Origin of the sequence: Thauera sp. WH-1 (genome assembly GCF_047806685.1) — a bacterium.
Classification (GTDB): Bacteria; Pseudomonadota; Gammaproteobacteria; order Burkholderiales; family Rhodocyclaceae; genus Thauera.
On sequence record NZ_JBLQGP010000006.1, the window covers coordinates 112,315 to 166,050 of the forward strand.

General features: G+C 66.2%; 58 protein-coding genes (2 of these 58 cut by a window edge). 33 read left to right on the forward strand and 25 right to left on the reverse strand.

Annotation, left to right across the window (positions count from 1 at the left end; genetic code table 11):
* A protein-coding gene (tldD, locus tag ACMV5O_RS08280; RefSeq protein ID WP_416163017.1) for a metalloprotease TldD crosses the window boundary here: on the forward strand, window positions 1-1,402 show its 3' portion. The gene continues 44 nt to the left of window position 1, outside the view; only the last 1,402 of its 1,446 coding nucleotides appear in the window; the start codon falls outside the window, past its left edge; its stop codon occupies window positions 1,400-1,402.
* Here the strand turns inward: tldD and ACMV5O_RS08285 are convergent, their stop codons facing one another.
* The 4 genes from ACMV5O_RS08285 to ACMV5O_RS08300 are packed head-to-tail and all read right to left on the reverse strand — an operon-like array spanning window position 1,403 to window position 4,953.
* Entirely contained in the window at window positions 1,403-1,582 is a 180-nt protein-coding gene (locus ACMV5O_RS08285; protein WP_416163018.1) for a hypothetical protein, read from the reverse strand.
* Window positions 1,579-3,006 carry a sigma 54-interacting transcriptional regulator gene (locus tag ACMV5O_RS08290; protein WP_416163019.1) on the reverse strand — a complete coding sequence of 476 codons (1,428 nt, stop codon included), beginning with the start codon at window positions 3,004-3,006 and terminating at the stop codon, window positions 1,579-1,581. The genes ACMV5O_RS08285 and ACMV5O_RS08290 overlap by 4 nt, the downstream gene beginning before the upstream one ends.
* Window positions 3,003-3,509: a hypothetical protein gene (locus tag ACMV5O_RS08295; RefSeq protein ID WP_416163020.1), complete on the reverse strand. Its 507-nt coding sequence runs from the start codon at window positions 3,507-3,509 to the stop codon at window positions 3,003-3,005. Before ACMV5O_RS08295 ends, ACMV5O_RS08290 begins: the two co-directional genes overlap by 4 nt.
* Complete coding sequence (locus tag ACMV5O_RS08300; RefSeq protein ID WP_416163021.1) at window positions 3,499-4,953, reverse strand: sensor histidine kinase; 1,455 nt, start codon at window positions 4,951-4,953, stop codon at window positions 3,499-3,501. The genes ACMV5O_RS08295 and ACMV5O_RS08300 overlap by 11 nt, the downstream gene beginning before the upstream one ends.
* 367 nt (window positions 4,954-5,320) lie before the next feature.
* On the opposite strand from ACMV5O_RS08300, the gene ACMV5O_RS08305 reads away from it, so the two are divergent.
* Window positions 5,321-5,926 (forward strand): bactofilin family protein, encoded by a 606-nt coding sequence (locus ACMV5O_RS08305; protein WP_416163022.1) that lies wholly within the window; start codon window positions 5,321-5,323, stop codon window positions 5,924-5,926.
* Window positions 5,927-5,985: 59 nt separating this feature from the next.
* On the opposite strand, the gene ACMV5O_RS08310 is transcribed toward ACMV5O_RS08305, so the two are convergent.
* Window positions 5,986-6,660, reverse strand: coding sequence for a lytic transglycosylase domain-containing protein (locus ACMV5O_RS08310; protein ID WP_416163023.1), 675 nt, complete (start codon window positions 6,658-6,660; stop codon window positions 5,986-5,988).
* Window positions 6,661-6,668: 8 nt separating this feature from the next.
* The gene (locus ACMV5O_RS08315) at window positions 6,669-8,417 is read right to left on the reverse strand and encodes a proline--tRNA ligase (protein WP_416163024.1); all 1,749 of its coding nucleotides are present in this window, start codon (window positions 8,415-8,417) and stop codon (window positions 6,669-6,671) included.
* A 193-nt stretch (window positions 8,418-8,610) separates the two neighbouring features.
* On the opposite strand from ACMV5O_RS08315, the gene ACMV5O_RS08320 reads away from it, so the two are divergent.
* From ACMV5O_RS08320 to coq7, 6 genes are all read left to right on the forward strand, one after another.
* Entirely contained in the window at window positions 8,611-9,201 is a 591-nt protein-coding gene (locus tag ACMV5O_RS08320; protein ID WP_416163025.1) for an RNA pyrophosphohydrolase, read from the forward strand.
* A 120-nt stretch (window positions 9,202-9,321) separates the two neighbouring features.
* Window positions 9,322-9,741 (forward strand): rubrerythrin family protein, encoded by a 420-nt coding sequence (locus ACMV5O_RS08325; RefSeq protein ID WP_324538728.1) that lies wholly within the window; start codon window positions 9,322-9,324, stop codon window positions 9,739-9,741.
* Between the two features lie 82 nt (window positions 9,742-9,823).
* Window positions 9,824-11,176, forward strand: a complete 1,353-nt coding sequence (locus ACMV5O_RS08330; protein WP_416163026.1) for a (Fe-S)-binding protein — start codon at window positions 9,824-9,826, stop codon at window positions 11,174-11,176.
* Entirely contained in the window at window positions 11,173-11,760 is a 588-nt protein-coding gene (locus tag ACMV5O_RS08335) for a DUF3501 family protein (protein WP_416163027.1), read from the forward strand. Before ACMV5O_RS08330 ends, ACMV5O_RS08335 begins: the two co-directional genes overlap by 4 nt.
* Window positions 11,757-12,287: a CNP1-like family protein gene (locus ACMV5O_RS08340; protein WP_416163028.1), complete on the forward strand. Its 531-nt coding sequence runs from the start codon at window positions 11,757-11,759 to the stop codon at window positions 12,285-12,287. The genes ACMV5O_RS08335 and ACMV5O_RS08340 overlap by 4 nt, the downstream gene beginning before the upstream one ends.
* On the forward strand, window positions 12,287-12,907 hold the full coding sequence (coq7, locus tag ACMV5O_RS08345; protein ID WP_416163029.1) for a 2-polyprenyl-3-methyl-6-methoxy-1,4-benzoquinone monooxygenase: 621 nt from the start codon (window positions 12,287-12,289) through the stop codon (window positions 12,905-12,907). The genes ACMV5O_RS08340 and coq7 overlap by 1 nt, the downstream gene beginning before the upstream one ends.
* Before the next feature lie 52 nt (window positions 12,908-12,959).
* Here coq7 and ACMV5O_RS08350 read toward each other — a convergent pair whose 3' ends face one another.
* Window positions 12,960-13,379, reverse strand: coding sequence for an OsmC family protein (locus tag ACMV5O_RS08350; protein WP_416163030.1), 420 nt, complete (start codon window positions 13,377-13,379; stop codon window positions 12,960-12,962).
* Window positions 13,380-14,008: 629 nt separating this feature from the next.
* Here ACMV5O_RS08350 and rplM point away from each other — a divergent pair.
* The 4 genes from rplM to erpA all read left to right on the forward strand — a co-directional run bounded on the left by rplM (window position 14,009) and on the right by erpA (window position 16,542).
* Complete coding sequence (rplM, locus tag ACMV5O_RS08355) at window positions 14,009-14,437, forward strand: 50S ribosomal protein L13 (protein ID WP_324538716.1); 429 nt, start codon at window positions 14,009-14,011, stop codon at window positions 14,435-14,437.
* 12 nt (window positions 14,438-14,449) lie between these two features.
* The gene (gene rpsI, locus ACMV5O_RS08360) at window positions 14,450-14,842 is read left to right on the forward strand and encodes a 30S ribosomal protein S9 (RefSeq protein ID WP_324538714.1); all 393 of its coding nucleotides are present in this window, start codon (window positions 14,450-14,452) and stop codon (window positions 14,840-14,842) included.
* A 218-nt stretch (window positions 14,843-15,060) separates the two neighbouring features.
* Window positions 15,061-16,098: an N-acetyl-gamma-glutamyl-phosphate reductase gene (gene argC, locus ACMV5O_RS08365; RefSeq protein WP_416163031.1), complete on the forward strand. Its 1,038-nt coding sequence runs from the start codon at window positions 15,061-15,063 to the stop codon at window positions 16,096-16,098.
* Window positions 16,099-16,191: 93 nt separating this feature from the next.
* Window positions 16,192-16,542, forward strand: coding sequence for an iron-sulfur cluster insertion protein ErpA (erpA, locus tag ACMV5O_RS08370; RefSeq protein WP_324538709.1), 351 nt, complete (start codon window positions 16,192-16,194; stop codon window positions 16,540-16,542).
* A 102-nt stretch (window positions 16,543-16,644) separates the two neighbouring features.
* Here erpA and ACMV5O_RS08375 read toward each other — a convergent pair whose 3' ends face one another.
* Window positions 16,645-17,934, reverse strand: coding sequence for a M23 family metallopeptidase (locus tag ACMV5O_RS08375; RefSeq protein ID WP_416163032.1), 1,290 nt, complete (start codon window positions 17,932-17,934; stop codon window positions 16,645-16,647).
* Between the two features lie 123 nt (window positions 17,935-18,057).
* Between ACMV5O_RS08375 and tyrS the strand changes: the two genes are divergently transcribed.
* Together tyrS and murI are read left to right on the forward strand one after the other, a co-directional pair.
* The gene (gene tyrS / locus ACMV5O_RS08380; protein ID WP_416163033.1) at window positions 18,058-19,257 is read left to right on the forward strand and encodes a tyrosine--tRNA ligase; all 1,200 of its coding nucleotides are present in this window, start codon (window positions 18,058-18,060) and stop codon (window positions 19,255-19,257) included.
* 31 nt (window positions 19,258-19,288) lie between these two features.
* On the forward strand, window positions 19,289-20,101 hold the full coding sequence (murI, locus tag ACMV5O_RS08385) for a glutamate racemase (protein ID WP_416163034.1): 813 nt from the start codon (window positions 19,289-19,291) through the stop codon (window positions 20,099-20,101).
* A 14-nt stretch (window positions 20,102-20,115) separates the two neighbouring features.
* Here the strand turns inward: murI and ACMV5O_RS08390 are convergent, their stop codons facing one another.
* The 3 genes from ACMV5O_RS08390 to ACMV5O_RS08400 all read right to left on the reverse strand — a co-directional run bounded on the left by ACMV5O_RS08390 (window position 20,116) and on the right by ACMV5O_RS08400 (window position 22,276).
* The gene (locus tag ACMV5O_RS08390; protein ID WP_416163035.1) at window positions 20,116-20,970 is read right to left on the reverse strand and encodes a sulfurtransferase; all 855 of its coding nucleotides are present in this window, start codon (window positions 20,968-20,970) and stop codon (window positions 20,116-20,118) included.
* On the reverse strand, window positions 20,967-21,335 hold the full coding sequence (locus ACMV5O_RS08395; protein WP_416163036.1) for an STAS/SEC14 domain-containing protein: 369 nt from the start codon (window positions 21,333-21,335) through the stop codon (window positions 20,967-20,969). Before ACMV5O_RS08395 ends, ACMV5O_RS08390 begins: the two co-directional genes overlap by 4 nt.
* 98 nt (window positions 21,336-21,433) lie before the next feature.
* Window positions 21,434-22,276: a DMT family transporter gene (locus tag ACMV5O_RS08400; RefSeq protein ID WP_416163037.1), complete on the reverse strand. Its 843-nt coding sequence runs from the start codon at window positions 22,274-22,276 to the stop codon at window positions 21,434-21,436.
* A 130-nt stretch (window positions 22,277-22,406) separates the two neighbouring features.
* Between ACMV5O_RS08400 and glpK the strand changes: the two genes are divergently transcribed.
* Window positions 22,407-23,909, forward strand: a complete 1,503-nt coding sequence (gene glpK, locus ACMV5O_RS08405; RefSeq protein ID WP_416163038.1) for a glycerol kinase GlpK — start codon at window positions 22,407-22,409, stop codon at window positions 23,907-23,909.
* 8 nt (window positions 23,910-23,917) lie between these two features.
* Window positions 23,918-25,504 (forward strand): FAD-dependent oxidoreductase, encoded by a 1,587-nt coding sequence (locus ACMV5O_RS08410; protein WP_416163039.1) that lies wholly within the window; start codon window positions 23,918-23,920, stop codon window positions 25,502-25,504.
* On the opposite strand, the gene ACMV5O_RS08415 is transcribed toward ACMV5O_RS08410, so the two are convergent.
* Both ACMV5O_RS08415 and ACMV5O_RS08420 read right to left on the reverse strand, forming a co-directional pair.
* The gene (locus tag ACMV5O_RS08415) at window positions 25,462-26,796 is read right to left on the reverse strand and encodes an ATP-binding protein (protein ID WP_416163040.1); all 1,335 of its coding nucleotides are present in this window, start codon (window positions 26,794-26,796) and stop codon (window positions 25,462-25,464) included. The two genes, ACMV5O_RS08410 and ACMV5O_RS08415, sit on opposite strands and share 43 nt — an antisense overlap.
* Window positions 26,793-27,557, reverse strand: coding sequence for a response regulator (locus ACMV5O_RS08420; RefSeq protein ID WP_416163041.1), 765 nt, complete (start codon window positions 27,555-27,557; stop codon window positions 26,793-26,795). The genes ACMV5O_RS08415 and ACMV5O_RS08420 overlap by 4 nt, the downstream gene beginning before the upstream one ends.
* A gap of 213 nt (window positions 27,558-27,770) precedes the next feature.
* Between ACMV5O_RS08420 and ACMV5O_RS08425 the strand changes: the two genes are divergently transcribed.
* Window positions 27,771-28,328: a Spy/CpxP family protein refolding chaperone gene (locus ACMV5O_RS08425; protein WP_416163042.1), complete on the forward strand. Its 558-nt coding sequence runs from the start codon at window positions 27,771-27,773 to the stop codon at window positions 28,326-28,328.
* 113 nt (window positions 28,329-28,441) lie between these two features.
* Here the strand turns inward: ACMV5O_RS08425 and aceA are convergent, their stop codons facing one another.
* The 4 genes from aceA to clpS form a co-directional block, all read right to left on the reverse strand.
* Window positions 28,442-29,755, reverse strand: a complete 1,314-nt coding sequence (aceA, locus tag ACMV5O_RS08430; RefSeq protein WP_416163043.1) for an isocitrate lyase — start codon at window positions 29,753-29,755, stop codon at window positions 28,442-28,444.
* Between the two features lie 353 nt (window positions 29,756-30,108).
* On the reverse strand, window positions 30,109-30,588 hold the full coding sequence (gene rraA, locus ACMV5O_RS08435; RefSeq protein ID WP_416163044.1) for a ribonuclease E activity regulator RraA: 480 nt from the start codon (window positions 30,586-30,588) through the stop codon (window positions 30,109-30,111).
* A 188-nt stretch (window positions 30,589-30,776) separates the two neighbouring features.
* Window positions 30,777-33,050: an ATP-dependent Clp protease ATP-binding subunit ClpA gene (clpA, locus tag ACMV5O_RS08440; protein WP_416163045.1), complete on the reverse strand. Its 2,274-nt coding sequence runs from the start codon at window positions 33,048-33,050 to the stop codon at window positions 30,777-30,779.
* Window positions 33,051-33,359, reverse strand: coding sequence for an ATP-dependent Clp protease adapter ClpS (clpS, locus tag ACMV5O_RS08445; protein ID WP_324538680.1), 309 nt, complete (start codon window positions 33,357-33,359; stop codon window positions 33,051-33,053).
* Window positions 33,360-33,750: 391 nt separating this feature from the next.
* Between clpS and ACMV5O_RS08450 the strand changes: the two genes are divergently transcribed.
* Window positions 33,751-33,954: a cold-shock protein gene (locus ACMV5O_RS08450; protein ID WP_324538678.1), complete on the forward strand. Its 204-nt coding sequence runs from the start codon at window positions 33,751-33,753 to the stop codon at window positions 33,952-33,954.
* A gap of 228 nt (window positions 33,955-34,182) precedes the next feature.
* Here the strand turns inward: ACMV5O_RS08450 and rpmG are convergent, their stop codons facing one another.
* The 3 genes from rpmG to radC all read right to left on the reverse strand — a co-directional run bounded on the left by rpmG (window position 34,183) and on the right by radC (window position 35,434).
* Entirely contained in the window at window positions 34,183-34,350 is a 168-nt protein-coding gene (rpmG, locus tag ACMV5O_RS08455) for a 50S ribosomal protein L33 (protein WP_324538676.1), read from the reverse strand.
* 25 nt (window positions 34,351-34,375) lie between these two features.
* Entirely contained in the window at window positions 34,376-34,612 is a 237-nt protein-coding gene (rpmB, locus tag ACMV5O_RS08460; protein ID WP_068636145.1) for a 50S ribosomal protein L28, read from the reverse strand.
* Between the two features lie 144 nt (window positions 34,613-34,756).
* On the reverse strand, window positions 34,757-35,434 hold the full coding sequence (gene radC, locus ACMV5O_RS08465; RefSeq protein ID WP_416163046.1) for a RadC family protein: 678 nt from the start codon (window positions 35,432-35,434) through the stop codon (window positions 34,757-34,759).
* Window positions 35,435-35,511: 77 nt separating this feature from the next.
* On the opposite strand from radC, the gene coaBC reads away from it, so the two are divergent.
* The 4 genes from coaBC (at window position 35,512) to ACMV5O_RS08485 (ending at window position 38,383) form a co-directional block, all read left to right on the forward strand.
* Window positions 35,512-36,708 (forward strand): bifunctional phosphopantothenoylcysteine decarboxylase/phosphopantothenate--cysteine ligase CoaBC, encoded by a 1,197-nt coding sequence (gene coaBC / locus ACMV5O_RS08470; RefSeq protein WP_416163047.1) that lies wholly within the window; start codon window positions 35,512-35,514, stop codon window positions 36,706-36,708.
* A gap of 93 nt (window positions 36,709-36,801) precedes the next feature.
* The gene (dut, locus tag ACMV5O_RS08475; protein WP_416163048.1) at window positions 36,802-37,251 is read left to right on the forward strand and encodes a dUTP diphosphatase; all 450 of its coding nucleotides are present in this window, start codon (window positions 36,802-36,804) and stop codon (window positions 37,249-37,251) included.
* 2 nt (window positions 37,252-37,253) lie between these two features.
* Entirely contained in the window at window positions 37,254-37,679 is a 426-nt protein-coding gene (locus tag ACMV5O_RS08480) for an NUDIX hydrolase (protein WP_416163049.1), read from the forward strand.
* A gap of 83 nt (window positions 37,680-37,762) precedes the next feature.
* Window positions 37,763-38,383, forward strand: coding sequence for a c-type cytochrome (locus ACMV5O_RS08485; protein WP_416163050.1), 621 nt, complete (start codon window positions 37,763-37,765; stop codon window positions 38,381-38,383).
* Window positions 38,384-38,474: 91 nt separating this feature from the next.
* Here the strand turns inward: ACMV5O_RS08485 and ACMV5O_RS08490 are convergent, their stop codons facing one another.
* Entirely contained in the window at window positions 38,475-39,752 is a 1,278-nt protein-coding gene (locus ACMV5O_RS08490) for an FCSD flavin-binding domain-containing protein (RefSeq protein WP_416163051.1), read from the reverse strand.
* A 19-nt stretch (window positions 39,753-39,771) separates the two neighbouring features.
* Window positions 39,772-40,053: a c-type cytochrome gene (locus tag ACMV5O_RS08495; RefSeq protein ID WP_416163052.1), complete on the reverse strand. Its 282-nt coding sequence runs from the start codon at window positions 40,051-40,053 to the stop codon at window positions 39,772-39,774.
* A gap of 295 nt (window positions 40,054-40,348) precedes the next feature.
* Between ACMV5O_RS08495 and ACMV5O_RS08500 the strand changes: the two genes are divergently transcribed.
* The 11 genes from ACMV5O_RS08500 to ACMV5O_RS08550 all read left to right on the forward strand — a co-directional run bounded on the left by ACMV5O_RS08500 (window position 40,349) and on the right by ACMV5O_RS08550 (window position 50,225).
* A complete protein-coding gene (locus ACMV5O_RS08500; protein ID WP_324538660.1) occupies window positions 40,349-40,705 on the forward strand; it encodes a metalloregulator ArsR/SmtB family transcription factor in 357 nt (118 codons plus the stop codon).
* 49 nt (window positions 40,706-40,754) lie between these two features.
* Window positions 40,755-42,092, forward strand: a complete 1,338-nt coding sequence (gene soxC, locus ACMV5O_RS08505) for a sulfite dehydrogenase (protein WP_416163053.1) — start codon at window positions 40,755-40,757, stop codon at window positions 42,090-42,092.
* Window positions 42,076-43,143 carry a c-type cytochrome gene (locus tag ACMV5O_RS08510; RefSeq protein ID WP_416163054.1) on the forward strand — a complete coding sequence of 356 codons (1,068 nt, stop codon included), beginning with the start codon at window positions 42,076-42,078 and terminating at the stop codon, window positions 43,141-43,143. The genes soxC and ACMV5O_RS08510 overlap by 17 nt, the downstream gene beginning before the upstream one ends.
* Window positions 43,144-43,164: 21 nt before the next feature.
* Window positions 43,165-43,632 carry a thiosulfate oxidation carrier protein SoxY gene (soxY, locus tag ACMV5O_RS08515; protein WP_416163055.1) on the forward strand — a complete coding sequence of 156 codons (468 nt, stop codon included), beginning with the start codon at window positions 43,165-43,167 and terminating at the stop codon, window positions 43,630-43,632.
* 30 nt (window positions 43,633-43,662) lie between these two features.
* On the forward strand, window positions 43,663-43,974 hold the full coding sequence (gene soxZ / locus ACMV5O_RS08520) for a thiosulfate oxidation carrier complex protein SoxZ (RefSeq protein ID WP_416163056.1): 312 nt from the start codon (window positions 43,663-43,665) through the stop codon (window positions 43,972-43,974).
* A 118-nt stretch (window positions 43,975-44,092) separates the two neighbouring features.
* Window positions 44,093-44,890, forward strand: a complete 798-nt coding sequence (gene soxA, locus ACMV5O_RS08525; RefSeq protein ID WP_416163057.1) for a sulfur oxidation c-type cytochrome SoxA — start codon at window positions 44,093-44,095, stop codon at window positions 44,888-44,890.
* 13 nt (window positions 44,891-44,903) lie between these two features.
* Complete coding sequence (gene soxX, locus ACMV5O_RS08530; RefSeq protein ID WP_416163058.1) at window positions 44,904-45,500, forward strand: sulfur oxidation c-type cytochrome SoxX; 597 nt, start codon at window positions 44,904-44,906, stop codon at window positions 45,498-45,500.
* A 147-nt stretch (window positions 45,501-45,647) separates the two neighbouring features.
* Entirely contained in the window at window positions 45,648-47,372 is a 1,725-nt protein-coding gene (gene soxB / locus ACMV5O_RS08535; RefSeq protein ID WP_416163059.1) for a thiosulfohydrolase SoxB, read from the forward strand.
* A gap of 239 nt (window positions 47,373-47,611) precedes the next feature.
* Window positions 47,612-47,866: a DUF4212 domain-containing protein gene (locus ACMV5O_RS08540; protein ID WP_324538641.1), complete on the forward strand. Its 255-nt coding sequence runs from the start codon at window positions 47,612-47,614 to the stop codon at window positions 47,864-47,866.
* 12 nt (window positions 47,867-47,878) lie between these two features.
* Window positions 47,879-49,684, forward strand: a complete 1,806-nt coding sequence (locus ACMV5O_RS08545) for a sodium:solute symporter family protein (RefSeq protein WP_416163060.1) — start codon at window positions 47,879-47,881, stop codon at window positions 49,682-49,684.
* Between the two features lie 151 nt (window positions 49,685-49,835).
* Complete coding sequence (locus tag ACMV5O_RS08550; protein WP_416163061.1) at window positions 49,836-50,225, forward strand: hypothetical protein; 390 nt, start codon at window positions 49,836-49,838, stop codon at window positions 50,223-50,225.
* Between the two features lie 50 nt (window positions 50,226-50,275).
* Here the strand turns inward: ACMV5O_RS08550 and ACMV5O_RS08555 are convergent, their stop codons facing one another.
* The 3 genes from ACMV5O_RS08555 to ACMV5O_RS08565 all read right to left on the reverse strand — a co-directional run.
* A complete protein-coding gene (locus ACMV5O_RS08555) occupies window positions 50,276-50,536 on the reverse strand; it encodes a DUF4212 domain-containing protein (protein ID WP_416163062.1) in 261 nt (86 codons plus the stop codon).
* A 45-nt stretch (window positions 50,537-50,581) separates the two neighbouring features.
* A complete protein-coding gene (gene fusA / locus ACMV5O_RS08560) occupies window positions 50,582-52,639 on the reverse strand; it encodes an elongation factor G (RefSeq protein ID WP_416163063.1) in 2,058 nt (685 codons plus the stop codon).
* Window positions 52,640-52,737: 98 nt separating this feature from the next.
* A protein-coding gene (locus ACMV5O_RS08565; protein WP_416163064.1) for a hypothetical protein crosses the window boundary here: on the reverse strand, window positions 52,738-53,736 show its 3' portion. 627 nt of this gene lie beyond the right edge of the window; only the last 999 of its 1,626 coding nucleotides appear in the window; its start codon lies beyond the right edge, outside the window; it ends in the stop codon at window positions 52,738-52,740.

The following is a 53,736-nucleotide window of genomic DNA, read 5'->3' on the forward strand; positions in this document are numbered from 1 at the left end:
GCTGTCGCCCCATGGCCTGGGCGAGGTAGAACTCGAGAAGACCTTTCGCAAGCTGATGCGCCACGACATCGACTTTGCCGATCTGTATTTCCAGTACCAGCGTTCCGAGGCGTGGAGCCTGGAGGAAGGCATCGTCAAGTCCGGCAGCTTCGACATCGAGCAGGGCGTGGGGGTGCGCGCGATCAGCGGTGAGAAGACCGCCTTCGCCTACTCCGACGACATCTCGCTCGATGCGCTCGTGGGCGCGGCCACGGCGACGCGCGCGATCGCCGCCGCCGGCGAGCGCCGCCAGGTCGGCATGCGTCCGCACAAGCTCAGGACGCGGCTGTATCGCGCCGACGACCCGCTCGATTCGCTCGACGACACCGCCAAGGTCAAGCTGCTCGAGCGTCTGGAGAGCTTCGCCCGTGCCGAGGATCCGCGCGTCACCCAGGTCATGGCTCACATCGCCGGCTCCTGGGAGGTGGTGATGGTGGCGCGCAGCGACGGCCACATGGCGGCCGACGTGCGCCCGCTGGTGCGGGTCTCGATCACGGTGATTATGGAGGAGGGCGGTCGGCGCGAGCAGGGCAGCGCGGGCGGCGGCGGCCGCTACGATTACGGCTGGTTCTGCGATGACCGCCTGCACGACTACGCGCGTGCCGCCGTGCATCAGGCCAGCGTCAACCTGGGCGCCGATCCGGCGCCGGCGGGGACGATGCCGGTGGTGCTCGGGCCGGGCTGGCCGGGCATCCTGCTGCACGAGGCGATCGGCCACGGCCTGGAGGGTGACTTCAACCGCAAGGGGAGTTCGGCGTTCTCGGGTCGCATCGGGCAGAAGGTGGCCGCGAAGGGGGTGACCGTGGTGGACGACGGCACGCTGCAGGATCGACGCGGGTCGCTATCGATCGACGACGAGGGCAATCCGACCGAGCGCACGGTGCTGATCGAGGACGGCATCCTCACCGGCTACATGCAGGACATGATGAACGCGCGCCTGATGGGCATGCCGCTCACCGGCAATGGTCGGCGCGAATCCTTCGCTCACCTGCCGCTGCCGCGCATGACCAACACCTACATGCTGAACGGCGACAAGGATCCGGAAGAAATCATCAAGTCGGTCAAGAAGGGGTTGTACGCGGTGAACTTCGGCGGTGGCCAGGTCGATATCACCTCGGGCAAGTTCGTGTTCTCGACCGCCGAGGCCTACCTGATCGAGGATGGTAAGGTGACCCGCCCGGTGAAGGGCGCGACCCTGATCGGCAATGGACCGGACGTGCTGACCAAGGTGAAGATGATCGGCAATGACATGATGCTCGATCCGGGTGTGGGCACCTGCGGCAAGGATGGGCAGAGCGTGCCGGTCGGCGTCGGCCAGCCGACGCTGCGCGTCGACGGCCTGACGGTGGGTGGCACGGCCTGATCAGGTCGAGGCGGGCTTCTTCGGCGTGACGATGTCAGGCGCGGCATGCTTGTCCGAGGCGCAGTTGCTGGCGCTGTCCTGCACGGGCTTGATGGACAGGCTCGCGGCGACGGCCGGGCTGACCGACCAGGCGAGGGCAGTGGTGGTGAGGATGGCGGCGATCGTCTGACGGGTGATCATGAAGGTCTCCTTCCCATTGTCTGGGCTTGTTGTTCGGCATTCCCGGCCTCGCTCCGGAACAGCTCCGGGGTGAGGCCATGGCGTTGCAGCAGGCGGTAGAACTCGGTGCGGTTGCGTTCTGCCAGCCGTGCCGCGTCAGAGACGTTACCGGCAGTCAGTTTCAGAAGCTGTATCAGGTAGTTTCGCTCGAAGCGCTGCTTGGCCTCGGCATAGCTCAGGGCCTCGATCGGCTTCACCCGCAGTGCGCGCTCGACCAGGGCGCGCGAGATCAGCGGCGTCGTCGTCAACGCGCACACCTGCTCGACCACGTTGTGCAACTGGCGCACATTGCCGGGCCAGGCGGCGAGGGCGAGCGCCTCGAGCGCGTCGGCGGCAAAGCCGTGCAGGGGTTTGTCGTACTTGCGCGCGAGGCTGCGCAGGAAATGCTCCGCCAGCAGCGGGATGTCCTCGCGGCGTTCGGCGAGCGAGGGCAGGTCGAGGCTGACGACGTTGATGCGGTAGTAGAGATCCTCGCGGAACTGGCCATCGGCGAGCGCAGCGTCGAGGTCGCGATGGGTGGCGGACAGGATGCGAAGATCGACTCGCTGCGCACGCGTGCTGCCCACCGGCCGCACTGCGTGCTCCTGGAGCACGCGCAGCAGCTTGACCTGCAGGGCGAGCGGCATGTCGCCGATCTCGTCCAGGAACAGGGTGCCGCCGCTGGCGGCCTGGATGAGCCCGGTGTGGTTCGCGGTGGCACCGGTGAAGGCGCCGCGCACATGGCCGAAGAGCTCGGACTCGAGCAGCGGCTCGGGGATGGCGCCGCAGTTGATGGCGATGAAGGGCGCCTCGGCACGCGGGCTGGCGCGATGGATTGCGCGCGCGAGCAATTCCTTGCCGGTGCCGCTCTCGCCGCGGATCAGCACGCTCGCATCCGAGGCGGCCACCAGCCGGGCTTCGTCCAGCAGCGCATGCATGCGCGTACTGCGGCTGACGATGCCGTCGCGCCAGGCCGCGTCCTCCAGGCCTGTCAGGCGGCGCGGCGCGGGCGCGGCGTGCAGCAGCGTCTGGCCGATGTGCTGCAGCAGGGCCTGGCCGTCGAAGGGCTTGGTGAGATAGCCCGCCACCCCGCGCGAGGTCGCCTCGACCGCGTCGGGAATGCTGCCATGGGCGGTGAGCAGGATCACCGGCAGGGCCGGGTGCTGACGGCGGATCTCCTCGAACAGCGCAAGGCCGTCGCCGTCGGGCAGGCGAACGTCGCTCAGCACCAGGTCGAAGCCCTCGATGCACAGGCGCGCGCGCGCCGCTTCGATGCTCGTCGCGGTCGACACGCGGTAGCCGCTGGCCTTCAGCCGCATCGACAGCAGGCGCAGCAGGTCGGGGTCGTCATCGACCAGCAGGAGGTGTTCGGCACGCGCGGCAGCGTGGGTGGGGCGGGGGCTCATTGCGCGGGGGCGTCCGTACCGGCCGGCGCCGGCGGCAGCGGACGGGGCGCCAGGCGGCGCTCGATCGCAGTCAGGGCGTCGAGCTTGCGCTGCAGCTCCGCGGCACGGCGCTCGCTGTCGGCAAGGGCCTGATCGTGCGTGGCGAGCTCGCGCTCGAGACGCTCGAGCTGCGCTGCAAGTCGCTGCCGTTCGCGAATCTGGGCGAGGAGGGCGCGCGCATAGGGGTGGTGGACACGCGCGTCGGGGCTGTCGTCCGCAAGCAGGCGCTCGAGCTGGCGGCGCGCCTCGCTGGGCCGCGTCTGACCGGGCTGGCTCGCCTGCACGGCGGCATGCAGCCTTTGCAGCGCGGCTTCCCGGGGCGACAGCGCGCCCGCTGGCTCGGCCTCGCTGCCGCTGCCCAGCCACGCACCCGGCGCCGCGCAGCCACCCAGCAGGCCCAGGACGAGGGTCAGCGCAATGCATTGCAGGCCGCGGCTGCGCGAGGACGGCTGTTCATTCTGCATGCGGAAGCTCGACCCGGAAGTGCGCGCCGCGTTCGGTCGGCAGCGCGCGGACACGGCCGGCATGGGCGGCAATGAACTCGCGCACGATGGCCAGGCCGATGCCGCTGCCCTTGAGCGGGCCGTGGGCGCTGCGGCTGCCCTGGAAGAAGGGATCGAAGATGCGCTCGAGCTCGTCCTCGGCGACCCCGGGGCCGTCGTCGAAGCAGTCGATCACGACGTCGTCGCCCTGCGCCCGGATCTCGAGCCGTACCTTGCCGTCGATCGGGCTGAAGGCGATCGCGTTGGCGAGCAGGTTGGACAGGGCGATGCGCAACTTGCCGGCATCGGCGGTGACGATTGGCGCATCGCCATCCACGCTCAGGCTCAGGCTGCGTGACTGGGCGAGGAGCTGGTGCTCGCTGGCGACTTCTCGCAACAGCGGCAGGAGGGCGGTGGGCTGGCGGTCGAGGCGGCGTGCGTCGAACTGGCTGGCGTTGTAGTCGAGCAACTGCTCGATGCGCTCCTGCAGGGCGCGGGCGCTGTGGTCGAGGATGCCGGCCACCTCGCGCTGCTCGGCGCTGAGGCGGCCGAGCACGCCGTCGCCGAGCAGGGCCACGCCCTCGCGCAGGGACGCCAGCGGCGTCTTGAGCTCATGCGAGACGTGGCGCAACACGCGATTGCGGTTGGCCTCCAGGTCGGCCAGGCGCAGGCGCAGCCAGTCGAGGCGTTCGCCGAGCTGACGCAGGTCGACCGGACCACCGATACGGATCGGCGTGCCGAGACGGCTCTCGCCCAGTTCGGCAATCGCCTGCTCGATACGCGTCAGGGGCCGCAACAGCCACCAGGCGGTGAGTGCCGCCAAGGCGCCGGCGAGCACGAGTGCGGCGAGGATCTGCAGTGCGAGCGCGTCGCGCTGGTGGTCGAGGGCGGCGAGCAGTTCGCCATTGCGACGACCGAGGTCCTGCTGCACGCGGCCAGCCAAATTCTCGCTCAGCGTTACCAGCGTGGAAAAACGCGAGGACAGTTCGGATTCCGACAACGGAGGGGCCGGCGCTGGCGCGCCCCTTGCAACGAGCTCTGTCGCAGTCGGTTCGGCACTCGCGAGGTGGCGGCCGATGTCGGCTGCCGTGACACGCCATTCGGATATCGATTCTGCATAGCCGAGGTCGGCCGACTCGAGGACGGCGAGCGCGCCGGATGCTTCGCCCAGCGCATCGCGAAAGCGTATGGCGAGGGCCGGGTCGCCGAGCACGAGATACTGCCGGGCGCTGCGCTCGAGGTCGGTCACCCGTTCACCGAGCTGACGGGCCGCGGCATTGAGCGCGAGCGCCTTGCGGTTGCCGTCGTGGATCGCGCGCGCGAGGGCCTCCAGGCTCAGCCAGCCGCTCACTGCCGCGGCAGCCAGCGCGCCCGCGATCAGCAGGAAGCTTGCCAGCAAGGTGCTGCGAAACGAGAGGCGGGACATGAAATCGCAGAGACCATGGGCATGAACGGCAAGCCCGATAGTGTAGGCCAGGGCGCATCGGACTGCAGGCTTGCAAATGCAAACCCAAGTAACTGGGCCCCTGCTGGCGGCCGCCTGGAGCTCATTGTCGCCTTCTGGCGACATAACAATCCATCGATAAAACAGCTAGGTAAGCAGCCATCGGCGTATCGCCTGTCGGGCCAGGGCGACATCAAGCCGGCGCCAGCGTCGTCCTTCGTCCGCTCGAATCCGCGCGGCGCTGCTGCAAGTCGCTGTTTTGATGCGGGCACTTGGTCGCGGGCATGGTCGTTGCTACCACTACGTGCTGATCGCAGCGCCAGCGATGCACCACTCTCAAGGAGAAAGCATGTTCAACAAGCCCAATCTGTTCCACAAGACCGCTGAAACGCCGGTGTCCCGCACGCAGCGTCCGCTCGGCAGCACGAGCTCCGTGTCCAGCGCAAGCACGGAGCCGGCAGCAAGCACGGGCGGCAGCACGCTGAGCACGCCGGTCGAAAGCGCGAATCCTGTACGCAGCCCGGAAGTCGTCGACACCCCGGTCGAGCCGACTGGCGTGGAGGTGGGCGAGAGCAGGCTGATCGTTGGTCCCGACGTCAAGCTCAAGGGCGCCGAGATCCTCGATTGCGACACCCTGGTCGTGGAGGGGCGGGTCGAGGCGACGATGGACAGCCGCGTGCTGCGCATCGCCGAGAAGGGGGCCTACAAGGGCACCGTGGGGATCGATATCGCCGAGATCCACGGTCACTTCGAAGGCGAACTGACGGCGCGCAAGCAACTGCTGATCCACTCGACGGGTCGCGTCAGCGGCAAGATCCGCTACGGCAAGATCCTCATTGAGGAAGGCGGAGAGATTTCGGGCGATGTGCAAGCGCTGACAGCGGTTGGCAAGGAAGGCCTGCGCGCGGTCGACAAGCCCGCCGACGCGCGTCCGCTCGCCGCCGTGGCCGGCTGAGGGCGAGCGCGCCTGCCGGACTTGCCGGGCAGGGCATGCAGACGCCCGCTCCACGCTCTTCAGCGCGGGGTGGGCGTTTGTGCGTCCGCCATGGCAGCGGCGAGCTGCTGGGGATTCCAGCTCCAGTGGTTTTCCCACGCCGCGCGCACCAGGTTGGGGTACTGGGGCTTGCCCAGGCTGCCGTTATAGCGGCCGAGGGCGCGGAAGAGGTCGCCCTTCTCGATGTCTAGGTAGTGGCGCAGGATGGTGCAGCCGTAGCGCAGATTGGTGCGCATGTGGAAGAGGTTGTCGTCCTCGCGGCCGATGACCTTGATCCAGAACGGCATCACCTGCATGTAGCCGCGCGCGCCAGCCGACGAGATGGCGTACTTGCGGAATGCACTCTCGACCTGGATCAGGCCGAGCACCAGTTGCGGGTCCAGCCCGGCGCGGGTGGCCTCGTAGTGGATCGAGGTCAACAACTCGATGCGGTAGGCCTCGTTCGGGATGCGTTTCTGCAGCCGGCGTGACATCTCGGCCAGCCAGCGCGCGCGTTCACCGGCGTCCGGAATCGGCAGCGTCGGCGCTGCTGCATCGCTGACTGCCGCATGCAGCGCGGCGCGCACGCTGGCGGCCATCGGCTCGTACTGCTGCGCCCCTGCGCTCGCGCTGCCCGCCACCAGGGCGAGCGCCGAGGCCGCGGCGAGCTGGCGGAGCAGGGCGCTCATGCGAAGCGTGGCGGGCAGGCGGCGCATGGCGGTGATCAATCCTGCTTCAGGCAGTCGAGCACGTGGTTGAGGACTTCGCCGGCGGCCAGCCTGGTGGCTTCGGCATCGCGCCGGCTCTGGTATTCGACCAGCCCTTCCTTCAGGCCGCGGTCGCCGATGGTGACGCGGTGCGGCACGCCGATCAGCTCCCAGTCGGCAAACATCACGCCAGGCCGCTCGTCGCGGTCGTCGAGGATCGCGTCGACGCCCGCTGCGATCAGGGCGTCGTAGAGCTTCTGCGCCGCGTCGCGCACTGCCTCGGACTTGCCCCAGCCCACCGGGCAGACCACCACTTCGAAGGGCGCGATCGCGCGCGGCCAGATGATGCCGCGGGCGTCGTGGTTCTGCTCGATCGCCGCGCCCACGATGCGGGTCACGCCGATGCCGTAGCAGCCCATCTCGAAGTGCTTGGGCTTGCCGTCCTCGTCGAGGAAGGTGGCGTTCATTGCCTTCGAGTACTTGGTGCCGAGGTAGAACACGTGGCCGACCTCGATGCCGCGCTGGATCGCGAGCACGCCATGGCCGTCCGGGCTGGGGTCGCCCTCGACCACGTTGCGCAGGTCGGCCACCAGATCGGGCTCGGGCAGGTCGCGGCCCCAGTTGACGCCGGTGAAGTGGAAGTCCTCGTCGTTGGCGCCGCAGATGAAGTCCGCCATGTGGGCGACGGTGCGGTCAGCGATCACCTTTACCGGCTTCCTGAGGCCGATGGGGCCAAGGTAGCCCGGCCTGCAGCCGAAATGCTCGAGGATCTCGGCCTCGGTGGCGAAGCGGAAGCCGGCCTTGAGCCCTTCCACCTTGCTCGCCTTGACTTCGTTCAAGGCGTGGTCGCCACGCACCATCAGCAGCCACACGGTGACGCCGGCCGGCTTGCCCGCGTCGTCGACGTCGTCGGTGGCAAGCACGAGCGATTTGATCGTGGTCGACAGCGGCACGCCGAGCAGTTCGGCGACGTCCTTGCAGGTCGCCTTGCCGGGGGTCGGGGTCTTCTCCAGCGCCTTGGTCGGCTCGGCGCGACGGGCGAGCAGCGACACCGCCTCGGCCAGCTCGATGTTGGCGGCGTAGTCGGACTCGGGGCAATAGACGATGGCGTCCTCGCCGGTGTCGGCAATGACCTGGAACTCGTGTGAACGATCGCCACCGATGGCGCCGGTGTCGGCCGCCACGGCGCGGTACTCGAGGCCGAGGCGGTCGAAGATGCGCTTGTAGGCGGCAAACATGATGTCGTAGCTGCGCCCGGCCGCGTCCTCGCTGCGATCGAAGGAATAGGCGTCCTTCATCGTGAATTCGCGTCCGCGCATGACACCGAAGCGCGGCCGGCGCTCGTCGCGGAACTTGGTCTGGATCTGGTAGAAGTTCTTTGGCAGCTGGCGGTAGCTCTTGAGCTCCTGGCGCGCGATGTCGGTGACGACTTCCTCGGAGGTCGGCTGCAGCGCGAAGTCGCGCTCGTGACGGTCCTTGAAGCGCAGCATTTCGGCGCCCATCTTGTCCCAGCGCCCGGTCTCGTCCCACAGTTCGGCGGGTTGTACCAGCGGCATGATCAGCTCCATCGCGCCGGCACGGTCCATCTCCTCGCGGATGATGGCCTCGACCTTGCGGATGGCGCGCAGGCCCATGGGCATGTAGCTGTAGATGCCGGCGGCGACCTTGCGGATCATGCCGGCGCGCAGCATCAGCTTCTGGCTGACGACTTCGGCATCCGACGGGGCTTCCTTGAGGGTGAACAGGTGGAACTGGCTGGCGCGCATGAGAGTCTTTCGCTGAAAGGCGTTGTCGAGCGCGCGATTCTAGCGCATGGCGTGGGCGGGCATGGTGGGGGCGGATATGGCGGCGGACCGGGGCTCGGGATCGAGCGTAGCCGATGCACAGCAGTGGTGCGCTTTCAAACATTGCACAAGTGTGAAAAAATCGCGCTTAATCAACCGATTTTGAAGGTTAGTCATGCTTGATCGTGAAGGCTTTCGCCCGAACGTCGGCATCATTCTGGTCAATTCGCGCAACGAGGTGTTCTGGGGCAAGCGCATCCGCGAGCATTCCTGGCAGTTCCCGCAAGGTGGCATCAAGCACGGTGAGTCGCCGGAGCAGGCCATGTACCGGGAGCTTTTCGAGGAAGTCGGGCTGCGTCCGGAGCACGTCAAGATCCTTGGCCGCACACGCGGCTGGTTGCGCTATGAAGTGCCGAAGCACTGGATACGGCGCGAATGGCGCAACACCTACCGCGGGCAGAAACAGATCTGGTTCCTGCTGCGACTGGTGGGGCGGGATTCGGACGTCTGCCTGCGCGCGAGCTCTCATCCGGAATTCGATGCCTGGCGCTGGAGCAACTACTGGGTGCCGCTCGACGCGGTGATCGAATTCAAGCGCCAGGTCTACCAGATGGCCCTGATCGAGCTCGCCCGCATCCTGCATCGATCGCGGGCCTTCGACCTGCCGGAGAGCTACCGCCTGCCCGAGGCCGAGGCGGCCCAGGCGTCGGCGGAGCCGGTGCGCGTCGTACTGGGGGAACGCGCGCCCAAGGCGCTGCAGAAATAGCCCGGCCCAATCGGGGGCATAGTCGCGCTCAATTTGGCGTCCCCGCTTTCATTGTCTACGTTTGAGGTGCAGGTGTCGGCCGACGCCTGCACCCGATCACCGACAAGAAGGAGTGGAGACATGCAACTCAAGGGCTCACGGACCGAAGACAACCTGAAGGCGGCCTTCGCAGGCGAATCGCAGGCAAATCGTCGCTACCTTTACTTTGCGGCGAAGGCGGACGTCGAAGGTCAGAACGACGTGGCGGCGGTGTTCCGCTCCACCGCCGAGGGCGAGACGGGGCATGCGCACGGCCATCTCGAGTACCTGGAAGCCTGTGGCGATCCGGCCACCGGCCTGCCGTTCGGCGCAACCCGGCAGAACCTTGGCGCGGCCATTGCCGGCGAGACGCACGAGTACACCGACATGTATCCCGGCATGGCGAAGACCGCGCGCGACGAGGGCTTCGAGGAAATCGCCGACTGGTTCGAGACGCTGGCCAAGGCTGAGCGCTCCCATGCCAATCGCTTCCAGAAGGCGCTGGACGCACTGGCCGACTGACATTCCCGCGCGTCGAACGGGCGGGTGACCGCCCGTCTTCACAATAAGACGACCCGGTACGCCCGGGTGGGGGAGACTGGTCATGAGCAAGCGGGAAGGCAGCCTCGAAGCACCCAAACGACACCCGATCGCCTGGCGCGACGAGTCCTACTACGACGAGGACAAGGTCCTCGCCGAGATGGAGCGCGTGTTCGACATCTGCCACGGTTGTCGGCGCTGCGTGAATCTGTGCAATTCCTTCCCCACCCTGTTCGATCTCGTCGATGAGAGCAGCACGATGGAGGTCGACGGGGTGGCGAAGAAGGACTACTGGAAAGTGGTCGACCAGTGCTACCTGTGCGACATCTGCTTCATGACCAAATGCCCCTACGTGCCGCCGCATGAGTGGGACCTCGACTTTCCGCACCTGATGCTGCGCGCGAAGGCGGTGAAGTTTCGCAAGGGCGAGGTGAAGTTTCGCGACAAGCTGCTCACCAGCACCGACATCCTCGGCAAGCTGGCGGCGATCCCGGTGGTGGCGCAGACGGTCAATGCCGCAAACCGCAACGCCGCCGCGCGCGGGGTGCTGCAATCGGTGCTGGGGGTGGACAAGCGGCGCGAGCTGCCGCCGTATGCGCCGGCGAAGTTCCGCGGCAAGGCGAGACCGGCGAGCAACTGGCCGGTGCGTAACGGTGAGCGGACGCCGGGCAAGGTTGCGATCTTCTCCACCTGTTACATCAATTACAACGAACCCGGCATCGGTCACGACCTGGTGGCGGTGCTGGCGCACAACGAGATCCCTTCCGTGCTCGCGCCGCAGGAGGCGTGCTGCGGCATGCCCAAGCTGGAGCTCGGCGACCTCGAGGGTGTCGATCGTCTGAAGCAGCGCAACATCCCCGCACTGGCGAAACTTGCGCGTGACGGCTATGCGATCCTCGCCCCCGTGCCCTCGTGTGCGTTGATGTTCAAGCAGGAGCTACCCTTGCTCTATCCGGACGACAGTGACGTGGCCGCGGTCGCCGAGGCGATGTTCGACCCCTTCGAGTACTTCGTGCTGCGCCACAAGGACGGCCTGCTGAAGACCGACTTCAAGCGTTCGCTGGGCAAGGTGGCCTACCACATCCCCTGTCACGGGCGGGTGCAGAACGTCGGCCAGAAGACGCGCGAGACGCTGCAACTGGTGCCGGATACAGAGGTCACGACGATCGAGCGCTGCGCGGGGCACGATGGCACCTGGGGGGTCAAGGAGGAGTACTTCGTGCAGTCGATGAAGATCGGCAAGCCGGTGTTCCGCCAGGTGGTGCAGGCCACGCCCGATTTCATCAGTTCCGATTGTCCGATCGCCGGGCGCCACATTCAGCAGGGGATCCGCGACGGCGGCACGCAACTGGACGCAGAAAAGGCCCATCCGCTGACGCTGCTGCGGATGGCTTACGGACTGGAGGAGACACGATGATGGTGATAGAACGCGCAAGCCTGCTCAGCCTCGAGGAGTATGCTCGACAGCGCACCGAGTTCCGGGCGCGGGTGATCGCGCACAAGAAGAGCCGCAAGCTCGCGCTCGGGCCGAACGTGACCCTGATGTTCGAGGACGAGCTGACGATTCGCTACCAGATCCAGGAGATGCTCCGTATCGAGCGCACCTTCGAGGAGGCAGGCATCCTGGACGAGCTCGAGGCCTACAATCCACTCGTGCCCGATGGCCACAACTGGAAGGCCACCATGCTCATCGAGTATCCGGACGAGGCCGAGCGGCGCCAGTGGTTGTCGCGCCTGATCGGCATCGAGGACAGGGTGTGGGTGCGCGTGGCGGGTTTCGATCGCGTCTATGCCATTGCGGACGAGGACCTCGAGCGCGAGAATGACGCGAAAACGTCCTCGGTGCACTTCCTGCGCTTCGAGCTGGGCCAAGAAGGGGCCGCGGCCCTCAAGGGCGGGGCTGCGCTGTCGGCGGGGATAGATCATGGTGCCTATGCCGCGGTAGTCGATCCTGTGCCCGAGGTCGTTCGACTTTCGCTTTGTGGAGACTTGCGCGTTTGAATCCGACTCTCAGTCGTATCCTTCGCGGGGGCCTGTTGGCCCTCGCGTGCTTTTCAGGGGCCGCATCCGCCGGCCTCCTGACCGATGTCGATCCCAACTGGGAGGAAGGCGAGGTGCACATGCCACCGCCGATGGACGCGGCCAGGCTGCGTGCCTTCTATGTCAGCGCAACGACGCCCAACCAGTTCTTCGTCGACGAGGGCAGCGTCAGCGTGGGCGCCGATGGCGTGGTGCGCTTCACCCTCGTCGTGAGGACGCCGGGCGGTGCCGAGAACGTCAGCTTCGAGGGCATTCGCTGTGCCACCGGCGAGCGGCGGCTTTATGCGAGCGGCCGCGCGGACGGCGAATGGGTGGTCGCGCGCAACAGCGTCTGGCAGCCGATCGCCGACAACACCTACAACCGGCCACGGGCAGCCCTCGCCTGGGACTACTTCTGTGACGGTCCCGCCGCGCCGCGCAACCGCGAGCATGCGCTGCGCCTGCTGCAGCAGCGTCGCGACCAGTCCCAACCGTATGGAGTCCGATAATGCTTGATCAAGCCATCATCGAGTTCGATAAGGCCCTGCGCACCGTCTTCGCCCCGGCACGCAGCGTGCGTCCGGTGCCGGGGGAGGACATCCCCGATGCCGAGTTGAGCGAGGCCGAGCGGCGCCATGCAGCGGCGCTGATGCGGGTGAACCACGTCGGTGAGATCTGCGCCCAGGCGCTGTACCAGGGGCAGTCGATGATGTCGCGCGACCCCGCGATCCGCGACACCTTGCGCCAGGCCTCGCAGGAGGAGACCGAGCACCTGGCCTGGACCGAGCGCCGCATCGCCGAGCTCGGCGGGCGCAAGAGCCTGCTCAACCCGCTGTGGTATGGGGGCGCGCTCGGGATCGGGCTGCTTGCCGGGCGCTTCGGCGACCGCTGGAATCTGGGCTTTCTGGCCGAGACCGAGCGGCAGGTCGAGCAACACCTGAAAAGTCACCTCGACACCTTGCCTGCGGCCGACCAGCGCTCGCGCGCGATTGTCGAGCAGATGAAGCTGGACGAGGCCGAGCACGCCGACACCGCCATGCGCCTGGGTGCCCATCGGCTGCCGGCGCCGGCCAGGGGGCTGATGAGGCTGGCGGCGAAGGCCATGACGACCCTGACTTACCGGGTCTGAGTCCGCGCGCGGCGGCTGCGCCCGGGCCACGGCCGCCATGCCCGCAGCTGCTTCAGTCGAGCTCGACGAGTTCGAGCTCGTGGCTGATCTGTGCGGTCTTGGCCAGCATGATCGAGGCCGAGCAGTATTTTTCGGCCGACAGATGGATGGCGCGCTCGACGGTCTCGCGCTTGAGCTTGTGTCCGGTGACCGTGTAGATGAAGCGGATGTGGGTGAAGACCTTGGGGTCGGTGTCGGCGCGTTCGGCTTCGAGGCGCACGCTGCAGCCGCGAACGTCCTGTCGGCCGCGCTTGAGGATGAGCACGACGTCGAACGCGGTGCAGCCACCGGCACCCGCGAGCATCAGCTCCATCGGTCGCGGCGCGAGATTGCGGCCGCCGGCCTCGGGGGCGCCGTCCATCGCAACGATGTGCCCTGTTCCGGTCTCGGCGATGAAGCTCATGCCGTCGAGCCATTTGATCGTGCATTCCATGTTTAGCGTGCTCCTTGGGCCAGTTGCCCGTCCTGTTCGTGTTTCGGTCCGCAGGGGCGCCGATTCTACCGCAGCGCCGCATGCGTGCGCGCGCTGCTGGGATGGCTGCCGCATCTCCTGTGCCGTCAGGGACTTGCGTAGGGGTCGGGGGCAGGGGCGGGGGTAGCGCCAGTTTCAGTACGGAGCCGTATTCATGCAGTGCACCAAATTAATGCAGTAGTCATGCTAGAAGGGCACGACGGGGGCTCTGGAAGTTGCTCTGCTGAAGGGAAAAATTGATTTAAAACAATATCCTTGTGCCGCATAATCGCAATTTATCGGTTAATCAAAACATTTGTCGTGCGATGCACAAAAAGAGCTTGCAGCGTCTGGGGGCTGTCGGCATAATTCGCCTCAGTCGGATCGCTGACGCGGCAACACAGGCAACGCGCCGGTCCAAATGGTGTCTCCTCCACCCTCCTCCTTTGGTGTGGATTTAACGCAGTCCTCGCGGACTGCGTTTTTTTTGCTTGTTGCGCGCCTGCAGGATCGTCAATCCGAGATTGACATGCGCGCCCTGTTCGCATTAGAGTTGCGAGCTTTCCGTTTGACGGCCAACTCCATCGGCCCGACAAAGATCGAGGATTCACATGAAGACGTTTTCTGCCAAGCCGCACGAGGTCAAGCGCGACTGGTTCGTTGTCGACGGCACGGACAAGGTGCTTGGCCGTCTTGCCGCCGAAATTGCCCGCCGACTGCGTGGCAAGCACAAGGCCATCTACACCCCGCACGTCGACACCGGTGACTACATCGTCGTCGTCAACGTCGACAAGCTGCGCGTGACCGGTAACAAGGCGCAGGACAAGAAGTACTACCGCCACTCGGGCTACCCGGGCGGTATCTACGAAACCAACTTCACCAAGCTCCAGCAGCGCTTCCCCGAGCGCGTGCTCGAGAAGGCGGTGAAGGGCATGCTGCCGAAAGGCCCGCTGGGCTACGCCATGCTGAAGAAGCTGAAGTGCTACGCGGGCGCCGCGCATCCGCACACCGCTCAGCAGCCGCAACTTCTCGAGATCTGAAGGAGCCGATAAATGGCTGTGACTTACAACTACGGTACCGGTCGCCGCAAGACCGCGGTCGCCCGCGTGTTCATCAAGGCTGGCACGGGCAACATCGTCGTCAACGGCAAGCCGGTCGACGAGTTCTTCTCGCGTGAAACCGGCCGCATGATCGTGCGTCAGCCGCTCGTGCTCACCGGCAACGAAGGCAAGTTCGACATCATGGTGAACGTCACCGGTGGCGGCGAGTCCGGCCAGGCGGGCGCTGTGCGTCACGGCATCACCCGTGCGCTGGTCGACTACAACGCCGAGCTCAAGGGTGAGCTGCGTGCCGCCGGCTTCGTGACGCGTGATGCGCGTGAGGTCGAGCGCAAGAAGGTTGGTCTGCGCAAGGCGCGTCGCGCGAAGCAGTTCTCCAAGCGCTGATTGCCTGCAGCAACCGGTCGTATCCGCAGGAGCCGCCCCTTGGGGCGGCTTTTGCGCTTGCTGCGGCACATCATGGGATAGGCGGATCCGTCGTCCCTGCGTGAGCTCGGCGATGCGGGACGATCGAGCACGCACGGGCCTTCACGGTACGTTCACCGCGTGCGGGTGTCGTCGGTGCGATAATTGCGGCCCGAGGTCTTTCGTTGCGAGGAGCAAGCATGATCAAGGTTGGAGTTGTAGGCGGCACGGGATACACCGGGGTCGAGTTGCTGCGCCTGCTGGCGCGTCACCCGGGCGTCGAGTTGACGGCGATCACCTCGCGTGGCGAGGCCGGGATGGCGGTGGCTGACATGTTCCCCAGCCTGCGGCGGCGGGTGAGCCTCAAGTTCGTGACACCGCAGGATGCGGCGCTCGAGAAGTGCGACGCGGTCTTCTTCGCCACGCCCAACGGTATTGCGATGAAGCAGGCGGCCGAACTCGTTGCCGCCGGGGTGCGCGTGATCGACCTCGCGGCCGATTTCCGCATCCGCGACGTGGCCGAATGGCAGAAGTGGTACGGCATGGAGCATGCCGCGCCCGAACTCGTGGCCGAGGCGGTGTACGGTCTGCCCGAGGTCAATCGCGAACACATCCGCAAGGCGCGCGTGCTGGCCAACCCGGGTTGCTACCCGACGGCCGTGCAGCTGGGCTTTCTGCCCCTGATCGAGGCGCACCTGGTCGATACCGATCAGCTTATCGCCGACGCCAAGTCGGGCGTCTCCGGGGCGGGGCGCAAGGCCGAGGTGCACACCTTGCTGCCGGAGGCGGCCGACAGTTTCAAGGCCTATGGCGTGCCAGGGCATCGTCATCTGCCCGAGATCCGCCAGGGCCTGTCGCTGGCGGCCGGGCATCCGGTGGGGCTGACCTTCGTGCCCCACCTGACGCCGATGATCCGCGGCATTCATGCCACCCTCTATGGCCGCCTCAAGCCGGGTGTTGCCTTGCCTGACCTGCAGGCGCTGTATGAGACGCGTTATGCCGAGGAGGCCTTCGTGGATGTGATGCCGCCAGGCAGTCACCCCGAGACGCGCTCGGTGCGTGCCTCGAACATGTGCCGCATCGCGGTCCACCGTCCGCAGGGCGGTGACACCGTGGTGGTGTTGTCGGTGATCGACAATCTGGTCAAGGGTGCCGCCGGGCAGGCGGTGCAGAATCTCAACATCATGTTCGGCTTCGACGAGGAGGCCGGACTCGACATCGTTCCCGTCAGCCCTTGACGGGAACTCGCTGAACGGATCACGATCCGAATCTCACGGCCAAGCGGCGAAGAGCGCATCATTCCCCGCACGCCCCCCCACAGAGGAGTAAACATGAGCGCAGAAGTCGAAACCCCCGAAATCTTGGTCTTCACCGACAGTGCTGCGAACAAGGTTCGCGAACTGATCGAGGAGGAAGGCAACCCCGAGCTCAAGCTGCGCGTCTTTGTGTCGGGCGGTGGCTGCTCGGGTTTCCAGTACGGCTTCACTTTCGATGAGGAAGTGAACGAGGACGACACGACCTATGAGAAGAACGGTGTGTTGCTGCTCGTCGATCCGATGAGCTACCAGTATCTGGTCGGTGCCGAAATCGACTACACCGAAGGCCTGGAAGGCTCGCAGTTCGTCATTCGCAACCCGAATGCGACCAGCACCTGTGGCTGTGGGTCGTCGTTCTCCGCCTGATCCTGCTGCCCAGACCAGCGAAAACGACAACGGGGCGCCCACAGGCGCCCCGTTGTCGTTTCCACGTCTGTCCGGTGCGGACAGCAGGCAGGTGCATCTGACTCAGCGCGCGCTGGCAAGCTCGTAGTTGAGCAGGGCGAATCGGTTGCGCAGGTGGGCGGTGTCACGCTTGAAGGCGACCAGTTCGCGCGGGCCGAGGGTGTCGGCCATCGGCAGGGCGACGGTCATGGGGTCCTGCGCCACCTTGTCGATGTGAACCTCGTAGTGCAGGTGCGGACCGGTGCACCAGCCCGTGCAGCCGACGTAACCGATCAGGTCGCCCTGACTGATGGACTGGCCCTTGCTCAGCCCCTTTGCGAAGCCGCTAAGGTGGGCGTAGTGGGTGGTGATGTTGTTGCGGTGCTTGAGTACGATCAGGTTGCCGAAACCGCGCTGGGTGCCGACGAACTCGACCGACGCGTCCGAGGTTGCCCTGACCGGCGTGCCGGTCGGGGCGGCGAAATCGGTGCCGTTGTGCTTGCGCCAGCTACCGTGGATCGGGTGCAGGCGGCGGCCGAAGTTCGAGCTTACGCGCGAGAACTCGAGGGGCGAGCGCAGGAAACCCTGCTGCAGGCTGCGCCCGTCATCGCTGTAGTACTGCTCCTTGCCACTCGGGCCACGGTAGAGCACCACCGCATGGCGCTCGCCGTTGTTGATGAATTCGGCGGCGAGGATGCGCCCGGCGCGCACCGGGTTGCCTTCCTCATAGACGGCTTCATAGACGACATTGAAACGGTCGCCCTTGCGCAGATCGCTATGAAAGTCGATCCAGGTGCCGAAGATCGTCGCCAGCTGCGTGGCGACGTTGTCCGGCAGGCCCGCGGCGTCGGTTGCACCGAACAGGGAGTGCGTGATCGTGCCCGAGCGCATCTCGATCATCGCGACCTGCGCCTCGCCGTTTGACTCGCGCAGCGCCAGGCCTTCGTCTCCGCGTTCCAGTACGATCCGACTGCCCGTGTTGCCAAGTGGAACGCTGAAGGTCAGGAGGCGTCCGTCTGGCCTGACGATGGCGGTCACCGAGCGTCCGGCGCGCAGCTGGCGAATGGCCTTCTTGCCCTCGTCGGATGCCGAGAGGTGGACGAGTGCCTCTTCGTCGTCGATGTTCAGGCGGCCGAAGATGCCCTGCAGGGTATCGCCCGCCTGAATGCGCTCGCTGTGCACGAAGGGAAGCTCGTCGGTCGGCTCGGTGATCGCCAGCGGGGCAGGCAAGGTCTCGACGACGCGGTGGAACAGGATGTCCGCGGGATCGCTGCCAGGTGCGACCGCGGTGGCCGCCACGACCCCCAGCAGCGATACGCCGGTGACGCCGGCGAGCAACCAGCTACGGGGGCGGGAGAGGAGTTGGGCCGGCATATCGGCTAGAATTCGGGTCTTTCTGGCCTTCATGAGCTCTGCGCGCGTGTGGATAGGAAAAAAATCTTGCGGAGTTTAGCAAAGTAATGCCCCTCCTCGGGAAGGTATTTTTGGAGAAATTGAATGACTGAAGTTCAGGCGGCGATCGACCTGATCAAGCGTGGCACCGATGCACTGCTGATCGAGGCCGAGCTGGTCGAGAAACTGAAGCGTGGCCGCCCCCTGCGCGTGAAGGCCGGATTCGACCCCACCGCGCCCGATCTGCATCTGGGCCACACCGTGCTGATCAACAAGATGCGGCACTTCCAGGAGCTCGGACACCAGATTCAGTTCCTGATCGGCGACTTCACCGGCATGATCGGCGACCCGAGCGGCAAGAACGCCACCCGCCCGCCGCTGTCTCGCGAGCAGATCATGGAGAACGCCAGGACCTACCAGGAGCAGGTGTTCAAGATCCTCGACCCCGACAGGACGGAGATCTGTTTCAACTCGCGCTGGATGGACGGCCTCGGTGCGGCCGGCATGATCCGCCTGGCGTCGCAGCAGACCGTGGCGCGCATGCTCGAGCGCGACGACTTTGCCCGGCGCTACGGCAACAACCAGCCGATCTCGATCCACGAATTCCTCTACCCGCTGTGCCAGGGCTACGACTCGGTGGCGATGAAGGCCGACGTCGAGCTCGGCGGCACCGACCAGCGCTTCAACCTGCTGATGGGGCGTGAGCTGCAGAAGCATTACGGCCAGGAGCCTCAATGCGTGGTCATGGTGCCGCTGCTCGAGGGCCTGGACGGCGTGAACAAGATGTCGAAGTCGCTCGGCAACTACATCGGCATCGCCGAGCCGGCCAGGGAGATCTTCGGCAAGACGATGTCGGTGTCGGACACGCTGATGTGGCGCTACTACGAGCTGCTGTCGTTCCGCTCCTCGACCGAGATTGCGCAGCTGCGCGCCGACGTCGAGGGCGGGCGCAATCCGCGCGACGTCAAGGTCATGCTGGCGCAGGAGTTCGTCGCCCGCTTCCACGGCGAGCGTGCGGCGAACGAGGCGCTGGCCGACTTCGAGGCTCGCTTCCAGCGCAATGCGATCCCCGACGACCTTCCACAGGTCAGGGTGAATGTCGGCGCCGACGGCTTGCCGCTGTTCCAGGTGCTCAAGCAGGCGGGGCTCACCGGCACCACCTCCGAGGCGATGCGGATGATCGAGCAGGGTGGGGTACGCATCAACGGCGAGCGTGCCGAGGACAAGAGCCTCGCACTGCGCGCCGGCGAGACCGTCGTGCTGCAGGTCGGCAAGCGCAAGTTCGCCTCGGTGGAGCTGCTTTGATCCCTTGTCGCCTCCGTTGCGGAGCGGTGCGATGAGCACCGCCGCAGTCTCGCGCCCGATCGGGGTGTTCGATTCCGGCGTCGGTGGACTCACCGTGGTGCGCGCGCTGATGGAGCGCCTGCCGCTCGAGAGCATCGTCTACTTTGGCGATACCGCGCGCGTGCCCTATGGCGTCAAATCGGTCGCCACCATCGAGCACTTCACCGCCCAGATCACCGACTTCCTGCTGCAGCGCGACGTGAAGATGCTGATCATCGCCTGCAACACCATGGCGGCGGTCGCCGCCGCGGTCGTGCACCGCCTCGCGGGCAGTGTTCCGGTGCTGGACGTGATCGAGGCTGGCGCGCGTGCCGCGGTGGCAAGCTCGATGGGGCGGCGGATCGGGGTGATCGGCACGCCGACCACCATCAACAGCAACGCCTATGCACGGCGAATGCACGAGCTCGACCCTTCGGTACGGGTGTATTCCCAGGCCTGCCCCTTGTTCGTGCCCCTGGTGGAGGAGGGCTGGCTCGACCACGATGTCACCCGCCTGACCGCGCAGGAATACCTGCGTCCGGTGCTGGCCGAGGAGGTCGACAGCCTGGTGCTCGGCTGTACCCACTACCCGCTGCTGAAGCCGCTGCTGCGTGACGTGGCGGGGCCGCGCGTGCGCCTCATCGATTCGGCCGTGACCACGGCGGAGTTTGCCGCCGAGCGCCTGCAGCAGTCGGGCCTGGCGCGCAGGGCGGGGGCGGCCGCCGATTACCGCTTCGTGGTCAGTGACGTGCCGTTGCGCTTCCAGACCATTGGCGAGCGCTTTCTCGGGCGTTCGCTCGGCACGGTGGAAAAGGTCGACTGGTAGGTGAACGCGCCGGCCTAGGCCGCGCCGCGTGCGAGGGGTCGGGTCGGATCAGCGCACCACTCGCTCCACGAGCCTGCATACAGGCGCGAGCCGGGAAGCCCCGCCGCTTCCATCGCCAGCGCGTTGACGCAGGCCGTCACCCCCGAACCGCATTGATGCACAACCTGTCGCGGCGAGTGGGCCCCCAGCAGGGCGGCGAACTCCTCGCGCAGTACCGAGGCCTGCTTGAAGCAGCCGCGGGCGTCAAGGTTGTCGCGGAAGAAGCGGTTGATTGCGCCCGGAATGTGGCCGCCGACGGGGTCGAGGACCTCGTTCTCGCCGCGAAAGCGATCCGGGCTGCGGGCGTCGATCAGCACCATGTCCGGCTGCCCCAGATGCTCGAGCACGTAATCCGCATCGACGCGGTCAGCGCGCAGGGCGAGAGTGTAGGTCGCACGCCGTGCCTCGGGAATATCGCTATCGAGCGCCTGGCCGGCGCTCACCCAGGCCTGCAGGCCGCCATCGAGCACGGCCACGCGATGGTGACCGAGCCAGCGCATCAACCACCACAGACGCGCAGCGAACATGCCACCGGCGTCGTCATAGGCGACCACCTGGCTGTGGTTGCCGACACCGCAGTCGGCCAGCCTCGCTGCCAGTCGGGCAGGGTCGGGGAGCGGGTGGCGACCGTTGCACCCTGTCCTCGTGCTCGACAGGTCGATGTCGAGGTCGAGGAAGAAGGCACCGGGCAGGTGTGCGCTCAACCAGGCCTCGCGACCGAAGTCGGGGTTACTCAGGTCGAAACGACAATCAAAGACGATCCAGTCCGGGTCCCGCACATGCTGGGCAAGCTCGAGCGCACCGATCAGCGTCGAGAAGGACGCGTTCACGGGGCCGTCTCGGCGGCGGCGTCGGCACCGAGCCAGGCGCGCGCTTCGGTTTCGTCGTCGAACACGCGGACCTCGGCATCGACGAAGAGCTGCGAGATCCAGGCACTCCAGGTCAGCCACTGGTCCTCGGTCAGCACGGCGATGCGGCGGAAATCGTGCGCGTGCTGGCGCGAGAACTTGATTTCCTCCCAGGCCACATCGAGCGTGAAGCCGGCCATCTCGCGCAGGTCGAACAGCAGGTCGACCGCACCCGCGAACTGGATCTTGTAATTGACGACCTCCTCGAACTCCTTGTAGTCGGCAAGAGTGAACTCGCCGAAGATGGCAACTGCAACCATCTTGTCCGTGTGCTCGGTGTTGATCATGGCAGCCTCCATGGGTTGGCCCGGGGATGGCTCAACTATAGTCCCGAGCCGGCGTGCGCTCAATTGCGCGCGCGGCGTTCGCCTGCGCTCGTGCCGTCTCAGGCCCGCTCGCGGGTGGCGAGCGAGACCAGGATGGCGCCGGACACGATCAGGCCGATGGCCAGCCAGGACGAGGGCGGCATGATCTCGCCCCACAGCAGCATGCCGAACAGACTGGCGAAGATCACCGTGGCGTAGCTCAGGTTGGCCGACACCACGGTGCGCCCATAGCGATACGAGCGCGTCATCGCGAGCTGGGCGAGACCGCCGAACAGGCCTACGCCGAGCAGGGTCAGCCACTGCAGGCCCGCGGGGCGATGGATCCCGCTCGCCAGCGCCCAGGCGAGGCCGATCAGCGCGGTGGTGAGCGAGAACCAGAAGACGGTGCGCACCTCGGGCTCGCCCACACGGCCGAGCTCGCGCACGCTGATGTAGGCGAGGCTGGCGATCGCGCCCGAACCCAGGCCGGCGACCGCCCCGGCCCATTGATCGGGTTGCAGGGTGGGGCGCAGCAGCACGACCACGCCGGCAAAGCCCATGACCACCGCCAGCAGCACCGGCCAGCGCAGGCGCTCGCCGAAGAACGCGGCCAGCAGCAGGGCAACGAAGATCGGCGAGGTGTAGTTGAGCGTCACCGCGGTGGCCAGCGGCAGCAAGCCGATGGCAAAGAAGTAGCAGCACAGTGCGAGCGAGCCCGACAGGCTGCGCGACACGTGCATGCGCCAGTGCGGCGTGGTCAGCGGTCGGCGCTGCAGGGCCGCGAACCCGACCATCATCAGCATGCTCACCGCGCCGCGGTAGAAGACGATCTCGCCGGTCGAGAAGTCGGCCGAGCCGAGCTTCACGCACACCCCCATGCAGGCGAACAGGAAACACGAGACGATCATCCAGAAGGCGGGCATGGCGGTTGTTGCATTGCAGCGAGAAGAGCCGCATTGAACCACATCGTGGCTTTCCCGGGCTGGTCGTTCCGGGGCGAGCGGGGGTAGGCTGTCGACACCGCGCGCGATGACGCATGGCTGTGGAGGCAAGATGGCTTACCTGCTCGCCCTTGACCAGGGCACGACCAGTTCGCGGGCGATCGTGTTCGATGCCGGCGGCCGCGTGTGCGGGCTCGCGCAGGCCGAGTTCGCCCAGCATTTTCCAGCCCCGGACCGCGTCGAGCACGACGCCCAGGACATCGTGCGCACGCAGTTCGACTGTGCGCGCGAGGCGCTCGCCAATGCCGGCATCCGCGCTGGCGAGGTGGCGGCGATCGGGGTTGCGAACCAGCGCGAGACCACCGTGCTGTGGGAGCGCGCCAGCGGCCGCGCGCTGGCGCCGGCCATCGTCTGGCAGGACCGCCGCACCGCCACCGAATGTGACCGCCTGCGTGCGCAGGGCTGGGCCGAGGATCTGCGTGCGCGCACCGGCCTCGAACTGGACCCCTACTTCTCGGCCACCAAGCTCGCCTGGCTGCTCGACCACCTGCCCGGCGCACGGGCGCGTGCCGAGCGCGGCGAGCTCGCCTTCGGCACCGTCGATAGCTGGCTGGTGTGGCACCTGAGCGGCGGCCGCCTGCACGTCACCGACCCGGGCAACGCCGCGCGCACGCTGTTGTTCAACATCCACGATCTCGACTGGGACGCGCAACTGCTCGAGCGCTTCCGCATTCCGCGTGCGCTGCTGCCGCAGGTGGTCGCCAGCAGCGGCGTGTGCGGCGAGACCGATGCCGGCCTTTTTGGCGCGGCGATTCCGATCGCCGGAATCGGCGGCGATCAGCAGGCGGCGACCTTCGGTCAGGCCTGCCTCATGCCCGGCATGGCCAAGAACACCTACGGAACGGGTTGTTTCCTGCTCATGAACACCGGTGAGCAGGCGCTCGCGTCGAAAAACCGCCTGCTCACCACCGTGGCCTGGTCGGGCGTGGGCACCGCGGGCAAGCGCATGTGCTACGCCCTCGAGGGCAGCGTGTTCATGGGCGGTGCGATCATCCAATGGTTGCGCGACGGCCTCGGCCTGGTGCGGCGATCGGCCGAGGTGGAGGCACTGGCCGCCAGCGTGCCCGACAGCGGCGGCGTGGTCCTGGTGCCGGCCTTCACCGGACTGGGCGCGCCGTACTGGGATGCGCGTGCGCGCGGGACGCTGCTCGGCCTGAGCCGAGGCAGCAGCGCCGCCCACATTGCGCGCGCCGCGCTGGAGGCGATCGCGCTGCAGACCGTGGATCTGGTCGAGGCGATGGCGCGCGACGGCGCGCCCGCGCTAAGCGAACTGCGCGTCGATGGCGGCGCGGCGGCCAACGATCTGCTGATGCAGATGCAGGCCGACCTGCTCGGCGTGCCCGTTTTGCGCCCGCGCCTGCTGGAGACCACCGCCTTTGGCGCGGCCTGCCTCGCCGCGCTCGGCTGCGGGCTGTGGTCGGACACGGCCGAGATCGAGGCGCATTGGCAGCTCGATCGCCGCTTCGAGCCGCAGTGGCCGCCCGAGCGCCAGGCCGCGGCGCGCGCGCAATGGGCGCGTGCGGTCGAGCGCGCGCGCGACTGGGCGCAAGCCTGAGACCGGCAGTGAGCTCGCCGTCTGACGCAGACGGTCCGGTGCTGGCGCGGGACCGTCTGCTGGCGCGCCTGGCGGCAACGCCCGCGTGGGATATCGTCATCATCGGTGGTGGCGCGAGCGGGCTGGGCTGCGCCCTCGAGGCCGCCACCCGCGGCCATGCCGTGCTGCTGGTCGAGGCGCGCGACTTTGCGGCCGGCACCAGCTCGCGCTCGACCAAGCTCATCCACGGCGGTCTGCGCTACCTGGCGCAGGGCAAGCTGGGCCTGGTGCGCGAGGCGCTGGCCGAGCGCGCCGTGCTGCTGCGCAACGCGCCCGGCCTGGTGCGGCCGCAGCGCTTCGTGGTGCCGACCAAGGGCTGGGTCGAGCATGCGCGCCTGCGTCTTGGCCTGGCGCTGTACGACCGCTTCGCCGGCGCCGGCCTGATCGCACCCAGCGTCCCGCTGTCCCGCAGCGAGCTGCAGGCGGCGCTGCCGACCCTGCGCAGGGAGCGGGCCGATCGTGGCATGGCGTACTGGGATGCGCAGTTCGACGATGCCGGCCTGGCGATCGCGCTGGCGCGCACGGCCAGTCGCGAGGGGGCGCTGGTGCTCAACCATTGCAGTGTCGACGGCCTCGTCGTGGAAGGGGGGCGGGTGTGTGGCGTCGCGCTGCGCGAGCGCGAGTCCGGCCGCGTCTGCCAGGTCGCTGCGTGCGTGGTGATCAATGCCGCCGGCGTGTGGGGTGACGCCGTGCGGCGCCTGGCCGATCCGGCAGCGCCGGCCCTGCTGCGGCCGAGCCAGGGCGTGCATGTGGTCGTCGAGCGGGCCTTCCTGCCCGGTCGCGACGCACTGCTGGTGCCGCGCACCGCCGATGAGCGTGTGCTGTTCGTGATCCCGTGGCAGGGCCGCGTCCTCATCGGCACGACCGACACCGCGCGCGACGACGTACCGGACGAGCCCGAACCGCTGGCGGGCGAGATCGACTTCCTGCTCGATGCGGCGACGAACTATCTGAGCCGGGCGCCGCGCCGCGAGGAGGTGCGCAGCGTCTTCGGCGGCCTGCGACCCCTGCTCGGCGGCGGGGGAGGCGGAGCGACGAAGGGTCTGTCGCGCGAGCATCGGGTGGATGTCTCGGCGCAGGGGCTGGTGAGCCTGCTCGGTGGCAAGTGGACCACCTACCGCCGCATGGCGGAGGATGCCGTCGATGTCGCCGAGGAGGTCGCCGGATGGCCGCGCCGGCCCTCCGTCACTGCCGGCCTCGCCCTCGACGAAGGTGGCCTGTGGGCCCGGAACGAAGGCGCGGGGCAGGCGGGCGAGGGGCGCAGCGAGGCGGCGAGCGAGGCGGCGAGCGACGGCTTGCCGCCCTCCGCTGCCGAGGTCCGACACGCGGTGCGTGAGGCGTTCGCGCTCGGCGTCGAGGATGTGCTGGCGCGGCGCAGCCGTCTGCTGTTCCGCGATGCGGCCGCAGCCCGTGCCGCTGCGCCGCGGGTGGCGGCCGTGCTGGGCGCGGAGCGGGGCTGGAGCGCAGGCCGGCTGGCCGCCGAATGCGCGGCCTTCGACCACCTGGCGACGCGCTACATGGCCTGCAGCAGGACGCGTGCCTCCAGCCCGCCCTGAGGATGATTGTGCAGGCGGACCTCGCCGCGCTGGCCGCGTAGCAGGTTGCGGGTGATCGCCAGCCCCAGCCCGGTGCCGCCCGTCTCGCGGTTGCGCGAGGCTTCGGTGCGATAGAAGGCCTCGAACACCTTCTCCAGCTCGCCTGCGGGCAGGCCGGGGCCGTGATCGCGGATGCGGATCTCGTGGCCGCGGGCGCCCGACGGCAGCGTCGCGGGCGCCAGCCCGATGTCGACCTCGCCACCGAACTTTACCCCGTTCTCGATCAGGTTCCACAGTGCGCGGCGCAGCGCGGACGGGCTGGCTTCGACGCGCGCCTGCGCCAACTCGCCAACGCGCACCGTCCAGCCCATGTCATGCGCGTCTTCGGCCAACGCCTGCAGCAGCGGGGCGAGCTCGACCGGCTGTGGCGGCGCACGCTCGTCCAGGCTGCGCGCATAGGCCAGGCCCTCCTTGACGAGGCCTTGCATGGCGTCGAGGTCGGACTGGATGCGGGCGCGCAGTGATTCGTCGTCCACCAGCTCTGCGCGCAGGCGCAGGCGGGTGATCGGCGTCTGCAGGTCGTGCGAGATGGCGGCGAGGATGCGGGTGCGCTCAGTGACATGCTCAGCGATGCGTTGCTGCATCTGATTGAAGGCCGTCGCGGCAAGCGCGACCTCGGTCGGCCCTCGTGTGTCCATCGGCGCACGCCCGGGGTCCTCGCCAAGCGCGCGCGCCGCCGCCGCCATGCGCGACAAAGGCCTGGTCGCCAGCCGCACCGCGATCCAGGTGAGCAGCCCGACCCCCAGCACGAGCGCCGCGAGTGCGGCGAACAGGCGCTCCGGCGGCGGTGCGCGCAGGGGCGAGGCCGGGGCGATACCGGGCAGGCGGATGTTGAGCGCGGTGCCGTCCTGGAGCTGAAGCGCGACCAGCAGGATCGGGTGCGGACGGTCGTCGCGCGGGTGAATGAAGATGCCGAAGTGGCGTCCGGGCATCGCCGTGCGCAGCGCGGTGTGCAGGGGGTGGTCGTCGGCCAGGGGGCGCAGCCTGTCCTGTGCGACGGGTCGCAGGCTCAGGCGCAGGCGACGGCGGCCGAACTCGTCGATCCAGCGTTCGCGCTCGGGCGGCGACATGCGGTCGAGCAGATCGACGGCCGCGGCAATCTCCTGCGCCACGCCCTCGAACAACACGTTGCGGCCGATGCGCTCGCGTTCGCCGACGAACAGCGCCAGGCTCACCGCGAGCACGAGCGCAATGCCGAACAGCCAGATCAGCATCAGCCGGGCGAACAGGCTGCGCGGCCAGGGCAGGGTCATGAGGGGCTGCCTGCGTCGTGCGGTGTTGCGCTGACCTCGGCGGCGAGCACGTAGCCTTCGTTGCGAACCGTCTTGATGATGCTCGACTCGCGTGCGCTGTCACCCAGGCGCTGGCGCAGGCGGCTGACGAGGAGATCGATCGAGCGATCGAACACGTCGGCCTCGCGGCCCTGGGTCAGCTCCATCAACTGGTCGCGCGACAGCACCTTCTGCGGGTGCGACAGGAACACGCTCAGCATGCGGTACTCGGCGCCGGAGAGGGCGACCACTGCGCCGTCGTGGTCGATCAGGTGGCGATTGACCGTGTCCAGCCGCCAGTGGGCGAAGCGCAGTTCGCGCGCATTGGCCGGCGGGCTGGCCTCGAGGTTGGGCGGCAGGGCGCGTGTGCGGCGCAGCACGGCGCGCACGCGGGCGAACAGTTCGCGCGGCACGAAGGGCTTGGCGAGGTAGTCGTCGGCACCCATCTCGAGCCCGAGGATGCGGTCCATGTCCTCGCCGCGTGCGGTCAGCATCAGGATCGGCGTGTTGGCGTGCGGGCTGCCGCTGCCGCGCAGGTTGCGGCACAGGGTCAGGCCATCCTCGCCGGGCATCATCACGTCGAGCACGATAAGATCGATGCGGTGCTGCTCGAGCGCGGCCTTCATCTCGCGCCCGTCGGCCGCGGTGGTGCAGCGCAGGCCCTGCTTCTCGAGGTAGTCGGCGAGCAACTGGCGGATGTCGCGATCGTCATCGACGATCAGGATGTGGTCTTGCTGGCTCATCTGGGCGTCTCCATGGCCTGCATCTTAAGGGCTGGCGGGTGCGGCTTTGTATCCCAGCGTATCTGTGCCAGCCTGTGAGACATCAGGCTGCAAAAGCGATCGAAGGAGACAAACGCGGCTTACATCCCGGTGCTGTAATGGCTCCGTCGCCCGAACGGATGGGCAACATCCTCGAAGGGCCAGTCCCTTTCCGAACCTGATAGGAGAGTCATCATGAAAACCTGGATCAAGAGCTCGATCGCCGCCGCCGTCATCGCTACCGGAGCCCTGGGGGCGACGACCGCCATGGCCTGGGGCGGACACTGCATGGGCGATGGCCCGCGTGGTGGCAAATCCGGCTGGTCGCAGATGGAGCCCGCGCAGATGAAGGCGAAGATGGCCGAGCGCGCCGAAGCGCATATGGCCCGCCTTGAACTCGCGCTGGCACTGACGCCGGAACAGAAACCCGCGTTCGAAACCTTCAAGGGCGATATGAAGGCGCGTGCCGAGCGCATGGCCACGCACATGGCCGAGCGCCGCGCGGCCGAGGCACCTAAGACCGCGATTGAGCGCATGCAACGCATGGAAGAGATGAGCGCGTTGCGCCAGGCCGAGATGGCGCAGGCGCGCAAGGCGGTCGAGGCCTTCTACGGCACGCTGAGCGATGCGCAGAAGACGGTGTTCGACGCCGAGTTCCAGAAGATGGGGCGCAAGGGCATGCGCGGCGGGATGGGCGAGGGCAAGGGCGGTGGCCCGCGCGACGGCAGTGGAATGGGACCGGGTCGCGGCTGATGCGTCAGCACTGAAGCTTCGCACAATGAACAAAGGCCACCGCTTGCGCGGTGGCCTTTTTGCTGCGCAGGGCGCGGCCGGCTGCCGCACGGGCAGCGGGCGGGCGCGTCGTCTTAGTGGAACTGCTCTTCTTCGGTCGAGCCGGTCAGGGCCTTCACCGAGGAGGAGCCGCCCTGGATCACGGTGGTGACGTCGTCGAAGTAGCCGGCGCCGACTTCCTGCTGGTGGGACACGAAGGTGTAGCCCTGCTCGCGCGCGGCGAATTCCGGTTCCTGCACCATCTCGGTGTAGTGCTTCATGCCTTCGCCGCGGGCGTAGGCGTGGGCGAACTTGAAGGTGTTGAACCAGTTGATGTGGATGCCGGCCAGGGTGATGAACTGGTACTTGTAGCCCAGCGCCGACAACTCGTCCTGGAACTTGGCGATGGTGGCATCGTCCAGGTTCTTCTTCCAGTTGAAGGACGGCGAGCAGTTGTACGACAGCAGCTTGCCCGGGCAGGCGGCATGCACGGCCTGCGCGAACTCGCGGGCGAAGCCGAGGTCGGGGGTGCCGGTCTCGCACCACACCAGGTCGGCGTAGGGCGCGTAGGCGACCCCGCGGCTGATGGCCTGCTCGAGGCCGTTCTTGACGCGGTAGAAGCCTTCCTGGGTGCGCTCACCGGTAAGGAAGGGCTTGTCGTTGGCGTCGTGGTCGGAGGTGATCAGGTTGGCGGCTTCGGCGTCGGTACGGGCCAGGATGATGGTCGGCACGCCCATGACGTCGGCGGCGAAGCGGGCGGCGATCAGCTTCTCGCAGGCTTCCTGCGTCGGCACCAGCACCTTGCCACCCATGTGGCCGCACTTCTTCACCGCAGCCAGCTGGTCTTCGAAGTGCACCCCGGCAGCACCGGCGGCGATCATGTTCTTCATCAGCTCGAAGGCGTTCAGCACGCCACCGAAACCGGCCTCGGCGTCGGCGACGATCGGCAGGAAGTAGTCGACGAATTCCTTGTCGCCCGGGTTGATGCCACGCGACCACTGGATCTCGTCGGCACGCTTGAAGGTGTTGTTGATGCGGCGGACCATGGTCGGCACCGAGTCGTAGGCGTACAGCGACTGGTCGGGGTACATGGTCTCGGAGGTGTTACCGTCGGCGGCGACCTGCCAGCCGGAAAGATACACGGCCTCGAGGCCGGCCTTGGCCTGCTGCATCGCCTGACCGGCGGTGATCGCGCCGAAGGCGTTCACATAGCCCTTCTTGGCGCCGCCATTGACGCGCTCCCACAGCAGCTTGGCGCCGCGCTGGGCCAGCGTGTATTCGGGTTGCAGGCTGCCACGCAGGCGAACCACGTCGGCGGCCGAGTAGCCGCGCTTGATGCCTTTCCAGCGGGGGTTTTCGGCCCAGTCTTTTTCGAGGGCGGCGATTTGCTGTTCGCGGGTCATGGTCATGATGCGTCCTTTTCAAGGCAGAAGGGAGTCAGGCATCGCGGCGGGTTCAGGCACCGGTCGCGGTGTTCCGGCTGCAGCGGTTTCGAGGGAGAAAAGCGCTGCAGATGGGATGAGAGTATAGGAGGCATTCCGCGCAGCAGCAATATGTCTTATATAAGACATAAGAAAAAATCTTATCTATTTAAAACAAGGTATTAAGAATTATATTTTGCTATACGAAATGCAATCGAGCGGTGTGAAACGACTCCTGGCCGCAGGTGTGTTGCGTTGCAATCAGATTCGCACTGCCCGCCGCGGGCGCGCGATGGCCGCTGCAGCGGCTTCGTGCGCGGCGTGGCGAGCGGCGAGGGCCTTCAGAGTAGTGGCGCGGCGCTCAGGACGACGCCGTCTTCGTCGGCATAGACGTAGTGGCCGGGATGGAAGGTGACCCCGCCGAAGCTGACCGGGATGTCCACCTCGCCGGTGTTGCGCTTGACCGTCTTCTTCGGGTGGGTGCCAAGGGCGAAGACGCCGAGGTCCATCTCGCCAATGGCTCTCGAGTCGCGAATGCAGCCATAGACAATGATGCCCGCCCATCCATTGCTGACCGCGAGCTCGGCGAGCTGGTCGCCGACCAGGGCACAGCGCATCGAGGCGCCGCCGTCGATGACCAGGACACGGCCCTTGCCCGCGCTTTCCACCGCCTTGCGCACGAAGGAGTTGTCCTCGAAGAGCTTCAAGGTCGAGATCGGTCCGCCAAAGGCAGCGCGTCCGCCATAGCTGGAAAACATGGGGGCGACGATGGCGAGCTTGTCCTCATGGGCGTCGCAAAGGTCGGCAGTCTGGATGTTCATGGCGTCTCCTCGAAGGGCGGGTGCGCCGCTCGTGCGGCGCGGGAGCCGGCATCATAAACGAGGCGTCGGGTCGTCGTGGTCGGTGGGAGGTGCATGACGGGCTGAGGGGCCGCGGCCAATCCCCCGGCACAAAAAAAAGACGGCATGCTCCGTTGCCGGAAACATGCCGTCGCTGCAGGTGCAGGCGATCAGGCGGTGGCGGTCTCGGTTTCCTCGAACACCAGCTTGACCTTGTCGTCGTCGTCGAGGTCGATGGTGACCTTCCCGCCATTGACGAGGCGACCGAACAGCAACTCGTCAGCGAGTGCGGCGCGGATCGTATCCTGGATCAGGCGTGCCATCGGTCGTGCCCCCATCAGCGGGTCGAAACCCTTCTCGGCCAGCCAGGCCTTGAGATCATCACTGAAGTGGGCCTCGACCTTCTTCTCGTGCAGCTGCGCTTCGAGCTGCATCAGGAACTTGTCGACCACGCGCAGGATGACCTCGTTGTCGAGCGCCTTGAAGGAGATCATCGCGTCGAGCCGGTTGCGGAACTCCGGCGTGAACATGCGCTTGATCTCGCTCATCTCGTCGCCTGCCTCGCGCTTGGCCGAGAAGCCGATCACCGACTTCTGCATCGCCTCCGCCCCGGCGTTCGTGGTCATGATGACAATCACGTTGCGGAAGTCGGCCTGGCGGCCGTTGTTGTCGGTCAGCGTGCCATGGTCCATGACCTGCAACAGGATGTTGTAGATGTCCGGGTGGGCCTTCTCGATCTCGTCGAGCAAGAGCACGCAGTGCGGCTTCTTGGTGATCTGCTCGGTGAGCAGTCCGCCCTGGTCGAAACCGACGTAGCCCGGCGGCGCGCCGATGAGCCGGCTGACCGCGTGACGCTCCATGTACTCCGACATGTCGAAGCGCACCAGCTCGATACCCAGGGTGTAGGCGAGCTGACGCGCGACCTCGGTCTTGCCGACGCCGGTGGGGCCGGAGAACAGGAAGGAGCCGATCGGCTTCTGCGGGTTGCCGAGGCCGGAGCGGGACATCTTGATCGCCTTCGAGAGCGCCTCGATCGCCGCGTTCTGGCCGAACACGACGTTCTTGAGGTCACGCTCGAGTGTCTTCAGCGAGGCCTTGTCGTCATTGGACACCGTGCGGGGCGGGATGCGCGCGATCTTGGCAACGATCTCCTCGATCTCGCCTTTGCCGATGGTCTTCTTCTGGCGCGATTTGGGCAGGATGCGCTGCGCTGCACCTGCTTCGTCGATGACGTCGATGGCCTTGTCGGGCAGGTGGCGGTCGTTGATGTACTTGGCCGACAGTTCGGCCGCGCTCGACAGCGCCGAGCTCGAGTACTTGATGCCGTGATGCTCCTCGAAGCGGCTCTTGAGGCCCTTGAGGATCTCGACGGTCTCGGCCACCGAGGGCTCGACGACGTCGATCTTCTGGAAACGCCGCGACAACGCGTGGTCCTTCTCGAAGATCTGGCGGAACTCGTTGTAGGTGGTCGCGCCGATGCACTTGAGCTGGCCGGAGGAGAGCGCCGGCTTGAGCAGGTTGGAGGCGTCGAGCGTCCCGCCCGAGGCGGCGCCTGCACCGATCAGGGTGTGGATCTCGTCGATGAACAGGATCGCGTTCGGATTCTCGACGAGCTGCTTCAGGACCGCCTTGAGTCTTTGCTCGAAATCGCCCCGATACTTGGTGCCTGCGAGCAGGGCGCCCATGTCGAGTGCGAACACCTGTGCATTCTCGAGGATCTCGGGGACCCGGCCCTCGACGATGCGGCGTGCGAGTCCCTCGGCGATCGCCGTCTTGCCCACGCCGGCTTCGCCGACCAGCAAGGGGTTGTTCTTGCGCCGCCGGCACAAGGTCTGGATGACGCGCTCGACTTCCTTCTCGCGCCCGATGAGGGGGTCGATCTTGCCTACCAGCGCCTGCTGATTGAGGTTCTGCGTGTAGCTGTCGAGGGCGCCGCCCGCCTGCTTGTCCTCCGGCTCCTGCTCGGATTGCTCGCCTTCGTTGCGGCCTTGGGGAGCGCTACCCTGCGGCGGCGTCTTGGCGATCCCATGCGAGATGAAGTTCACCACGTCGAGACGCGAGATGTTCTGCTTCTGCAGGAAATAGACCGCGTGCGAGTCCTTTTCACCGAAGATCGCCACCAGCACGTTGGCGCCGGTCACCTCCTTCTTGCCCGAGGACTGCACATGCAGGATGGCACGCTGGATCACGCGCTGAAAGCCGAGCGTCGGCTGCGTGTCGATCTCGTCCGTACCTTCGATGCGCGGCGTGTGCTCATTGACGAAATTGGTGAGCTCGCGGCGGAGTTCGTCGAGATTGGCTGCGCATGCCCTCAACACCTGTGCGGCTGACGGATTGTCCAGCAGGGCAAGCAGCAGATGCTCCACGGTGATGAACTCGTGGCGCTTCTGTCTTGCTTCGACGAAAGCCATGTGCAGGCTCACTTCAAGCTCTTGCGCGATCATTCAATTTTCCTCCATCACGCATGCCAGCGGATGTTGATGCTGACGAGCAAACGAGGCGACCTGCTCAACCTTGGTCGACGCGACGTCCCTGGGGAAGACGCCACACACCCCCATGCCCTCTCTGTGGACTTGGAGCATGACTCGCGTGGCACGTTCGCGATCCATGCCGAAATATTTCTGCAGAACGACGATCACGAAATCCATCGGTGTGTAATCGTCGTTGAGCAGAAGCACCTTGTAGAGTGGCGGCGGCCTGGTGCGTGTCCGCTTCGCCTCGAGAACTAAATCGTCGCGTTTCTGGGTACCCATGAAAATCATTCTAATGAAGTCGGGGCAGAGTGCAACAACGCTGCTGATCGGGCAAGGCGCGCATCCGAGGGAGGCTTGCGGTTGTGGTATTCAGCGCAGAGCCGGGCTTGGCTTCGTGCACTGCAGAAAACACGCAAGCCTGCGTGGCGCATGAATTTATCCTTGTCTCTGTGGTCTTGCTTGGGGTTTCGTTGTTGCGCTGCGTTAATCGAAGCGCGGGAAAGACCGTTGACGGCCCCAGTTCGAATGCGTAAAAGCTAGGCCGTGCGCAGGCTTCAGCTTGATCCCGAGGAGTTTCCCGAGGCGATCGACGTCGCTGTCGGCGCCAAAACAGACTGCGGCGCCGGAGTCGCGGCGGTCGTATCAAGCAACTTTGAGGGATTCGAGCAATATGGCAACTGGTACCGTGAAGTGGTTCAACGATTCCAAGGGTTTTGGGTTCATTACCCCGGATGATGGAAGCGAGGATCTGTTCGCACATTTTTCCGCCATCAACATGAGCGGCTTCAAGACCCTGAAGGAAGGCGACAAGGTTTCCTTCGAGGTCACCCAGGGGCCGAAAGGCAAGCAGGCCTCAAACATCCAGCGCGCCTGACCTGAGTCCGGCTCGGTTCCCGGCGGTGCAGTTCATGTGGGTGTGCTGCCGGGTATGATTCTTGCGCCGCCCACGATGCGGGGTGGGGCATGTTGTGGAATGAAAAATCAAAAAAGGCCAGTGCTTTCGCACTGGCCTTTTTTGATTTTTCGCCTCCCGTTGCCGGCAACTCCGGCGCGGCAAGCTGGTGACGCGCTTTGCCGTGCGGGTCTGGCCCGCGCGGCGCAATTACTTCAGCTTCACTTCCTTGTACGGGACGTGCTTGCGCGCGACCGGGTCGTACTTGTTGAACTCGAGCTTGCCCGTGGTGGTGCGCTTGTTCTTGGAAGTGGTGTAGAAGTGACCCGTACCGGCGGTCGACTCCAGCTTGATTTTCTCGCGGATGCCTTTGGCCATGGCGTTCTCCGTACAGTTCGGTTGCTTACAGCTTCTCGCCGCGGGCGCGAAGCTCGGCAACGACAACGTCGATGCCTTTCTTGTCGATCGTGCGCAGGCCCGCATTGGACACGCGCAGGCGAATCCAGCGGTTCTCGCCTTCACTCCAGAAGCGACGGTTCTGCAGGTTGGGCAGGAAACGACGCTTGGTCTTGTTGTTAGCGTGGGAAACGTTATTTCCCACCATCGGTGCTTTACCGGTCACTTGGCAGACGCGAGCCATACGATGCTCCAGGGAATTCTGATTGCGGAAAACGTGCGAGGATAATGCACGAGCCTAGGTTATGGCAAGCCCCGCGCTGCATTTGCGCGCCCTTGCGCAGGCGTGCGGGGATGGTGCCGTGCAGTGGTGCCGCGTGACAGGCCGTCACAGCAGGCCGCGCTCGGCGAAGGATACCGGATGACCGTGCGAGGGCACCACGAAATGGTCGAGGACACGGATGTCGACCAGGTTGAGTGCATCCTTGAGCGTCCGCGTTAGCAACTCGTCGGCGGTGCTCGGCTCGGCGGCACCGGAAGGGTGGTTGTGCGCAAAGATCACGGCGGCAGCGTTGTGTGCGAGCGCGAGCTTGACCACCTCGCGCGGATAGACCGAGGTCTGGGTGAGCGTGCCGCGGAACAGGTCGACCGCCTCGAGCAGGCGATGACGGGCATCGAGCAGCATCACGCAGAAGGTCTCGTGCGGCAGGTGGCCGAGCCTCAGTCTGAGCCAGTCGCGCACCACCTGCGGTGAATCGAACAGCGAGCGTTCGGTCAGGGTCTCGCCCAGGGCGCGCCTCGACAGTTCCATCACCGCCTGCAGTTGGGCATACTTCGCCAGCCCCATGCCGGGTACCGCGGCGAAGTCTTCTGCGGCCGCGCTGCACATTCGGGTGAGGCTGCCGAAGCGCGAGAGCAGGCTGCGGGCGAGGTCGACGGCGCTCTGGCCGCGGATGCCGACGCGGAGGAAGATGGCGAGCAGCTCGGCGTCGGACAGCGAGGATGCACCGCGCGCGAGGAGTTTTTCGCGCGGACGCTCATCTGCGGGCCAGTCGGTGATCGCCATGATGCAGGTCTCCTTGCCGGTGGTTTTCTGGTTATCTATTTTGCATTGCCTTGCGGCGGATTATATAAGTGAATGTCATGAGTGTACTGAACGACCGCAAGATCGTCCTCGGCATCAGTGGCGGCATCGCAGCCTACAAGGCGGCCGAACTGGTGCGTCTGCTCGGCAAGGCCGGGGCCGACGTGCACGTGGTGCTGAGCGAGGGCGGGGCGCGCTTCGTCACGCCGGTCACCTTCCAGGCCCTGTCCGGCAACACGGTGTGGACCGACCTGTGGGATGCACGCATGCCCAACAACATGGCGCATATCGACCTCGGTCGCGATGCCGACGCGATCCTCGTGGCGCCAGCCACGGCGGACTTCATCGCCCGTCTCGCCCACGGCCGGGCGGACGACCTGCTGAGTACCCTGTGCCTGGCGCGCGATGTACCGCTGATCGTCGCCCCGGCGATGAACCGGCAGATGTGGGAGTCGCCGCCAACGCGGCGCAACGTGGACCTGATCCGCGCCGATGGCGTTACCGTGTTCGGGCCGGCTGCGGGCGATCAGGCCTGCGGCGAGGTCGGCATGGGTCGCATGCTCGAGGCCGAGGAACTTGTCGAGCTGCTCGAGGGCTACTTCGTGCCCAAGCTGCTGGCGGGGCGCCGGGTGGTGATGACGGCAGGGCCGACCTTCGAGGCCATCGATCCGGTGCGCGGCATCACCAACATCAGCTCGGGCAAGATGGGCTATGCGCTGGCGCGTGCCTGTGCCCAGGCGGGGGCGGAGGTGGTGCTGGTGAGTGGGCCGGTGAGCCTGCCGGTTCCGGCAGGGGTGTGTTGCGTGCAGGCACCGAGCGCACGCGAGATGCGCGCCGCGGTGTTCGATGCCTTGCCCGGGGCGGATGTATTCATCGGTGTGGCGGCGGTGGCGGACTATCGGCCCGTGCAGACCGCCGAGCACAAACTGAAAAAGAGCGGCGATACATTGACGCTGTCGCTGACGCCCAATCCGGACATTCTGGCCGAGGTGGCGGCGCTCGAGGGGGCGCCCTTCTGCGTCGGCTTTGCCGCCGAGAGTCGCGACCTCGACGCCTACGCCGAAGGCAAGCGGCGGAGCAAGCGCCTGCCGATGCTGGTGGGCAATCTCGTCCGCGACGGCATGGGCGGAGACGACAACACGGTGATCCTGTATGACGACGCGGGTCGCCATCCCCTGCCGCGGGCGCGGAAGGCGGATGTGGCGCGGGGCATCGTCAGCCATCTTGCCGGCCTGCTCGCGCCGCGCAAGGGCTGAGGCTGGCGCTGGTCACTGCTGCGCGCAGGACACGACAGACATCGACTTGAATGCCCGTGTGCGCTGCTGGCCGCAGGGGCGGGGAGAACGCAGATGCATCGAATTGACGTGAAGCTGCTCGATGAGCGGCTCAAGGGCCATCCGCCTGCGTACGCGACCGAGGGCGCGGCGGGCCTGGACCTGCGCGCCTGCCTGCCGGCGCCGATCACCCTGCATCCGGGTGAAACCACGCTGGTTCCGAGCGGCCTGGCGATCCACCTGGCGGATGCCGGCCTGGCGGCGATGGTGTTGCCCCGCTCGGGACTCGGCCACAAGCATGGCATCGTGCTCGGCAACCTGGTCGGCCTCATCGACTCGGACTACCAGGGGCAGATCTTCGTCTCGGTGTGGAACAGGGGGCGGGCGAGCTTCACCATCCAGCCCATGGAGCGGATCGCGCAACTGGTCGTGGTGCCGGTGCTGCAGGTTGGCTTCAACGTGGTCGACGAGTTCGATGCCAGCGCGCGCGGCGCGGAGGGTTTCGGCAGCACGGGCAAGCACTGAAGGTGCATGCTGGCATTCCGACCGGCGTCCATGTCGTGTGCGAGCGCGACGGCGGGGTGCTGTTGCTGCGGCGAGCGGGCACGGGCTTCTTCGACGGGCTGTTCAGCTTGCCGGGTGGCCATGTCGAGCCGGGCGAGTCCGTGCGGGACGCGGCGCGACGCGAACTGCGCGAGGAAACAGGCTTGCGGGTCGCCAGCCACGACCTGTGCTACCTGGGCGTGGTGCATCGCCTGTCCGACACCAACCGGATCGACTTCTTCGTGCGCGCAAGATGTTTCGAGGGCGAGCCGGAGATCCGCGAGCCGGACAAATGCGATGCGCTCGACTGGTATCCGCGTGCGGCGCTGCCTGGCGGCATGGTTCCCTACGTGCGGCAGGCGCTGTCACAGGACGCGGCGCCATGGGTGCTCGAGCTGGGCTGGGAGTGAATGTTCAGTCGATAAGGGCATTCTGATAAGCTCGTCGCAGCACGGCGCTGGACAGGCGCTACAGATGTCTCGAGGAGGGGTAGATGCGAAGAATGAAGAAGATCGCGGCGACGCTGCTGCTCGGTTGCACTGCGCCGCTTGGCTTTGCTGCGGGCGAGCTGCCGCAGGTGAACCTGGAGCGCGCGGCCGAAATCAATGGCGGCCGCTGCATGCTGTGCCACGGACCGGAGGGGGACAGTTCGTCGCCGCTCTACCCGCGATTGGCCGGGCAGCACCACCAGTACATCGCCAAGCAGCTGGGCGACTTCAAGTCGGGAAGGCGCAAGAGCGACACCATGACCGGCATGGTGCAGGACCTGACCGAAGAGGAGATGCTGGCGCTGGGCGTGTTCTTCGAGACGAAGCCGACCAAGCCCCGCGAGGCAAGGGATCAGGATCTTGCGGCCGTGGGGCGTTTCGTCTTTCATCGTGGTAACGAGTTCTCGGGCGTGGCGGCTTGTGCCAGCTGCCATGGCGACAAGGGCCTCGGCACCGAGAAGCTGCCGCGCCTGGCCGGCCAGGTGCCGCGCTACACCGAGGCCCAGCTGCGCTCTTTCAACAAGCGCGAGCGCACCAACGACAACGAGATCATGCACTCGATTGCCTCGAAGCTGACCGAGCTCGAGGTCAAGGCGGTGGCGCTCTACATCAGCACGCTCGACTGATCGAGCGAGGTCTGGGCGCATGAAGAAGGGGCCGTCAGGCCCCTTCTTCACATCGCGATCCGGCGCTCACCGCAAGGTCGCGCCGTAGGCGTCAGGCCAGCATGTCGGCCCAGATGTTGCGTGCCCAGCCCATGGCGGTCTTGGCCTCGAGCTCGTTGGCAACCAGCGACACGCCGCCGGCGCCCTCCACCGGCATCGGCTGCTGCTTCTCGGCGTCGTACTGGTGCACCGAGGCAACGTGGATGACGTTCTTGCCATCGACGAAGCTGTAGCAGGTATTCATGACCACCGGCGTGGCACTCGGCGCCTTGCCTTCGAGCAGATTGAGGATGGCCGCTGCGGCGAGCTTGGCATGCTGGTTGGCCATGTGGCCCGACTTGGGCATGGTCGGCGCGGGGAAGATCGCGTCGCCGAGCACGTGCACGCCGGGCACGCCCTTGGCCTCCATCGACAGCCATTCGACCTCGACCCAGCGCTCGTTGATGAGCGGCAGGCCGGCCTGGGTGGCGATGTTGCCGGCACGCATCGGCGGAATGACGTTGAGCACGTCCGCCTGCACGTCGTCGAATTCCAGCTTGGCCGTGCGGCTCGCCGCGTCCACGCCCTCGAGCTTGCTGCCCGGCACGTATTCGATGAGCGCGCCGTAGCTCTCGAAGGCCTTGGTGAACAGCGCCTTCTTCGACTGGATCTCGTCGTTGGCGTCGAGCACCAGCACCTTGGACCTGGGCTTGGCTTCGCGCAGGTAGTTGGCCACCAGGCAGGCGCGCTCGTAGGGTCCGGGCGGGCAGCGATACGGGGCGCGCGGGATCGTCATGACGAACACGCCGCCGTCGGCCATGTCCTCGAGCTGCTTGCGCAGCAGCACCGTCTGCGGGCCGGCCTTCCAGGCATGGGGGATGAGCTCCTGGTTGCCCTCGAGGCCGGCGATCGCGCCGGGGATGAAGTCGATGCCCGGCGACAGGACGACACGGTCATAGCCGAGGGTGCCGTGCTTGGCGGTGGTGACCGTACGCTTGTCCGGGTCGAGGGCGGTGACCTCGTCGGTGAGGACTTTCACGCCCCATTTGTCGCGCAGGTTGTCATAGCTGACGCTGATGTCGTCCATCTGCTGCAGGCCGCCGATCACCAGGTTGGAGATCGGGCAGGAGATGAACCGGGTGTTGCGCTCGATCAGCGTCACCTCCACGCTGCCATTGCTCCACATGCGCAGGTACTTGGCCGCGGTGGCGCCGCCGAAGCCGCCGCCCACCACGACGATGTGCCCCTTCGCGGCCGAGCCGGCTGCACTGGCCAGCCCGGAAATGCCTGCCAGCGAGGTGCCGCCGGCGGCGATGCCCATGGTCCTGAGAAAGTCGCGTCTGTTGATCATCCTTGTTCCCCTGTCTCTCTTACTTTTGCGCGGCGAACCAGTCGCTGATCAAGCTCAGCTGCTCATCGGTGTAGCCCTTGACGATCTGATGCATGATCGTCGCCGGCTTGTCGCCGGAGCGGAAGTCGGCCAGCTTCTCCATCAGCTTTTCGGCCGGTTCCCCCGCGAGCGAGTCCATCCCTTTCTGGCTGTGGCCATTGGTGCCGTGGCAGGTCGCGCAGGTGGCGGCCAGATTGCGGGCGAGATTGGGGTCGGCGTCCTGCGCCTGGGCGATGCCGCCGACGCCGGTCAGGGCGAGCATGGCGACTGCAATTCTGATTTTCACTGCGTTGTCCCTCCGCATTGTTCGCTATAGAGAAGCTTTCGCTGCGCCCGACCCGAGTCCTCAGTCGAAACGGGTGGGCGCGGGTCTGACGGCAGGCGAAGTATAGCCAATTGGTGCCGTGCCGCGCCTCGCAAGCCTTGAGTTCTCCGACATTCCGTGCAGTTCGTCACTCGTTTGGACCGTGCTGTGCCGCACAAATATTAGTACTTGACTATATGAGTGTATGGTTTTAAATTTGATTTAAATCATGGAGCGATAAACGGGGCTGATCATGGAAGACCTTGAAGACGTCTTCGAAAGCGTTGCCGAGTACTTCAGCCTGCTGTCCGAGCCGTCGCGCCTGAAGATCATGCATTGCCTGTGTGATGGCGAGCGACCGGTCAATGATGTAGTGGAGGCAACCGGCCTGTCGCAGGCCAATGCCTCGCGCCACCTGAACATGTTGTACCGCGCCGGCGTGGTCGGCCGCCGCAAGGAGGGGAGCCAGGTGATCTACCGCCTGACCGACCCGAACTTCACCGATCTGTGTCGCACCGTCTGCGTGCGCATCGCATCGAGGGACGCCTTCAACGTGCCCAGCAAGGAAGCCCTGCTCAAGCTCGAGAACGATCTGGGCAGGGAAGTCTGATCCTTATTTTTTCAGTCGTGCATCCAGACAACAAAGGGGGAGAGTACGCATGGCGATGATTGATACCCGGCCCGGCCGGGTGAGGCCGGCGCCCGAAAACTTCCTGACCGACGAGCAGATCTCTGCGGTCAAGGACGGTCGCAGGGACTTTTTGCGCAAGGCATTCCTGACCGCCTCGGCGGCCTTGGCGGCGCCTGCGGTGGCGCGCGCTGCGGTCGAAGGCGATCCGGCCATCCTCGAACTGCCGCAATGGTCCACCACGCTCGGCCTGCCGGTCGCGGCCAACCCCTACGGCATGCCCTCGAAGTACGAGCGCGGTCTGCAGCGCCGCGAGAGCCCCGGGCTGACCCGTGTCGGCGGCTCGTCGGTCGCCTTCACGCCGCTGCAGGGCCTGTTCGGCATCATCACGCCCTCGGGCCTGCACTTCGAGCGTCACCACCAGGGCTGGCACGACGTCGACCCCTCCAAGCATCGCCTGATGATCAACGGCATGGTCAAGACCCATGCGGTCTTCACCATGGACGATCTCATGCGCCTGCCCTCGGTGTCGCGCATCCACTTCATCGAATGCGGTGCCAACACCGGCATGGAGTGGGGCAATGTCGCGGTGCCGACCGTGCAGTACTCGCACGGCATGCTGTCCTGTTCCGAGTTCACCGGCGTGCCGCTGAAGGAGATCCTCGACATGTGCGGCGCCGACTACAAGAAGGGCCGCTTCGTGCTCGCGGAGGGCGCCGACGGCTCGTCGATGACGCGCACCATCCCGATGGAGCTCATCGAATCGGGCGAGGTGCTGGTGGCCTACGGCATGAACGGCGAGATGTTGCGCCCCGAGAACGGCTACCCGCTGCGCCTGGTGGTGCCGGGGGTGCAGGGCGTGAGCTGGGTGAAGTGGCTGCGCCGCATCGAGGTGGGTGACCAGCCGTGGGCGACCAAGGACGAGGCCGTGCATTACATGGACCTCATGCCGGACGGCCTTCACCGCCAGTACACCTCGGTGCAGGAGTGCAAGTCGGTCATCACCACCCCCTCGGGCGGCCAGTTGCTGCTCGACAAGGGCTTCTACAACATCTCCGGCATGGCCTGGTCGGGCCGCGGCAAGGTCACCCGTGTCGACGTCTCCACCGATGGCGGCATCAACTGGCGCCAGGCGCGCCTCGAGACGCCGGTGCTGTCGAAGGCGGTCACGCGCTTCAACATCGACTGGGTGTGGGACGGCAAGCCCGCGATTTTGCAGTCGCGCGCGGTCGACGAGACCGGCTACGTGCAGCCGAGCTACGGCCAGCTACGCCAGGTGCGCGGCAGCAAGTCCATTTATCACAACAACGCCATCCAGTCGTGGAAGGTGGTCGAATCCGGTGAGGTGAGCAATGTCCAGGTTCTCTAAGACGCTGATCGCGCTGATGGTCGCCGGGGTGACGACGTCTGCCGTGGCCTTCGACCGCTTCCCCGGCATCGGCCGCGAGGCGACGCCGGCCGAGGTGAAGGCCTGGGACATCGACGTGCGTCCGGACTTCGTCGGTCTGCCCAAGGGGCGGGGCGATGTCGACACCGGCATGGAGCTGTGGGAAGCGCAATGCGCCAGCTGCCATGGCGTGTTCGGCGAGTCGAACGAGGTGTTCACGCCGCTGGTCGGCGGCACCACCGCCAAGGACATCGAGACTGGCCGCGTCGCGGCGCTGATCAACGACTCCTTCCCGCAGCGCACCACGCTGATGAAGGTGCCGACCCTCTCGACCCTATTCGACTACATCCAGCGCGCCATGCCGTGGACCGCACCGAAGTCGCTGAGCCCGGACGACGTCTATGCCTTGCTGGCCTACATGCTCAACCTCGGCGATATCGTGCCGGCCGACTTCGAGCTGAGCGACGAGAACATCCGCGAGGTGCAGGCGCGCATGCCCAACCGCAACGGCATGACGACCGACCACGGCATGTGGCCGGGGGCACCGGCGTCCAAGGGCGGCATCGGCAATGGCGGCGTGCCCGATGTCAACAACCTTGCCTGCATGAAGGACTGCAAGACGGAGGTCGTGATCGCCTCGGCGCTGCCGGACTACGCGCAGGACGCCCACGGCAACCTGGCCGAGCAGAACCGCCCGGTGGGTCAGACCCGTGGCAAGGAGACCATCCCGGCCGCCACCACGCAGGAAGCTGCCGGCGCGCCCTCGGCTGCGGCGGCGGTCATGGCCCTGGCCAATGGCAAGGGCTGCATGGCCTGCCATGGCGTGGCCAACAAGATCGTCGGGCCTGGGTACAATGAGATAGCTGAAAAGTATCAAGGTCAGACAGATGCCGAGGCCAAATTGATCGGCAAGGTCAAGAACGGCGGGCAGGGCGTCTGGGGGGCGGTGCCGATGCCGCCGCAAGGCCACGTGCAGGACGAGGAGATCAAGCAACTCGTTCAGTGGATTCTGGAAGGCGCGAAAGCGCAGTAACACCTTACAAGGAGAGACAGGATGAACCATCAACGCAGGGATACCCTGAAGGCCGGCGGCGGCCTGGGCGTGCTCGGTCTGCTCGCAGCAGCCGGCTTCATCAAGCCCGAGCTGGCGCGCGCGGCCTGGAACCAGGCGGCCTTCGATGCCAAGAATATGGACGCGGCCTTCACCGCCTTTGGCGCGGGCAAGCCGGCCGAGAGCGCCGACATCCAGATCACCGCGCCCGACATCGCCGAAAACGGCGCCGTAGTGCCGGTCGGCGTGGTCAGCAAGTTGCCCAAGACCGAGCAGATCGTGATCATGATCGAGAAAAACCCGAACATGGTCGCGGCGAGCTTCAACATTCCGGACGGCACCCTCGCCGACGTGCAGACCCGCGTCAAGATGGGCCAGACCTCCGACGTCTATGCCATGGTCAAGGCCGATGGCAAGTTCTACGTGACCAAGAAGGAAGTCAAGGTCACCCTCGGCGGCTGCGGCGGCTGACCCGGCATATCAATCAAGGAGAGAAACACTATGGCAAGCCCGATGCGTATTCGCGCCGCCGCCAAGGATGGCGTCACCGAGGTCCGCGTGCTGATGTCCCATGTCATGGAGACCGGCCAGCGCAAGGATTCGTCCGGTGCCGCGATTCCGGCCCATTTCATCACCGAACTGACCGCCAAGCACAACGACAAGGTCGTGCTCGCCGCCGAGTTCGGCCCCTCGGTGTCGACCAACCCCTACCTGGCGTTCAAGTTCAATGGTGGCGCCAAGGGCGACAAGCTCAGCGTGACCTGGGTCGACAACAAGGGCGAGACGCGTAGCGACGAGGTTCAGGTCGCCTGATCGCGGTTTCGCCCGCGGCTGACGAGTGGGCGAAACGCAGCAATGAGCCCTGCACCCACCAGCCCTGCGGTGCTGGTGGGTGCAGGGCGTGAGGGCCAAACCCCCTGGAGGAGAGACGATGAGAAAACAATTACTGGCGGCAGCGATCACGGCAAGCCTCGTGCTGGCCGCGCCGGCGAAGGCGGACGACGAGCTCAACTTCGACGCCTACCGCGAGATGCTGGCCGACGGCAATCCGGCCGAACTCTATGAAATGGAAGGCGAGGAGCTGTGGCGCACCGCGCGCGGACCGAAAAATGCCACCCTCGAGCAGTGCGACCTCGGCCTCGGGCCGGGTGTCGTGGAAGGGGCGGCGGCCCAGCTGCCGCGCTATTTCGAGGACACGGGCAAGGTGCAGGATCTCGAGTCACGCCTGGTCACTTGCATGGAGACGCTGCAGGGGATTCCCTCGGCCGAGATCGTCACCGGCCGCTTCCTGCAGGGTGAGCGTGGCAAGGTCGCGGCCCTCGTTGCCTACGTGGTGACGCACTCGAAAGGCAAGCCGATCGCGGTCGATGTGTCGCACCCGAAGGTCAAGGAAATGTACGAGCTCGGCGAGAAGGCCTTCTTCTACCGCACCGGCGCGATGGACTTCTCCTGTGCGTCCTGCCACGGCGAGGATGGCAAGCGCATTCGCGCCACCCATCTGCCCAACATCACCAAGGCCGAGGGTGCGGCCGCGGGCTGGGGCTCGTGGCCCGCCTATCGGGTGTCGAACTCGCAGTTCTGGACGATGCAGCATCGCCTGTGGGATTGCTTCCGCCAGCAGCGCACGGCCGAGCCGGTGTTCGGTTCGGACGTGACGATCGCGCTGTCGGTGTTCATGGCGGGCAAGGGCAGCGGCGGCGAAGCCGTGTGGCCTGGCGTCAAGCGTTAAGGGAGCGGATGACATGAAGAAACTGTTCATTGCGCCGCTGGCGCTGTGCGCCTCGGTGGCCTTTGCCGCCGACCTCGAAACCCGGGCCGAGGAGATGATGCTGAAGTCCTTCAAGGCCAACGGCATCGCGAGCCTCGATCGTCAGGTGCGCGACGAGGTGCAGAAGGCCTGCTCAAGCCCGGACCAGCCCGATGCCGCAACCATGAAGCGTCTCGAGGCGGCCGAGATGGCTACCATCAAGTGGCCGGCCGATGGCAATTACACCGGGGGTGACTGGAAGGAGGGTGCCAAGATCGCGATCAGTGGTCGCGGCCTGACCTGGACCGACAAGACGCCGGACAACAACGGCGGCGGGTGCTACAACTGCCACGCCATGGACCCGAAGGAAGTCTCTGCCGGCACCATCGGACCGAGTCTGGTCGGTTACGCCAAGATTCGCGGCAACTCGGACGAGATCGTCAAGTACACCTGGGGCAAGCTGTGGAACGCCAAGGCCTATAACGCGTGCAGCAACATGCCGCGCAACGGCTTCGGGGGCATCCTCACCGAAGAGCAGATCCGGCACGTGATGGCCTACCTGTTCGATCCGCAATCGCCGGTCAACCAGTAAGCCGCGCCTCGGTGCCGAGCAAGCGGCACCGATCATCCGGCGCCTTGTGACAGGGCCCGCGGCCTCGGCCCCGGGCCCTGTTTTTGTCTCGCGCCGGCGCATTGCGCGTTTCCGCCGGCCATCGTCTTCCCATTCGAAAGGTTTCCCATGTCGATGAATCGTCGTGAATTCATGCAGTTGCTCGCCGTCGCGGCGGCCGGTGGCATGAGCCTGCAGTCGAACTTCGCGCGCGCCGAGAAGGCCGCCGAAGCGCTCTATGACCTGCCGCCCTTCGGCAACGTCAGCCTGCTGCACATGACCGACTGTCATGCGCAGCTGCTGCCGATCCACTTCCGCGAGCCCAACGTCAACCTCGGCGTCGGCAGCATGCGCGGCAACGCGCCGCACATCGTCGGCGAGGGCTTCCTCAGGCACTTCGGCATCAAGCCGGGCAGCATCGAGGCCCACGCCTTCACCTATCTCGACTTCGTCGAGGCGGCGAAGACCTACGGCAAGGTCGGCGGCTTCGCCCACCTGGCGACGCTGGTCAAGAAGATGAAGGCGAGCCGCCCCGGTGCGCTGCTGCTCGACGGCGGCGACACCTGGCAGGGCTCGGGCACCGCGCTGTGGACCAACGCCCAGGACATGGTCGACGCCTGCAAGCTGCTCGGCGTGGACGTCATGACGCTGCACTGGGAATCGACCTACGGCGCCGAGCGCGTCAAGGAGATCGAGGAGAAGGACTTCGCCGGCCAGATCGACATCGTCGCCCAGAACGTGAAGACCACCGACTTCGAGGACCCGGTCTTCAAGCCCTACGTCATCAAGAACATCAACGGCGTGCCGGTGGCCATCGTCGGCCAGGCCTTCCCCTACACCCCGATCGCCAACCCGCGCTGGCAGACCCCGGACTGGAGCTTCGGCATCCGTGACGAGGACATGCAGCAGGCGGTGGACGCCGCGCGCGGCGAGGGCGCACAGGTGGTGGTGGTGCTGTCGCACAACGGCATGGACGTGGACCTCAAGATGGCCAGCCGCGTCACCGGCATCGATGCCATCTTCGGCGGCCACACTCACGACGGCATGCCTGCGCCCACCATCGTGGAGAACGCCGGCGGCAAGACCCTGGTGACCAACGCCGGCTCCAACGGCAAGTTCCTCGGCGTGATGGACTTCGACGTGCGCGACGGCAAGGTCGCCGACTTCCGCTACAAGCTGCTGCCGGTGTTCTCCAACCTGCTGCCGGCCGATCCCGAGATGGCCGCCTTCATCGACAGGACGCGCGCGCCCTTCCTCGACAAGCTCACCGAGAAGCTCGCCGTCACCGAGGGCCTGCTGTATCGCCGTGGCAATTTCAACGGCTCGTGGGACCAGCTCATCGTCGATGCGCTGATCGCCGACAAGGACGCCGAGATCGCCTTCTCGCCCGGCTTCCGCTGGGGCACCTCGCTGCTGCCGGGCGACACCATCACCATGGAGCACCTGCTCGACCAGACCGCGATCACCTACCCGTGGACCACGCTCACCGAGATGAGCGGCGAGATGATCAAGACCATCCTCGAGGACGTCGCCGACAACCTGTTCAACCCCGACCCCTACTACCAGCAGGGCGGCGACATGGTGCGCGTGGGCGGCCTGCAATACACCTGCGACCCCAACGCGGCGATGGGCAGGCGCATCGACAACATGATGCTGAAGGGCAAGCCGATCGAGGCCAACAAGACCTACAAGGTGGCCGGCTGGGCGCCGGTGTCGGAGGAGGCGAAGGATTCCGGGCCAGCGATCTGGGACGTGGTCGCCAACTACCTGCGCGGCCAGAAGGTCGTCAGTCAGCGTGCCCTGAACCTGCCCAGCCTGAAGGGCATGGACGGCAATCCCGGCGTCGCGATCTGAGCCTGGCAGCTCGTCGTGGATCAGGCCCGCGGCCACTTCGAACAGAGTGGGCGCGGGCCTTGTCGTTGCTGCGCTCGCGGTGCTGTCGGGTCCATGGGCGCCTGATTGCAGCCCTGTAAGGTGTTGTAAGCGATAAGTAAGACTGATGTTTCTATAATGCCTCCGCAGTTGCTTGGATCGGGCCGTGCTGCGGCCGGAGACATGTGGCGCGGGAGTTTCACTTCTGACGAGGAGACGTTATGGAAAACAATGCAGCAGGCTACTGGAAAGCCACGCTAAGCCTCCTGACCAAGATCATGATCGTATGGTTTCTGGTCTCGTTTGGTGCCGGCATCATCTTTGCCGACGCGCTCAACTCGATCCATCTCGGCGGTTATCCGCTGGGCTTCTGGTTCGCACATCAGGGCTCGATCTACGTGTTCATCGCGCTGATCTTCTTCTATGCGAAGAAGATGGGTGAGATCGACCGCAAGTTCGACGTTCACGAAGAATAAACAGGGGGACATATGGATCTTCAAACTCTGACTTACCTGGTGGTGGGCGCCTCCTTCGCCCTCTACATCGGGATCGCGATCTGGGCGCGCGCAGGCAGCACCAGCGACTTCTACGTCGCCGGCGGTGGCGTGCACCCGGTCACCAATGGCATGGCAACCGCGGCTGACTGGATGTCGGCGGCCTCCTTCATCTCCATGGCCGGCCTGATCGCCAACATGGGTTACGGTGGCGGCCTGTTCCTGATGGGCTGGACCGGCGGTTACGTCATCCTGGCCATGTGGCTGGCGCCCTACCTGCGCAAGTTCGGCAAGTTCACCGTGCCGCAGTTCATCGGCGACCGCTTCTACTCGAAGTCGGCCAGTACGGTGGCGGTGATCTGCCTGCTGACCGCCTCGATCACCTACGTGATCGGCCAGATGACCGGTGTGGGCGTGGCCTTCTCGCGCTTCCTCGGCGTGACCAACGAGACCGGTATCTACCTCGGCATGGCGATCGTGTTCGCCTACGCGGTGTTCGGCGGCATGAAGGGCATCACCTACACCCAGGTGGCGCAGTACATCGTGCTGATCTCGGCCTACACCATCCCGGCGGTGTTCATCTCCCTCAACCTCACCGGCAACTTCCTGCCCCAGCTCGGCCTCGGCTCGACCCTGGTCGGCACGGACGTGTCCCTGCTCGATCGCCTGAACCAGGTCGTCACCGATCTGGGCTTCGCCGAGTACACCACCTCGGTGCCGGGCAGCAAGCTCAACATGTTCGTCTACACCGTGTCGCTGATGATCGGTACCGCGGGCCTGCCGCACGTCATCATCCGCTTCTTCACCGTGCCGAAGGTGGCTGATGCGCGCTACTCCGCCGGCTGGGCGCTGGTCTTCATCGCCATCCTGTACACCACCGCGCCGGCTGTTGCCGCGATGGCCAAGTACAACCTGCATGCCACGGTGAACAGCGCGATCGCTTCCAATGGCGACCTGTACGCGGAAGAGTCCAGCCTCAAGTACGACGAGCGTCCGGACTGGATGGCCCGCTGGGAAAAGACCGGCCTGCTGAAGTGGGAGGACAAGAACGGCGACGGTCGCATCCAGTACTACAACGACAAGACCGCCAACGCCGACGTTGTCGCCAAGGCCGAGCAGGCGGGCTGGAAGGGCAGCGAGCTGACGGTCAATGCCGACATCCTGGTGATGGCCAACCCCGAAATCGCGCTGCTGCCCAACTGGGTGATCGCGCTGGTTGCGGCGGGCGGTGTGGCGGCGGCGCTGTCGACGGCAGCGGGTCTGCTGCTGGCGATCTCGTCGGCGGTGTCGCATGACCTGGTGAAGAACGTGTTCGCGCCCAACATGACGGACAAGAACGAGCTGATGGTTGGCAAGATCGCGATGGCGGGTGCCATCGTCCTCGCCGGCTGGCTTGGTCTGAACCCGCCGGGCTTTGCGGCCGGTACCGTGGCCCTGGCCTTCGGTATCGCGGCGTCCTCGCTGTTCCCGGCGATCATGATGGGCATCTTCTCCAAGAAGATGAACAAGGAAGGCGCCATCGCCGGCATGCTGGCTGGCCTGTTCGTCACGCTGTTCTACGTGTTCGCTCACAAGGGCATCTTCTTCATCAAGGGCACCGAGTTCGTCGATCTGATCGGCGGCCCGAACAGCTTCTTCGGCATCACGCCGGAAGCCTTCGGCGCGATCGGTGCGCTGGTGAACTTCGTCATCGCCTTCGCGGTGGATAAGGTCACCAAGGAGCCGCCGGAGCACATCCAGCACCTGGTCGAAGAAGTGCGTATCCCGCGTGGCGCCAAGGCGGTCGACGGCGCGCACTAAGCTGCAGGCGCAGTAATGGAGCAGCCGGCCCTCCCCGCGAAGGAAGGCTGCTCCCGAGAACCCCGCCACCGTATTGAATGGCGGGGTTCTTTCTTTTGTGGCACCTTGCGGGCTGCGGCTGTCGCGCCGCCCGTCGTGACTGGAGCAGTGAATGGTTCTGGACGTAAGCGTTGTTTTGACCCTGATTCTTTTTCTGGCCTTGTTTCCGATCGCCTTCTTCTGGCTGAGGCGGGCGTATCGCATCGTCTTCAAGCGCGACTTTTCCGAAGTCGCGCTCAAGGGCGGCATGCCGCCGCCCAACCCGGCGAAGTTCGCCCCCTTCACCGCGGTCATCAACTTCATCTGCGGCATCATCATCGTCGCCGTGATCTACGGCGTGCTGGTCCACCAGCTCGATTACGAGACCTGGAGCTCGACCGCGGGCGTGACGATCTGGAGCAAGTTCCTGCTCGATTTCATGCTCAGCAGACATGCGCACCCCATCGCCTGGGGGCGCAAGAAGAAAGCGCCCGACGAGTCGGCGTCCTCATCGGGCAAGTGAGTGGGCAGCAGGTCTGAGCGTGCGCGTGGCAGGTGGCGCGAACGCGCTGCTCAGTGGCGCTGCTTCACGCGGTAGCGGCGATCGAGGCGGTTCATCACCATGACGTACACGCCAATGATGACCAGGTAGGCGATGAGCGCGCCCTGGGCAAAGATGTAGAAGCCGAGGGGAAAGCCGAGAAACTGGACGCCGTTGAGCTCGTTGGCAAAATAGCCAGCGACGAAGGTCACGCCGAACCAGATCAGCAGCAGCAGCAGGGTCAGCAGGAGGTTGATGCGCCAGTAGGCGCGGTGGTGTTCGGTGAGCTTCATCGGTCGTTGGCGGCCCGGCGTCGCGACGCCGGGCCGGGCAGGCGATCAGTGTGCGCCGTTGCCGTTGGTGCCGCTGGCGTACTCGCGGGCGAGATCGGATTGTACGTCCTGCGGCGCGGGCTCGTGGCCGCCGGCCTCGAGCACGAATTCGCTCTCACCGGCGCAGATGGCCTTCAGCCGGCTCTCGAAGCCCTCCAGCCCCGCCATCGGCACGCGAGCCGAGATCAGCGTCCATCCAGGCGCCGGGCTGTCGGTCGCGGTAAGGCGGCCGCGGCGTCCCGCAAGCTCGGCACTGACTTCGCCAAACAGCGCGTCGGCCACCTTCACCTGGACATCGAGCAGGGGTTCGAGCACCAGCGGCCGGGCCGCGAGCACGGCCTCGATCAGGGCGTGGCGCCCGGCGGTGATGAAGGACACCTCGTTCGAGTCAACCGCGTGATGCTTGCCATCGGTGACGACGACGCGGATGTCCTGGATCGGGAAGCCGGCGAGTGCGCCTTCGGCCAGCGCCTGGCGCACGCCTTTTTCCACCGCCGGCATGTAGTTGGTCGGGATCGTCCCGCCCTTGACCTCGTCGGCGAGCTCGATGCCCGCACCGCGCGGCAGCGGTTCGACGCGCAACGCGACCTCGCCGAACTGACCGGCGCCGCCGCTCTGCTTCTTGTGCCGGTAACGTGCCTCGGCAACCACCGAGATCGTCTCGCGGTAGGGGATGCTGGGCGCGGCGGTGTCGAGCTGCAGACTCCAGCGCGTGGCCAGCTCCTCGAGCACGATCTTCAGGTGCTGCTCGCCGAGGCCGCGTACCACCGTGCGCCGGTGGCGGGGGTCGAAGCTCACCTCGAGGCAGGGGTCTTCTTCGATGAGCCTTGCGAGCGCCTCGGACAGCTTCTGTTCGTCGGCCGGTTTGCGCGTCATCAGCGCAAGCCCGAACACCGGCTGCGGATAGGCGGTGGGAACGAGATGGTAGTAGTCCTCGTCATGTGAGTCGTGCAGCACGGCGTCGCGCTGGATCTCATCGACGCGCGCGACGGCGCACAGATCACCCGGCACGGCGCGCGTGGTCTCCACCGCATTGCGGCCCTGCATGCGCAACAGGTGGGCGACCTTGAAGGGCTTGCGGCCGTCACCGATGAAGAGCTGCGAACTGGGGGTGATCTCCCCCTGGTGGATGCGGAACAGGCCCAGCTTGCCGCGATAGGGGTCGTTGGCAATCTGGAACACATGGGCGACGGCATGGCGCTCGGGGTCGAGCGCGACCGCGACCGGCTCGGCGGCGCTGCCTTCACCCTTCAAAAAGGCCGGCGGGTTGCCTTCGGTCGGGTCGGGCGCAAGCTTGCCGAGGATGTCGAGCAACTCGCGCACACCGGCACCACTGCGCGCCGAGACGAAGCAAACCGGAATCAGGTGCCCTTCGCGCAGCGCCTGCTCGAAGGGGGCGTGAAGCTGCTCCGGGTCGAGCGATTCGCCTTGTTCGAGGTATTGCGCCATCAACGCCTCGTCGAGCTCGACGATCTGGTCGACGATCGTGTCGTGGGCAGCGCCGACGCTGGAGAAGGCGGTGCTGGCACTGGTGTCGGGGCTGAAGAAGCAGTCCACGACGCGGCTGCCGTCGGGCGAAGGCAGGTTGATCGGCAGGCATTCGCGGCCGAAGGTGGTGGTGATGCTGTCCATCAGCGCCGGAAAGTCGGCGCCGGCGGCGTCGATCTTGTTGACCACGAGCATCCGGCACTTGCCCTTCGCGGCCGTCATCATGCGGCGGGTGCCGCTCTCGATGCCGGCGGCGGCGTTGATGACGACCGCCGCGGTGTCCACCGCGGGCAGGGTGAGCAGGGCGCGCCCGGCGAGGTCGGGCAGGCCCGGGGTGTCGAGCAGGTTGATCCAGTGTCCGGCGGCTTCGAGGTGGACGAGCGCGGCATGCAGCGAGTGACCCATCGCCTTTTCCTGCGGGTCGAAGTCCGACACCGTATCGCCCCGCTCGACGCTGCCGGCAGCGCCGATTTCGCCCGCGGCGGCGAGCAGGGCCTCGACCAGCGAGGTCTTGCCGCTGCCGGCATGGCCGAGCAGGGCAAGGTTGCGGATGTCGTGTACCGAGCTGGGTGTCATGTTCTGCCTCCCTCAGGGTTGAATGGGCTCAAGTGTCCGCCTGCCGACGGCGGAAGGCAATGCGCCAGGTCAACCCGCGCCGGCTTGCCCGCTCACGCTCACGCGCTGCGCAGGCCGGCCAGCCGGGTGAGGCCGATCGCCGCCAGTGGCAGCAGCAGGCCGAGCAGGGTCACCGTCAGCAGCAGCAGGCCGAGTTCGCTGTAGTCGGCCGGCACGCTGACCACGCCGCTCACCGCATCGCGCACCTCGCGCGTCACCGTGTAGATCTGGTTCATGTACTTGGTACCGAGCTGCGAGGCCGACAGCGCGAGATTGGCAAAGGAGCTCATCACCGCGAAGAAGGTGGCCTTGAGGTGGGCCGGCGCGGAGTTGGCGATCCAGGCCAGCATCGGCACCATCGAGACCTGGCCCAGCGGGGACTCGAGCGCGGTGTCGATGATGGCGATGAAGCGCGCGTCGACCATGCCGCCGGTCACTGCCGCGGTCCATTCGTGCAGGCCGTGGTACATCCCGAGGATGGGCAGCGACAGCAGGGTGGTGGCCAGCGTGAGGAAGACGACGATGTGCACGATCGACTTCTCGGCCATGAAACGCCGGAACAGGAACAAACCGAGCAGGGTGAGACTGCTGGCGATCAGCGAAAGTTTGGCGAGGAAGGACTGGTCGAAGCCGAGCTCGTCGATCATCCACCAGGTCGAGCCCGCTCCGGGCGTGGGAATGGCGCGGAACACGAAGATGATGATGGCGGTGCCGAGCAAGGTGTTGCGGGCGCTGGGCGAGAGCTCGCGCAGCAGGCGACCCATCATGACCGCGATGACGGTGAAGGAGCCGACGAAGATCACCTCCTGGCCATAGGGCATGCCCGACAGGCCGACGCTCAGCGTGAGGGCGACGAACACCGCGCTGCCACCGAGGATCCACCAGTTCGGCGCGGTGCGCTCCTGCGGCTCGTGCAGCATGCGGTCGATCGCGCTCGAATCGTGGCCCAGGCCAGCGAGGCGCCTCGCCTCGCGGCGCTTGAGCCAGCGCGCAAGCAGCACGCCGCTGACCGACAGCAGCGGGATGAGCAGGGCCAGCTCGTAGATGCGCAGGTAGAT

Excerpts from the sequence above, each read along its gene's own strand:
- ACMV5O_RS08285 (WP_416163018.1), bottom strand. The coding sequence starts at position 1,582 with ATGATCACCCGTCAGACGATCGCCGCCATCCTCACCACCACTGCCCTC.
- ACMV5O_RS08290 (WP_416163019.1), bottom strand. The coding sequence starts at position 3,006 with ATGAGCCCCCGCCCCACCCACGCTGCCGCGCGTGCCGAACACCTCCTG.
- ACMV5O_RS08295 (WP_416163020.1), bottom strand. The coding sequence starts at position 3,509 with ATGCAGAATGAACAGCCGTCCTCGCGCAGCCGCGGCCTGCAATGCATT.
- ACMV5O_RS08300 (WP_416163021.1), bottom strand. The coding sequence starts at position 4,953 with ATGTCCCGCCTCTCGTTTCGCAGCACCTTGCTGGCAAGCTTCCTGCTG.
- ACMV5O_RS08305 (WP_416163022.1), top strand. The coding sequence starts at position 5,321 with ATGTTCAACAAGCCCAATCTGTTCCACAAGACCGCTGAAACGCCGGTG.
- ACMV5O_RS08310 (WP_416163023.1), bottom strand. The coding sequence starts at position 6,660 with ATGCGCCGCCTGCCCGCCACGCTTCGCATGAGCGCCCTGCTCCGCCAG.
- ACMV5O_RS08315 (WP_416163024.1), bottom strand. The coding sequence starts at position 8,417 with ATGCGCGCCAGCCAGTTCCACCTGTTCACCCTCAAGGAAGCCCCGTCG.
- ACMV5O_RS08320 (WP_416163025.1), top strand. The coding sequence starts at position 8,611 with ATGCTTGATCGTGAAGGCTTTCGCCCGAACGTCGGCATCATTCTGGTC.
- ACMV5O_RS08325 (WP_324538728.1), top strand. The coding sequence starts at position 9,322 with ATGCAACTCAAGGGCTCACGGACCGAAGACAACCTGAAGGCGGCCTTC.
- ACMV5O_RS08330 (WP_416163026.1), top strand. The coding sequence starts at position 9,824 with ATGAGCAAGCGGGAAGGCAGCCTCGAAGCACCCAAACGACACCCGATC.
- ACMV5O_RS08335 (WP_416163027.1), top strand. The coding sequence starts at position 11,173 with ATGATGGTGATAGAACGCGCAAGCCTGCTCAGCCTCGAGGAGTATGCT.
- coq7 (WP_416163029.1), top strand. The coding sequence starts at position 12,287 with ATGCTTGATCAAGCCATCATCGAGTTCGATAAGGCCCTGCGCACCGTC.
- ACMV5O_RS08350 (WP_416163030.1), bottom strand. The coding sequence starts at position 13,379 with ATGGAATGCACGATCAAATGGCTCGACGGCATGAGCTTCATCGCCGAG.
- rplM (WP_324538716.1), top strand. The coding sequence starts at position 14,009 with ATGAAGACGTTTTCTGCCAAGCCGCACGAGGTCAAGCGCGACTGGTTC.
- rpsI (WP_324538714.1), top strand. The coding sequence starts at position 14,450 with ATGGCTGTGACTTACAACTACGGTACCGGTCGCCGCAAGACCGCGGTC.
- argC (WP_416163031.1), top strand. The coding sequence starts at position 15,061 with ATGATCAAGGTTGGAGTTGTAGGCGGCACGGGATACACCGGGGTCGAG.
- erpA (WP_324538709.1), top strand. The coding sequence starts at position 16,192 with ATGAGCGCAGAAGTCGAAACCCCCGAAATCTTGGTCTTCACCGACAGT.
- ACMV5O_RS08375 (WP_416163032.1), bottom strand. The coding sequence starts at position 17,934 with ATGCCGGCCCAACTCCTCTCCCGCCCCCGTAGCTGGTTGCTCGCCGGC.
- tyrS (WP_416163033.1), top strand. The coding sequence starts at position 18,058 with ATGACTGAAGTTCAGGCGGCGATCGACCTGATCAAGCGTGGCACCGAT.
- murI (WP_416163034.1), top strand. The coding sequence starts at position 19,289 with ATGAGCACCGCCGCAGTCTCGCGCCCGATCGGGGTGTTCGATTCCGGC.
- ACMV5O_RS08395 (WP_416163036.1), bottom strand. The coding sequence starts at position 21,335 with ATGATCAACACCGAGCACACGGACAAGATGGTTGCAGTTGCCATCTTC.
- ACMV5O_RS08400 (WP_416163037.1), bottom strand. The coding sequence starts at position 22,276 with ATGCCCGCCTTCTGGATGATCGTCTCGTGTTTCCTGTTCGCCTGCATG.
- glpK (WP_416163038.1), top strand. The coding sequence starts at position 22,407 with ATGGCTTACCTGCTCGCCCTTGACCAGGGCACGACCAGTTCGCGGGCG.
- ACMV5O_RS08415 (WP_416163040.1), bottom strand. The coding sequence starts at position 26,796 with ATGACCCTGCCCTGGCCGCGCAGCCTGTTCGCCCGGCTGATGCTGATC.
- ACMV5O_RS08420 (WP_416163041.1), bottom strand. The coding sequence starts at position 27,557 with ATGAGCCAGCAAGACCACATCCTGATCGTCGATGACGATCGCGACATC.
- ACMV5O_RS08425 (WP_416163042.1), top strand. The coding sequence starts at position 27,771 with ATGAAAACCTGGATCAAGAGCTCGATCGCCGCCGCCGTCATCGCTACC.
- aceA (WP_416163043.1), bottom strand. The coding sequence starts at position 29,755 with ATGACCATGACCCGCGAACAGCAAATCGCCGCCCTCGAAAAAGACTGG.
- rraA (WP_416163044.1), bottom strand. The coding sequence starts at position 30,588 with ATGAACATCCAGACTGCCGACCTTTGCGACGCCCATGAGGACAAGCTC.
- clpA (WP_416163045.1), bottom strand. The coding sequence starts at position 33,050 with ATGATCGCGCAAGAGCTTGAAGTGAGCCTGCACATGGCTTTCGTCGAA.
- clpS (WP_324538680.1), bottom strand. The coding sequence starts at position 33,359 with ATGGGTACCCAGAAACGCGACGATTTAGTTCTCGAGGCGAAGCGGACA.
- ACMV5O_RS08450 (WP_324538678.1), top strand. The coding sequence starts at position 33,751 with ATGGCAACTGGTACCGTGAAGTGGTTCAACGATTCCAAGGGTTTTGGG.
- rpmG (WP_324538676.1), bottom strand. The coding sequence starts at position 34,350 with ATGGCCAAAGGCATCCGCGAGAAAATCAAGCTGGAGTCGACCGCCGGT.
- rpmB (WP_068636145.1), bottom strand. The coding sequence starts at position 34,612 with ATGGCTCGCGTCTGCCAAGTGACCGGTAAAGCACCGATGGTGGGAAAT.
- radC (WP_416163046.1), bottom strand. The coding sequence starts at position 35,434 with ATGGCGATCACCGACTGGCCCGCAGATGAGCGTCCGCGCGAAAAACTC.
- coaBC (WP_416163047.1), top strand. The coding sequence starts at position 35,512 with ATGAGTGTACTGAACGACCGCAAGATCGTCCTCGGCATCAGTGGCGGC.
- dut (WP_416163048.1), top strand. The coding sequence starts at position 36,802 with ATGCATCGAATTGACGTGAAGCTGCTCGATGAGCGGCTCAAGGGCCAT.
- ACMV5O_RS08485 (WP_416163050.1), top strand. The coding sequence starts at position 37,763 with ATGCGAAGAATGAAGAAGATCGCGGCGACGCTGCTGCTCGGTTGCACT.
- ACMV5O_RS08490 (WP_416163051.1), bottom strand. The coding sequence starts at position 39,752 with ATGATCAACAGACGCGACTTTCTCAGGACCATGGGCATCGCCGCCGGC.
- ACMV5O_RS08495 (WP_416163052.1), bottom strand. The coding sequence starts at position 40,053 with ATGCTCGCCCTGACCGGCGTCGGCGGCATCGCCCAGGCGCAGGACGCC.
- ACMV5O_RS08500 (WP_324538660.1), top strand. The coding sequence starts at position 40,349 with ATGGAAGACCTTGAAGACGTCTTCGAAAGCGTTGCCGAGTACTTCAGC.
- soxC (WP_416163053.1), top strand. The coding sequence starts at position 40,755 with ATGGCGATGATTGATACCCGGCCCGGCCGGGTGAGGCCGGCGCCCGAA.
- ACMV5O_RS08510 (WP_416163054.1), top strand. The coding sequence starts at position 42,076 with ATGTCCAGGTTCTCTAAGACGCTGATCGCGCTGATGGTCGCCGGGGTG.
- soxY (WP_416163055.1), top strand. The coding sequence starts at position 43,165 with ATGAACCATCAACGCAGGGATACCCTGAAGGCCGGCGGCGGCCTGGGC.
- soxZ (WP_416163056.1), top strand. The coding sequence starts at position 43,663 with ATGGCAAGCCCGATGCGTATTCGCGCCGCCGCCAAGGATGGCGTCACC.
- soxA (WP_416163057.1), top strand. The coding sequence starts at position 44,093 with ATGAGAAAACAATTACTGGCGGCAGCGATCACGGCAAGCCTCGTGCTG.
- soxX (WP_416163058.1), top strand. The coding sequence starts at position 44,904 with ATGAAGAAACTGTTCATTGCGCCGCTGGCGCTGTGCGCCTCGGTGGCC.
- soxB (WP_416163059.1), top strand. The coding sequence starts at position 45,648 with ATGTCGATGAATCGTCGTGAATTCATGCAGTTGCTCGCCGTCGCGGCG.
- ACMV5O_RS08540 (WP_324538641.1), top strand. The coding sequence starts at position 47,612 with ATGGAAAACAATGCAGCAGGCTACTGGAAAGCCACGCTAAGCCTCCTG.
- ACMV5O_RS08545 (WP_416163060.1), top strand. The coding sequence starts at position 47,879 with ATGGATCTTCAAACTCTGACTTACCTGGTGGTGGGCGCCTCCTTCGCC.
- ACMV5O_RS08550 (WP_416163061.1), top strand. The coding sequence starts at position 49,836 with ATGGTTCTGGACGTAAGCGTTGTTTTGACCCTGATTCTTTTTCTGGCC.
- ACMV5O_RS08555 (WP_416163062.1), bottom strand. The coding sequence starts at position 50,536 with ATGAAGCTCACCGAACACCACCGCGCCTACTGGCGCATCAACCTCCTG.
- fusA (WP_416163063.1), bottom strand. The coding sequence starts at position 52,639 with ATGACACCCAGCTCGGTACACGACATCCGCAACCTTGCCCTGCTCGGC.